General features: G+C 51.4%; 58 protein-coding genes and 2 pseudogenes (1 of these 60 cut by a window edge). 34 read left to right on the top strand and 26 right to left on the bottom strand.

What is annotated here, in order from left to right; translation table 11 throughout:
- A protein-coding gene (locus tag DBZ16_RS12955; protein WP_003779990.1) for a porin crosses the window boundary here: on the bottom strand, positions 1-166 show its 5' portion. The gene continues 818 nt to the left of window position 1, outside the view; only the first 166 of its 984 coding nucleotides appear in the window; its start codon is at positions 164-166; its stop codon lies off the left edge, out of view.
- Positions 167-479: 313 nt separating this feature from the next.
- On the opposite strand from DBZ16_RS12955, the gene DBZ16_RS12950 reads away from it, so the two are divergent.
- Positions 480-2,105: a peptide ABC transporter substrate-binding protein gene (locus DBZ16_RS12950; protein WP_009312660.1), complete on the top strand. Its 1,626-nt coding sequence runs from the start codon at positions 480-482 to the stop codon at positions 2,103-2,105.
- Positions 2,106-2,354: 249 nt separating this feature from the next.
- Positions 2,355-4,151 carry an aminopeptidase P family protein gene (locus DBZ16_RS12940; protein ID WP_107814287.1) on the top strand — a complete coding sequence of 599 codons (1,797 nt, stop codon included), beginning with the start codon at positions 2,355-2,357 and terminating at the stop codon, positions 4,149-4,151.
- Between the two features lie 88 nt (positions 4,152-4,239).
- Here DBZ16_RS12940 and DBZ16_RS12935 read toward each other — a convergent pair whose 3' ends face one another.
- Positions 4,240-4,584, bottom strand: a complete 345-nt coding sequence (locus DBZ16_RS12935) for a hypothetical protein (RefSeq protein WP_159070333.1) — start codon at positions 4,582-4,584, stop codon at positions 4,240-4,242.
- Here DBZ16_RS12935 and oppB point away from each other — a divergent pair.
- The 15 genes and pseudogenes from oppB (at position 4,568) to DBZ16_RS12870 (ending at position 14,642) form a co-directional block, all read left to right on the top strand.
- Positions 4,568-5,488, top strand: a complete 921-nt coding sequence (gene oppB, locus DBZ16_RS12930; RefSeq protein WP_107814285.1) for an oligopeptide ABC transporter permease OppB — start codon at positions 4,568-4,570, stop codon at positions 5,486-5,488. The two genes, DBZ16_RS12935 and oppB, sit on opposite strands and share 17 nt — an antisense overlap.
- Positions 5,489-5,560: 72 nt before the next feature.
- Positions 5,561-6,469, top strand: coding sequence for an oligopeptide ABC transporter permease OppC (oppC, locus tag DBZ16_RS12925; RefSeq protein ID WP_049231158.1), 909 nt, complete (start codon positions 5,561-5,563; stop codon positions 6,467-6,469).
- Positions 6,470-6,491: 22 nt separating this feature from the next.
- Positions 6,492-8,096, top strand: a complete 1,605-nt coding sequence (locus DBZ16_RS12920; protein WP_107814284.1) for an ABC transporter ATP-binding protein — start codon at positions 6,492-6,494, stop codon at positions 8,094-8,096.
- Positions 8,097-8,497: 401 nt separating this feature from the next.
- A complete protein-coding gene (locus DBZ16_RS12915; protein WP_107814283.1) occupies positions 8,498-8,971 on the top strand; it encodes a hypothetical protein in 474 nt (157 codons plus the stop codon).
- 105 nt (positions 8,972-9,076) lie between these two features.
- A complete protein-coding gene (locus tag DBZ16_RS12910) occupies positions 9,077-9,673 on the top strand; it encodes a hypothetical protein (protein WP_107814282.1) in 597 nt (198 codons plus the stop codon).
- 89 nt (positions 9,674-9,762) lie between these two features.
- On the top strand, positions 9,763-10,197 hold the full coding sequence (locus tag DBZ16_RS12905) for a hypothetical protein (protein ID WP_107814281.1): 435 nt from the start codon (positions 9,763-9,765) through the stop codon (positions 10,195-10,197).
- A 131-nt stretch (positions 10,198-10,328) separates the two neighbouring features.
- Positions 10,329-10,475 carry a hypothetical protein gene (locus DBZ16_RS15255; protein WP_159070332.1) on the top strand — a complete coding sequence of 49 codons (147 nt, stop codon included), beginning with the start codon at positions 10,329-10,331 and terminating at the stop codon, positions 10,473-10,475.
- Between the two features lie 23 nt (positions 10,476-10,498).
- A complete protein-coding gene (locus DBZ16_RS12900) occupies positions 10,499-10,852 on the top strand; it encodes a hypothetical protein (RefSeq protein ID WP_036493024.1) in 354 nt (117 codons plus the stop codon).
- Positions 10,853-10,875: 23 nt separating this feature from the next.
- Positions 10,876-11,211: a DUF6402 family protein gene (locus DBZ16_RS12895; protein WP_276308316.1), complete on the top strand. Its 336-nt coding sequence runs from the start codon at positions 10,876-10,878 to the stop codon at positions 11,209-11,211.
- 5 nt (positions 11,212-11,216) lie between these two features.
- A pseudogene (locus DBZ16_RS16755) lies at positions 11,217-11,294 on the top strand (hypothetical protein); the annotation flags it as partial.
- A 12-nt stretch (positions 11,295-11,306) separates the two neighbouring features.
- Positions 11,307-11,900 carry a hypothetical protein gene (locus tag DBZ16_RS12890; protein ID WP_107814280.1) on the top strand — a complete coding sequence of 198 codons (594 nt, stop codon included), beginning with the start codon at positions 11,307-11,309 and terminating at the stop codon, positions 11,898-11,900.
- Between the two features lie 47 nt (positions 11,901-11,947).
- Positions 11,948-12,403: a hypothetical protein gene (locus tag DBZ16_RS15250; RefSeq protein WP_159070331.1), complete on the top strand. Its 456-nt coding sequence runs from the start codon at positions 11,948-11,950 to the stop codon at positions 12,401-12,403.
- Positions 12,404-12,578: 175 nt separating this feature from the next.
- Positions 12,579-12,797 carry a hypothetical protein gene (locus DBZ16_RS12880; RefSeq protein WP_107814278.1) on the top strand — a complete coding sequence of 73 codons (219 nt, stop codon included), beginning with the start codon at positions 12,579-12,581 and terminating at the stop codon, positions 12,795-12,797.
- Between the two features lie 67 nt (positions 12,798-12,864).
- Positions 12,865-13,875, top strand: coding sequence for a hypothetical protein (locus tag DBZ16_RS12875; RefSeq protein ID WP_107814277.1), 1,011 nt, complete (start codon positions 12,865-12,867; stop codon positions 13,873-13,875).
- 266 nt (positions 13,876-14,141) lie between these two features.
- A complete protein-coding gene (locus DBZ16_RS12870; RefSeq protein WP_107814276.1) occupies positions 14,142-14,642 on the top strand; it encodes a hypothetical protein in 501 nt (166 codons plus the stop codon).
- 111 nt (positions 14,643-14,753) lie between these two features.
- Here DBZ16_RS12870 and DBZ16_RS12865 read toward each other — a convergent pair whose 3' ends face one another.
- Complete coding sequence (locus DBZ16_RS12865; RefSeq protein ID WP_107814275.1) at positions 14,754-15,590, bottom strand: GNAT family N-acetyltransferase; 837 nt, start codon at positions 15,588-15,590, stop codon at positions 14,754-14,756.
- A gap of 333 nt (positions 15,591-15,923) precedes the next feature.
- Complete coding sequence (locus tag DBZ16_RS12855; protein ID WP_107814273.1) at positions 15,924-16,694, bottom strand: DUF6796 family protein; 771 nt, start codon at positions 16,692-16,694, stop codon at positions 15,924-15,926.
- A 372-nt stretch (positions 16,695-17,066) separates the two neighbouring features.
- On the opposite strand from DBZ16_RS12855, the gene DBZ16_RS12850 reads away from it, so the two are divergent.
- From DBZ16_RS12850 to DBZ16_RS12830, 4 genes are all read left to right on the top strand, one after another.
- Entirely contained in the window at positions 17,067-17,450 is a 384-nt protein-coding gene (locus DBZ16_RS12850) for a hypothetical protein (protein WP_107814272.1), read from the top strand.
- Positions 17,451-17,691: 241 nt separating this feature from the next.
- Positions 17,692-18,612, top strand: coding sequence for an aspartate carbamoyltransferase (gene pyrB / locus DBZ16_RS12840; protein WP_003758865.1), 921 nt, complete (start codon positions 17,692-17,694; stop codon positions 18,610-18,612).
- 9 nt (positions 18,613-18,621) lie between these two features.
- A complete protein-coding gene (pyrI, locus tag DBZ16_RS12835) occupies positions 18,622-19,080 on the top strand; it encodes an aspartate carbamoyltransferase regulatory subunit (RefSeq protein ID WP_003758869.1) in 459 nt (152 codons plus the stop codon).
- Positions 19,081-19,153: 73 nt separating this feature from the next.
- The gene (locus DBZ16_RS12830; protein WP_107814271.1) at positions 19,154-19,954 is read left to right on the top strand and encodes a hypothetical protein; all 801 of its coding nucleotides are present in this window, start codon (positions 19,154-19,156) and stop codon (positions 19,952-19,954) included.
- Positions 19,955-20,219: 265 nt separating this feature from the next.
- Here DBZ16_RS12830 and amgK read toward each other — a convergent pair whose 3' ends face one another.
- A complete protein-coding gene (amgK, locus tag DBZ16_RS12825) occupies positions 20,220-21,224 on the bottom strand; it encodes an N-acetylmuramate/N-acetylglucosamine kinase AmgK (protein WP_107814270.1) in 1,005 nt (334 codons plus the stop codon).
- Between the two features lie 69 nt (positions 21,225-21,293).
- Here amgK and DBZ16_RS12820 point away from each other — a divergent pair, with 69 nt between their 5' ends.
- From DBZ16_RS12820 to DBZ16_RS12805, 4 genes are all read left to right on the top strand, one after another.
- Positions 21,294-23,702, top strand: a complete 2,409-nt coding sequence (locus DBZ16_RS12820) for an LPS-assembly protein LptD (protein ID WP_205836795.1) — start codon at positions 21,294-21,296, stop codon at positions 23,700-23,702.
- Positions 23,699-24,694, top strand: coding sequence for a peptidylprolyl isomerase (locus DBZ16_RS12815; protein WP_107814268.1), 996 nt, complete (start codon positions 23,699-23,701; stop codon positions 24,692-24,694). The genes DBZ16_RS12820 and DBZ16_RS12815 overlap by 4 nt, the downstream gene beginning before the upstream one ends.
- 375 nt (positions 24,695-25,069) lie before the next feature.
- Complete coding sequence (locus tag DBZ16_RS12810; protein ID WP_107814267.1) at positions 25,070-25,810, top strand: Slam-dependent surface lipoprotein; 741 nt, start codon at positions 25,070-25,072, stop codon at positions 25,808-25,810.
- A gap of 107 nt (positions 25,811-25,917) precedes the next feature.
- The gene (locus DBZ16_RS12805) at positions 25,918-27,357 is read left to right on the top strand and encodes a porin family protein (protein ID WP_107814266.1); all 1,440 of its coding nucleotides are present in this window, start codon (positions 25,918-25,920) and stop codon (positions 27,355-27,357) included.
- A 138-nt stretch (positions 27,358-27,495) separates the two neighbouring features.
- Here DBZ16_RS12805 and DBZ16_RS12800 read toward each other — a convergent pair whose 3' ends face one another.
- The 4 genes from DBZ16_RS12800 to DBZ16_RS12785 all read right to left on the bottom strand — a co-directional run bounded on the left by DBZ16_RS12800 (position 27,496) and on the right by DBZ16_RS12785 (position 29,665).
- Entirely contained in the window at positions 27,496-28,125 is a 630-nt protein-coding gene (locus DBZ16_RS12800) for a DUF421 domain-containing protein (protein ID WP_107814265.1), read from the bottom strand.
- A gap of 12 nt (positions 28,126-28,137) precedes the next feature.
- Positions 28,138-28,587 (bottom strand): DUF3290 family protein, encoded by a 450-nt coding sequence (locus tag DBZ16_RS12795; RefSeq protein ID WP_107814264.1) that lies wholly within the window; start codon positions 28,585-28,587, stop codon positions 28,138-28,140.
- Positions 28,588-28,660: 73 nt separating this feature from the next.
- Positions 28,661-29,416: a class I SAM-dependent methyltransferase gene (locus DBZ16_RS12790; protein ID WP_107814263.1), complete on the bottom strand. Its 756-nt coding sequence runs from the start codon at positions 29,414-29,416 to the stop codon at positions 28,661-28,663.
- Between the two features lie 54 nt (positions 29,417-29,470).
- Positions 29,471-29,665, bottom strand: coding sequence for a hypothetical protein (locus tag DBZ16_RS12785; protein WP_107814262.1), 195 nt, complete (start codon positions 29,663-29,665; stop codon positions 29,471-29,473).
- A gap of 100 nt (positions 29,666-29,765) precedes the next feature.
- On the opposite strand from DBZ16_RS12785, the gene DBZ16_RS12780 reads away from it, so the two are divergent.
- Positions 29,766-30,989, top strand: coding sequence for an MFS transporter (locus tag DBZ16_RS12780; protein WP_107814261.1), 1,224 nt, complete (start codon positions 29,766-29,768; stop codon positions 30,987-30,989).
- Positions 30,990-31,220: 231 nt separating this feature from the next.
- Positions 31,221-32,498, top strand: a complete 1,278-nt coding sequence (waaA, locus tag DBZ16_RS12775; protein WP_107814260.1) for a lipid IV(A) 3-deoxy-D-manno-octulosonic acid transferase — start codon at positions 31,221-31,223, stop codon at positions 32,496-32,498.
- 230 nt (positions 32,499-32,728) lie between these two features.
- On the opposite strand, the gene hemL is transcribed toward waaA, so the two are convergent.
- Positions 32,729-34,027 (bottom strand): glutamate-1-semialdehyde 2,1-aminomutase, encoded by a 1,299-nt coding sequence (gene hemL, locus DBZ16_RS12770; RefSeq protein ID WP_107814259.1) that lies wholly within the window; start codon positions 34,025-34,027, stop codon positions 32,729-32,731.
- A 212-nt stretch (positions 34,028-34,239) separates the two neighbouring features.
- Between hemL and DBZ16_RS12765 the strand changes: the two genes are divergently transcribed.
- The 4 genes from DBZ16_RS12765 to DBZ16_RS16565 all read left to right on the top strand — a co-directional run bounded on the left by DBZ16_RS12765 (position 34,240) and on the right by DBZ16_RS16565 (position 38,089).
- Complete coding sequence (locus tag DBZ16_RS12765) at positions 34,240-34,647, top strand: hypothetical protein (protein WP_107814258.1); 408 nt, start codon at positions 34,240-34,242, stop codon at positions 34,645-34,647.
- Positions 34,648-34,848: 201 nt separating this feature from the next.
- Positions 34,849-36,177 (top strand): tRNA (N6-isopentenyl adenosine(37)-C2)-methylthiotransferase MiaB, encoded by a 1,329-nt coding sequence (gene miaB / locus DBZ16_RS12760; RefSeq protein ID WP_003743791.1) that lies wholly within the window; start codon positions 34,849-34,851, stop codon positions 36,175-36,177.
- Between the two features lie 243 nt (positions 36,178-36,420).
- Entirely contained in the window at positions 36,421-37,545 is a 1,125-nt protein-coding gene (proB, locus tag DBZ16_RS12750) for a glutamate 5-kinase (protein WP_107814257.1), read from the top strand.
- A 412-nt stretch (positions 37,546-37,957) separates the two neighbouring features.
- On the top strand, positions 37,958-38,089 hold the full coding sequence (locus DBZ16_RS16565) for a hypothetical protein (protein ID WP_276308315.1): 132 nt from the start codon (positions 37,958-37,960) through the stop codon (positions 38,087-38,089).
- A gap of 286 nt (positions 38,090-38,375) precedes the next feature.
- Here DBZ16_RS16565 and lpxA read toward each other — a convergent pair whose 3' ends face one another.
- The 7 genes from lpxA to ispC all read right to left on the bottom strand — a co-directional run bounded on the left by lpxA (position 38,376) and on the right by ispC (position 47,045).
- Positions 38,376-39,152, bottom strand: coding sequence for an acyl-ACP--UDP-N-acetylglucosamine O-acyltransferase (gene lpxA / locus DBZ16_RS12735; protein WP_070636153.1), 777 nt, complete (start codon positions 39,150-39,152; stop codon positions 38,376-38,378).
- An 85-nt stretch (positions 39,153-39,237) separates the two neighbouring features.
- Positions 39,238-39,687, bottom strand: a complete 450-nt coding sequence (gene fabZ, locus DBZ16_RS12730; protein WP_003741990.1) for a 3-hydroxyacyl-ACP dehydratase FabZ — start codon at positions 39,685-39,687, stop codon at positions 39,238-39,240.
- A gap of 126 nt (positions 39,688-39,813) precedes the next feature.
- The gene (lpxD, locus tag DBZ16_RS12725) at positions 39,814-40,857 is read right to left on the bottom strand and encodes a UDP-3-O-(3-hydroxymyristoyl)glucosamine N-acyltransferase (RefSeq protein WP_107814255.1); all 1,044 of its coding nucleotides are present in this window, start codon (positions 40,855-40,857) and stop codon (positions 39,814-39,816) included.
- A 194-nt stretch (positions 40,858-41,051) separates the two neighbouring features.
- Complete coding sequence (locus tag DBZ16_RS12720) at positions 41,052-41,555, bottom strand: OmpH family outer membrane protein (protein WP_430914364.1); 504 nt, start codon at positions 41,553-41,555, stop codon at positions 41,052-41,054.
- A 162-nt stretch (positions 41,556-41,717) separates the two neighbouring features.
- Entirely contained in the window at positions 41,718-44,150 is a 2,433-nt protein-coding gene (gene bamA / locus DBZ16_RS12715) for an outer membrane protein assembly factor BamA (protein WP_107814253.1), read from the bottom strand.
- A 4-nt stretch (positions 44,151-44,154) separates the two neighbouring features.
- Positions 44,155-45,495, bottom strand: a complete 1,341-nt coding sequence (gene rseP, locus DBZ16_RS12710; RefSeq protein WP_107814252.1) for an RIP metalloprotease RseP — start codon at positions 45,493-45,495, stop codon at positions 44,155-44,157.
- Between the two features lie 365 nt (positions 45,496-45,860).
- On the bottom strand, positions 45,861-47,045 hold the full coding sequence (gene ispC, locus DBZ16_RS12705; protein ID WP_107814251.1) for a 1-deoxy-D-xylulose-5-phosphate reductoisomerase: 1,185 nt from the start codon (positions 47,043-47,045) through the stop codon (positions 45,861-45,863).
- On the opposite strand from ispC, the gene DBZ16_RS16645 reads away from it, so the two are divergent.
- Positions 47,039-47,245 carry a hypothetical protein gene (locus DBZ16_RS16645; protein WP_107814250.1) on the top strand — a complete coding sequence of 69 codons (207 nt, stop codon included), beginning with the start codon at positions 47,039-47,041 and terminating at the stop codon, positions 47,243-47,245. The two genes, ispC and DBZ16_RS16645, sit on opposite strands and share 7 nt — an antisense overlap.
- Before the next feature lie 26 nt (positions 47,246-47,271).
- On the opposite strand, the gene DBZ16_RS12695 is transcribed toward DBZ16_RS16645, so the two are convergent.
- The 8 genes from DBZ16_RS12695 to DBZ16_RS12660 all read right to left on the bottom strand — a co-directional run bounded on the left by DBZ16_RS12695 (position 47,272) and on the right by DBZ16_RS12660 (position 54,549).
- On the bottom strand, positions 47,272-48,066 hold the full coding sequence (locus DBZ16_RS12695) for a phosphatidate cytidylyltransferase (RefSeq protein ID WP_107814249.1): 795 nt from the start codon (positions 48,064-48,066) through the stop codon (positions 47,272-47,274).
- A gap of 2 nt (positions 48,067-48,068) precedes the next feature.
- Positions 48,069-48,815, bottom strand: coding sequence for an isoprenyl transferase (locus DBZ16_RS12690; RefSeq protein WP_107814248.1), 747 nt, complete (start codon positions 48,813-48,815; stop codon positions 48,069-48,071).
- 57 nt (positions 48,816-48,872) lie between these two features.
- Entirely contained in the window at positions 48,873-49,430 is a 558-nt protein-coding gene (frr, locus tag DBZ16_RS12685; protein ID WP_003758927.1) for a ribosome recycling factor, read from the bottom strand.
- 338 nt (positions 49,431-49,768) lie between these two features.
- Positions 49,769-50,893, bottom strand: a complete 1,125-nt coding sequence (locus DBZ16_RS12680; RefSeq protein WP_107814247.1) for a beta-carotene 15,15'-monooxygenase — start codon at positions 50,891-50,893, stop codon at positions 49,769-49,771.
- Positions 50,883-51,818 (bottom strand): ABC transporter ATP-binding protein, encoded by a 936-nt coding sequence (locus tag DBZ16_RS12675; protein ID WP_107814246.1) that lies wholly within the window; start codon positions 51,816-51,818, stop codon positions 50,883-50,885. Before DBZ16_RS12675 ends, DBZ16_RS12680 begins: the two co-directional genes overlap by 11 nt.
- A gap of 488 nt (positions 51,819-52,306) precedes the next feature.
- Positions 52,307-52,849, bottom strand: coding sequence for a 5' nucleotidase, NT5C type (locus DBZ16_RS12670; protein ID WP_107814245.1), 543 nt, complete (start codon positions 52,847-52,849; stop codon positions 52,307-52,309).
- A 136-nt stretch (positions 52,850-52,985) separates the two neighbouring features.
- Positions 52,986-53,348 carry a hypothetical protein gene (locus DBZ16_RS12665; RefSeq protein WP_107814244.1) on the bottom strand — a complete coding sequence of 121 codons (363 nt, stop codon included), beginning with the start codon at positions 53,346-53,348 and terminating at the stop codon, positions 52,986-52,988.
- A gap of 226 nt (positions 53,349-53,574) precedes the next feature.
- A complete protein-coding gene (locus DBZ16_RS12660) occupies positions 53,575-54,549 on the bottom strand; it encodes a S49 family peptidase (RefSeq protein WP_070496167.1) in 975 nt (324 codons plus the stop codon).
- 608 nt (positions 54,550-55,157) lie between these two features.
- Between DBZ16_RS12660 and DBZ16_RS12650 the strand changes: the two genes are divergently transcribed.
- Positions 55,158-55,445 carry a hypothetical protein gene (locus DBZ16_RS12650; protein ID WP_240600376.1) on the top strand — a complete coding sequence of 96 codons (288 nt, stop codon included), beginning with the start codon at positions 55,158-55,160 and terminating at the stop codon, positions 55,443-55,445.
- Positions 55,446-55,579: 134 nt separating this feature from the next.
- A complete protein-coding gene (locus DBZ16_RS12645) occupies positions 55,580-56,131 on the top strand; it encodes a hypothetical protein (RefSeq protein ID WP_107814242.1) in 552 nt (183 codons plus the stop codon).
- A 289-nt stretch (positions 56,132-56,420) separates the two neighbouring features.
- Here DBZ16_RS12645 and DBZ16_RS12640 read toward each other — a convergent pair.
- Positions 56,421-56,947: pseudogene (locus DBZ16_RS12640) on the bottom strand (transposase).
- Positions 56,948-57,139: the final 192 nt, after the last annotated feature.

The following is a 57,139-nucleotide window of genomic DNA, read 5'->3' as shown; positions in this document are numbered from 1 at the left end:
AGATGCGGCTGTTGTTGTCGGATATATCGGTAGCGGATTGGCCTTTGCCGTTGCGTTCGTGCTCGATGGAGGTAAATATCCGTCCGCCGATTTTGGCTTCATTGTCGGATGCCAAAGCGGGAACGGCAAGCGGGACGGCAACCGCAATCATCAGCAACTTCTTCATTTTATTCTCCTTTTGTTTGATTTTTCTGAACTTTTGTTTCGACAGGGTTTTATACTATTTTAGGCGTGCAAAAAAATCAATATTTTTGTAATCGCTTGTAACTTTTATTTTCAAAAATGTTTTTTATGGCGTTTTTTTGTGTTATCTTGCAAACCAATTCCAAGAACAGGCGGATTATTTCAGATATTTATAGAGAATAAATCTTTTTATCCGCCTAAATTCAGAATATTTCCCTATTTTGTAGTCGTATGTAATTTTTTTATTTCTGCAAGACTCAAACCTGAGGGGAGATAAGGAAAAGAGGAGAAACAACGTGCTGCCGACCAAACTTTATTCCGTATCGGCTTTATCGCTTGCCGTGGTGCTTGCGCTGTCGGCGTGTCATCGCGAAGTCAAGCCCGCGCCCGAATTCAAACGCAGCGAATACAATAAAATCGTCATCAGCAACGCAGTCGAACCGAGTACGCTCGACCCGCAAAAAAGCTCGGATATGGCGGCGGGCGCGATTATCCGTCAGATGATGGACGGCTTGGTCAGTACGGATGCCGAAGGCAAAACCATTCCCGCGTTGGCGTTGAAATGGGAGCCGTCGGACGAAGGGCGCGTTTGGACGTTCCACCTGCGCGATGCGAAATGGAGCAACGGCGACCCGATTACCGCCGAAGATTTCGTTTACAGCTTCCGCCGCCTCGCCGATCCCGAAGTCGCCGCGCCTAGCAGCAGCTATTTGGAAGATGCGAAAATACAGGGGGCGGCGGAAATCCTGCAAGGCAAGGCGAAGCCGGATACTTTGGGCGTCAAGGCTTTGGACGAGAAAACGCTGCAATTCACGCTCACCGCGCCTGTGCCGTATTTCCCCGACATGCTGATTCAGCAATTCACCTATCCCGTCCACCGCGCCACGGTCGAGAAATTCGGTGAAAAATGGACGCAGCCGGGCAATTATGTCTCCAGCGGCGCATACATCCTCAAAGAATGGCACGTCAACAGCCACATCACCATGGATAAAAACCCCGCTTATTACGACAGCAAAAAAGTATCCATCCCGCGGGCGGTGTTCCTCGCCAGCGGCAAAGAATACGACCGCTACCGCGCCGACGAAGTGGACGTTACCTACGGCATCCCTTCCGACCAGATTAAGATTGCCGAGAAAGAATTTCCCGGTCAGGTTCGGCGCGCGACTTTGCTGTGTTCTTGGTTTTTAGAGCCGAACTTGGAATCCGCCGAATTTAAAAATCCCAAAGTCCGCCGCGCGCTCAACCTGCTGACCGACCGCGCCATCATTACCAAGGTTGCCGCACGCGGCGACAAGGAAGCGTTCCAGCTTACCCCGCCGAATATGCAGGGCGGCGGCGAGTCTGCGCCTGCGTGGAAGCCGCTGAAACGCGAAGCGCGTATTGCCGAAGCAGAAAAACTCTTGCGCGAAGCGGGTTATAGCGAAGAGAAACCGTTCGAGTTCCAAATCGTCTATACCACCAGCGAGGCCGCCAAAAAACAAATCACCGCGCTGCAATCCATTTGGAAGGCGACCGTGCCGTTCGTTCGCCCCACGTTGATGAACGAAGAATGGAAAACCTTCTTGGACAAGCGCATGCAGGGCAATTTCAGCATGGCGTTCGCGGGTTGGTGTTCCGACTACAACGACCCTGCGGGCATGCTCAATATTTTCAAATCCAACAATCCGAACAACGCCTTCCATTACAAGAATCCCGAGTTTGACAAGCTGATGAACAGCACGCTCGAAGCGGGCATTTCCGCCGAAGAACGCGCTCGCCGCTACGTCAGCGCCGAGGCGATGCTGCAACGCGACGACGCCTTTATCCCGCTGTATCACCAAGTCAGCATCAATCTGGTGAAACCCGACATCCAAGGCTACTCCGACCGCGACCCGCTGAAAAACTATACTGTTAAGAATTGGTCGTTTGCACCCAAGAAGTGATTTGATAACATAGACACGTTTTTCAGACGACTTCCCTGTACATCAAGTTATAGTGGATTAACAAAAATCAGGACAAGGCGACGAAGCCGCAGACAGTACAGACAGTACGGAACCGATTCACTTGGTGCTTCAGCACCTTAGAGAATCGTTCTCTTTGAGCTAAGGCAAGGCAACGCCGTACTGGTTTAAAGTTAATCCACTATAAAAAGGTCGTCTGAAACCGCGAAACCCTATTGGAGAATCCCGTTCATGAATACCGTATCGAATTACCTGTCCGCATTGCGCGAAGCCATGAAGGCGCAAGGCTTGGACGCACTCGTCATCCCCTCCGCCGACCCCCATCTTTCCGAATACCTGCCCGCACACTGGCAGGCGCGCCGCGAATTGTCGGGCTTTACCGGCTCGGTCGGCACTTTCGTCATTACCGCCGATGAAGCGGGCGTGTGGGTGGACAGCCGCTATTGGGAGCAGGCGACCAAACAGCTTGCGGGCAGCGGCATCGAGCTGCAAAAAAGCGGGCAAGTTCCGCCGTATAACGAATGGCTCGCGGCAAACCTGCCCGAAAACGCCGCCGTCGGCATCCCTTCCGATATGGTGTCGCTCACCGGCAAACGCACTTTGGCGCAATCCCTGACCGCCAAAAACATCCGCATCGAACACCCCGACGACCTGCTAGACCGCGTATGGAGCAGCCGCCCAGCCATCCCCGCCGAAACCGTGTTCATCCACGACCCCGCCTACGTCTCCGAAACCGCCGCCGAGAAACTCGCCCGCGTGCGCGCCGTCATGGCGGAAAAAGGCGCGGATTACCACTTGGTTTCCTCGCTTGACGACATCGCTTGGCTGACCAACCTGCGCGGCAGCGACGTACCATTCAACCCTGTGTTCGTGTCCTTCCTGCTGATCGGCAAAGACAACGCCGTCCTGTTTACCGACCAAGGTCGTCTGAACGCCGAAGCCGCCGCCGCGCTGCAAACCGCCGGCATCACGGTCGAACCTTATGCCCAAGTTGCCGACAAACTCGCGCAAATCGGCGGCGCGCTGCTCATCGAACCGAACAAAACCGCCGTCAGTACGCTCGTGCGCCTGCCCGAAAGCGTGCGCCTGATCGAAGGCATCAACCCGTCCACCTTCTTCAAATCCGTCAAATCCGAAGCCGACATCGCCCACATCCGCGAAGCGATGGAACACGACGGCGCGGCGTTGTGCGGCTTCTTCGCCGAGTTTGAAGACATCATCGACAACGGCGGCAGCCTGACCGAAATCGACGTGGACACCATGCTCCACCGCCACCGCAGCGCACGTCCGGGCTTCATCTCATTGAGTTTCGACACCATCGCGGGCTTCAACGCCAATGCCGCCCTGCCGCATTACAGCGCAACGCCCGAAAGCCACAGCACCATCAGCGGCAACGGTCTGCTGCTCATCGACTCCGGCGCGCAATACAAAGGTGGCACGACCGACATCACCCGCGTCGTCCCCGTCGGCACACCGACCGCCGAACAAAAACGCGACAACACCCTCGTTCTCAAAGCCCATATCGCGCTTGCCGAAGCCGTGTTCCCTGAAAACATCCTCTCGCCGATGATAGACGCCATCTGCCGCAAACCCTTGTGGCAGGCGCAATGCGACTACGGTCATGGCACCGGACACGGTGTAGGCTATTTCCTCAACGTCCACGAAGGTCCGCAAGTCATCGCCTGCGCCGCCGTTCCCGGCCCGCAGCACGCCATGAAAAAAGGCATGGTTACCTCCATCGAACCCGGACTCTACCGTCCCGGCAAATGGGGCATCCGCATTGAGAACCTCGCCGCCAACCAAGCTGTTGCCAACCCGCAGGAAACCGAGTTCGGCAGCTTCCTCTACTTCGAAACCCTGACCCTCTGCCCCATCGACACCCGCCTGATGGACACCGCCATGATGACCGACGGCGAAATCGACTGGGTCAACCGCTACCACGCCGAAGTCCGCTACCGCCTCGAGCCGCTGACCGAAGGCGCGGCAAAAGCATGGCTGATCAAACGCACCGAACCGCTGGCGCGTTAACCGCAAAGGTCGTCTGAAAACGGCCGTAGCGTGGGCTCTGCCCACGAAAAACACCAGCAAAAGGTCGTCTGAAACCCCAAATCCCGTTTCAGACGACCTCCGAAACAAACATAAAACGCAGGCTGCCACCCGCAACCGCCACAATAAAAAAACCGTCCGAAACCCCATCCAAAGTGTTCAGACAACCATAAAAGCCGTAGCGTGGGCTTTGCCCACGAAAAGCATCAGCAAAAAGGTCGTCTGAAACCCAAAATCCCGTTTCAGACGACCATACATAAAAGCAAAAGCCCGCACACCCAAAAACCAAGGGCCTGACTACAAAGAAGAGAAACCATCCCAAGCGTCCGAACACCCGTTCAGACCGCCTTCCCGTATTCAGGCATATTCCGACCCACCAAGCCCCGAGCAGATACGATATGCTGAAATTCATCATCCGCCGCATACTTTCCGCCATCCCCACCATGCTGGTCCTGATTACCGTCTCATTCTTCCTGATGCGGCTCGCACCCGGCAGCCCCTTCACCGGCGACAAAAACGTACCGCCCGCCGTACTGGCCAACATCGAGGCCAAATACCACCTGAACGACCCGATGTACCTGCAATACTTCAACTATCTCAAACAACTCGCCCACGGCGACCTCGGCCCCTCGTTCAAATACAAAGACTACAACGTCAACGAATTGCTCTCCCAAGCCCTGCCGGTCTCCGTCGAACTGGGCGTGTACGCCTTCATCGTTTCCACCGTTTTGGGCGTACTCATGGGCACCATCGCCGCACTCAGGCGCAACACATGGGCGGACTACACCATCATGACCGCCGCCATGACCGGCATCGTCGTCCCCAGCTTCGTCAAAGCCCCCATCATGATTTTCATCTTCGCCATCACCCTCAAATGGCTGCCCGCCGGCGGCTGGAATGACGGCTCGTTGACCAGCCTCATCATGCCCGTCGCCGCCCTCTCCATCGGCTATGTCGCAGGCCTCGCCCGCATCACGCGCGGCGCGATGATAGAAGTGTTGAACAGCCCCTACATCCGCACCGCCCGCGCCAAAGGATTATCAATGAACAGCATCGTCCTGCGCCACGCCCTGCGTCCCGCCATGCTGCCCATCCTCTCCTATCTCGTTCCCGCCTTCGTCGGCATCATCACCGGCGCCATCGTCATCGAAAGCGTCTTCGGTCTGCCCGGCATCGGACAACTCTTCGTCAACGGCGCGCTCAACCGCGACTACGGCATGATCTTGGGGCTGACCATCCTCGTCGGCGTACTGACCATCGTCTTCAACGCCATACTCGACATCCTCTACGCCCTGATCGACCCCAAAATCCGCTATTAAAAGCAAAAAAGGTCGTCTGAAAACCGGTTTTGCCGTTTTCAGACGACCCCCGAACAAAAAACGGAGAACACCATGCTATTCAACAAGAAAAATTCCCGCGCCATAGCAGAAGCCGCCGAACAGGCACAAGTACACGGACGCAGCCTGTGGCAGGACGCATGGCGGCGTTTCAGCAACAACAAAGCCGCCCTGTGCAGCGTCTTCATCCTTGCCGCCATTATCCTCTTCGTTATCGCCGTCCCCTGGGTCAGCGCCTACACCTACGACCACACCGACTGGGACAACATGCAAATCCCGCCTTCCTTCGCCACCCGCCACTACTTCGGCACCGACCTGCTCGGACGCGACCTCTTTACCCGAGCCGCCGCCGGCGGACGCATTTCCCTGCTCATCGGCATCGCAGGCGCACTCGTCGCCGTCGTCATCGGCACGCTCTACGGCGCACTCGCAGGCTTTTTCGGCGGCAAACTCGACTCCGTCATGATGCGCCTGCTCGAAATCCTCAACGCCTTTCCGTTTATGTTTTTCGTCATCCTGTTGACCACCTTCTTCGGACGCAACCTCTTACTCATCTTCGTCGCCATCGGACTCGTCTCATGGCTGGACGTCGCCCGCATCGTCCGCGGACAAACCCTCAGCCTCAAACACAAAGAATTCGTCGAAGCCGCCCGCATCACAGGCGTATCCCGCCGCCGCATCGTTACCCGCCACATCATCCCCAACGTACTCGGCGTCGTCATGGTTTACGCCTCCCTGCTCGTCCCCGGCATGATCATGTTCGAATCCTTCCTCAGCTTCCTCGGATTGGGCGTACAAGAACCCAAAACCAGTTGGGGTTCCATGCTCCAAGAGGGCGCAGCCTCCATGGAAGCCGCCCCATGGCAGCTCCTCGTCCCCTGCTTCTTCCTCGTCGCCACCCTCTTCTGCTTCAACTTCATCGGCGACGGCCTGCGCGACGCACTCGACCCCAAAGACCGCTGACACACACAACGAGGACACACCCATGACCACCCCATTACTCACCGCCGAAAACCTCGACATCCGCTTCCAACTCCACGAAAAAACCGTCCACGCCGTGCGCAACATCAGCTTTCAAGTCGCCAAAGGCGAAACCCTCGCCCTCGTCGGCGAATCCGGTTCCGGCAAATCCGTTACCGCCATGTCCCTCATGCGCCTCCTGCCCGAAAATAGTACCCGTTACGGACAAGACTCGCGCATCACCTTCGACGGCACATCCATCCTCGATGCAGACGAAAAAACCCTCCGCAGCCTGCGCGGCGGACGCATCAGCTTCATCTTCCAAGAGCCCATGACCTCGCTGAATCCCTTCATGAAAATCGGTACCCAGCTCACAGAAGCCCTGCGCGTCCACAACAAAACCATCACCCGCAAAACCGCCCGCGAACGCATTCTCGACCTCCTCAACCGCGTCGGCATCCGCGAAGCAGAACGTCGTCTGAAACAATACCCCCACGAATTCTCAGGTGGCCAGCTCCAGCGCATCATGATCGCCATGGCGCTGCTCAACGACCCCGCCCTGCTCATCGCCGACGAACCCACCACCGCCCTTGACGTAACCATTCAAGCAGAAATCCTCGACCTCCTGCACGACCTCCAAAAACAAATGGGCATGGCGATTATCTTCATCACCCACGACCTCGGACTCGCAGAACACTACGCCGAAACCGTCTGCGTCATGAAAGACGGAGAAATCGTCGAGCGCGGCAAAATCAAACAAGTTTTCGCCAACCCGACCCACCCCTACACCGCCCAACTCATCCACTCCGTCCCCAAAGGCATGAAAGACCCCGTAGAAGGCAACCCGCCCGAGCTCATCCGTGCCGACGACATCAACGTCCACTTCACCCTCAAACACAACTTCTTCGGCAAACCCCTCAAAACCTTCCACGCCGTCAAAAACATCAGCCTCGCCATCCGCCAAGGCGAAACCCTCGGCATCGTCGGCGAGTCCGGTTCCGGCAAATCCACGCTCGGCAAAGCCATCATGCAAATGCTCCCCTACCAAGGCAGCATACACTTCGACAACAGCGACCTCGCCGCCCTCACCCCCGAACGCGCGCGCCAGCTCAAAGCCGAACGCCAAATGGTCTTCCAAGACCCCTACGGCTCACTCTCCCCCCGCCTCACCGTCGGCGAAATCATAGGCGAAGGCCTCACCGTCCACCGCCCCGAAATGACCAAAGCCCAGCGCACCGAACTCGTCCTCAAAGTCCTGGACGAAGTCTCCCTGCCCGCCGACGCGCTCAACCGCTACCCGCACGAATTCTCAGGCGGACAACGCCAACGCATCGCCATCGCCCGCGCCCTCATCCTGCGGCCCAAGTTCATCCTCCTCGACGAACCCACCTCCGCCCTCGACCGCTCCGTCCAAATCAAAGTCGTCGAACTGCTGCGCGGACTCCAAACCAAATACGGACTGACCTACATCTTCATCAGCCACGACCTCTCCGTTGTCCGCGCCGTCAGCGACAACGTCGCCGTCATGCAGCACGGAGAACTCGTCGAATACGGCAGCGCAGACCAAATCTTCCACCACCCGCAGAAAGACTACACCAAACGCCTCATCAACGCCGCCTTCGACCTCTAACCCAAGGTCGTCTGAAATCCAACGTAGCGTGGGCTCCGCCCACGAATCCCACAGATACCAAAAGGTCGTCTGAAAACCCACTTTCAGACGACCTTCTTTCATCCCCGCCCCATTCATCTCCCTCCCTTACAAAACCACCCATACAACATCTTTACCTCTTATCATCCGTTGTTTATCCTACTTGTCATTTTGACTTATATTCAGACTTTCATCATAAACCCATCCAAACCGTCATGGCTGACCGCTAATCCTACCCCGTTCTTTCGCCGCCATCGAAACCGCCAACCCCCAAGAACATTACCCAGCCAATAGCCGCAACCATGATAAACATGATGTTTATGCAAAAACTATTCGAAAACAGACAAACCTGCTTTTGCTATCTTATCCAGAGGAGTTAAAGAGTGTCGAAAGGTAAATATTTAATTTTTATCACAGTTCTATTTCTAACCTCATGTATCGTTTCTTTTAATGGTTATGAACTGCAACCTAAAAATTATGTGATCAACAAAGAATTTGATGAAGTTGTATTTGATATGGATTTTATCAATACAAAACAGGAAATGATAAATAATTTAAAAAAAACAAATCTACACCACGCCAATTGCGAAAGCAGCGAAAGAGTATATCTTGTAAAGTTATTGGGTTTTGTTGATTCGGAATCTAGTGATATAAAAAATATCCGGAGTGATAGTTTGACTGGAAGTGTACGATTATGCAGTAACGGAAAATCTCATAATTGCGTACAGGAAAAATTTAAACAAAAAAGATATACATTTAAATGTATAGCTGTGTTCTATGAAGGAATGGATCGTGGTTATCGATCCAAGCCTTTTGTCATCGACTTTGATACACGAACGCTTAAAAAAGAACTGTAATCCTAGATTGGGCTGAACCCAATATTTTTAGCGATTTGAAGGTGTCATTGCTCTACGTCCAACCTACTTACCAATCTACTTACCCTCTTTTTTAAAGGTTACATCATGAGATCTTTTATCATATCTATAATCCTGTTTTGTTCATCCGGCTTTTGCATCGCCCAGGAAATTCATCCCATTAAAAGTGATGGATCATGTGATGATCAGAATTACAAATTAAGCCTTTTCAAAACGAATGATGCTTTATTTTCGGCATCACACTGTATCACCATTCATAATGAAGAAATAGACGAAATCAACGGAATAGATGGAATAGAAGAAATAATCCATAACAGTATATTGGTTAATGGGAAAAAATATGAATTAAAAAGTTTTAGAAAAGAGGATAGTCCAAGTAGGAAAATCAACTTGGAAGCAGTGAGTGTGTATAAGGATAATCTCCATCCTCCATTGCTTATTATTCTATTTTCAGAGGAGTTTTGTTGTTACCCTCAACCTGAGGGTAAAGATTATACGATTCATTTATATAAAATTTATAAAGATGAAGAAAATAGTGAACTACAGATTATATCTGTAGACCATATTTTAGGTAAAAATGTTTCAGGATATGATGGTGGCTCTGATGTAAAAACGAAATTTAAATTAAAAAATATCAGGGAAATAAAAAAATATTTAAATAAGAAGAAAGCTCTTCTTAATTAACGTATTGAGTAAGTACAGATTGAGTTGAAATCCAAAATTGATAAAGGTCATCTGAGCCTTTTCAGACGACCTTCTTTTGAAGTGGAATCATGTTTAAAAAATTTGCTTTAATAACCATTTTGTTAACTATAATTTTTTCTTATTTTTATTTTAGATATAGCGCATATTGCCATTATAAAGAAAAGACTTTACCTAGCTATCAAGTTCCTAGCAATGGAGACCAATGTGAAAGGTTTAGCGTAAGTGAAAATAAAAAAATTGTTGTTTGTTTGGACAGTATAGGAAATTTTTTAAGCATAGACGGTCTCAACTCCGGTATCTATTTATATGATGACCAAGGTAAATTACTGTCTTTTTATTATCTCTATAATGAGGCTTGGCTAGGAATGCCATTAGACTTAAACTTAGATGAAGAAGGTATATTCGATTTAGGTCTATATGTTCAAGCAGAGTCCTTTTCTATAAACCCATCTATTTTCCATAAGATAGAAGCAAAATTTATTGATAATTTATGCCATAAATAAAATTTTAATCTATATTATTTTATATAATTCAATTACTTAAAAGGCAGGTGGAAATCTGCCGGTATTTTTATCCTTAAATAATATTGTTTCAATCCCCAATTGAAGTAGTTTTAAAATAATAGGCAAAGTTTATGAAAAAGAAAAAAATAGTGAAATGGTTTGGTTTCTTTATATTGATATTTGGGTTGGTTGAGTATTGGCGAATAACGGGGATGGGAGAAGAGATAAAAAATCTCTCTGTGAATTGCCAGATGCAAGAAAAAGGCATACTTGTTTAGAAAGTAAAAATAAGTTATAGATTATGAATAAAAAAATTTTAATGGTTTTATGTATCTTTTTATTATGTTTTTTTTATAAAAATCTCCACCCTAAGGTAACATATTTTTACTATAATGAAGGTAAGCGCACTAGTATTACCTTAATTAGGAGTGATGGTAGTAAGGAATACTTGCGTCCTTTTTTTACTAATAATGTAACTTTTTATTTTCCATTCGATTGGTCATCTGAGCCAGATGGTATTATTTTAATATCAAAACATGACACAGCTATCTTTTTAAAAGAAGATATAACCTTTTGTACCATGGAAATTTACCTGGATGAAAATCAGAAAATTTCCGATGTTAAACAATATGATGGACTTTGTATTAAACCGTAGATATTCAATATTTGTAAAGTGTATTGAAAGACGAATTTTTCGCCACTGTCGCAGGCTGTACTTTGGCAGCTGCCATCGGAAAATACCGCATGCCTGGAAATAAATTAATTGTAGAAAGCGTTTATCTCTATATCCGAGATACATTTGATTTTCTTAACGATAATGGCGGATATCAATACCTAGGGCATTGGAATCATACAGGATTTGATGTGTTTTATAGCCATCAGCTTTCAGATAAGAAAAATGAGATTATAGCAGCCTCAGCCTATATAGCAGCCCCCCTTCTCTTTTCGATTCCAAGCCGGAAGACCGTTTCTACCCAGTTAGGAACAGCCATTTCAACAAATGGCGAGATTTAAACAAACTAGGCGGGGATCTGCTGATATTTTCATCTTTGAAAAAATATCGTTGTAACCCTCCAATTGAAGTGGTTTTGAAATAATAGGCAAAATTTATGAAAAAGAAAAAAATAGTGAAATGGTTTGGTTTCTTTATATTGATATTTGGATTAGTTGAGTATTGGCGAATAACGGGGATGGGAGAAGAGATAAAAAATCTTTCCGTGAGCAGTGATTGTTACCAAAATAAATATTTAGTGAACTATCAAGAAGGTTCTTGTGGACTATATTTTATGCAAAATCCTGAAGCAATTTACCGAGAATTACGCTACAAAGATAACCCCGAATGTGAGTATTTATATCAACATAAAGTAGAACGTTTAGAACAAATAGAATTGGAAAAAAAGATTTTGGCAGATAATCGCAGAATTTTAAAGAATAGAAAAACTTTTGCCTGTACAGGATGGAACGGTTTTAGGACAGCAATCTTTATTGCCGATGAAAAGGATAATTTGCTCTACTATTATCGAGATACATTCCCATTTGGTACGGAATGGGTTCCTGAAAATTTTGCAAGACAATCTGTCAATGATGAATATATCGGCTGGAGTGGCGGACCTGACGGCGGTCCTGTTGCGCCACTTCATCCCAACCTCCTTCAACGCATAGATGCAAAAATTATCCAGTGGCTGGTTGAATTGTTTTATTGAGCAGAAAGAGCTCCTCCCCCTTTGAACCTTTGGTTTCCTAACCTATCATGAAAAAAATAATTTTCCTAATATTGCTTTGTGTGTTTCCCTTTGTGATACATGACTTCATTACTGAACAAAAGCGACAAATCGTCATCCATAATTCATCTCCTTATTGGCTGCAAATTAACGTTTCTAGAACGTATGAAAATCAAACTGAGGATGAAGCAATGAAAAATTACTGGGGTTTCAATTTAGAGAAGAATGAATCTTCCCCGATCTACTTCTCATATAATAAAAAAAATATTAATGAAACCCTCTATCTTGGTTTTTCTTTTTCCATGCCAGATAATGATGATGTATTCTATACAAATGAATCTGTACCAACTCCAAAGCAGAAGTTCATGGAAATTCATCGCGACTCAAGCGATTTCTGTGAGAGGCATATTTATATTGGAAGCAGTGGAGAGATAATCAAAGATGAAGTAATTAAGGGATTTTGCTTGGGGCGATTATTAAGTTAAATCCTTCATTATTTGAATCCTTGACTAAGTTTCAAGCAAGTACAGATTGAATTTATAAAGGTCGTCTGAAAAACTTCCATTCAGACGACCTTTCTACCGTTTATCCCATTTGCTTTACCGTTGATGCCATTCAAGTTACCATGCAAACCTCATTATCATCTTTAAATTCAACGCCATGACTGCCCGTCAATCCTACCATCTCACCTTCGCCCGTTTCTCCCCGTCCCTCTCCGTTCGTTCTTTCATCGCCTCTGAAGCCGCCAACACCGCCTACTGCGTCGAAATCACCGCCACCTCCACCGATTCCTCCCTGCCGCTGTCCTCCTACCTCAACCAACGCGCAGCGTTTGAAATTCGTCCGCAGGAAGCCGTATTGTCCGAATCCGAAAAGTAGGAATATATCGAAAGACACCTGCAAACCATAGCAGGCTGGATAGGCAACACCAAAAAAGGAGAAAACCATGAATCTTGGAACGACCCACAAGGCAATCAGTGAGCGGGTTGTAGCAGCTTTGCTCGCTACTCTTTTGCTCGCTCTGATCTCATTAACAGTTCATGCTTCAGACGACAAGGAGAAAATCATGCCGCAGGAAGTAACTTTACAATTGGGCAAAAAAGGGCCGGAAAGCTTCAAACAGGCAGGGGCGGTTGCAGATCACCATACCGCAGGAGAACTGGTCGGCTTTTTAGATTTACAATGGCCGTCGAAACAATTGGGAGCCGTCACCATCCGCCACAGTGGCCATGACCTGACTATCCCGCATACTTTTACCGCCATGGGATCGGTAGGTTCCGAACCTGAGGGAGAGGGAGTAACTGATATTGTTTTAAACAGCGGCATCAGTGCCGGCGAACTTATCCGCCATCGTGAAGCCTATGATTTATGGGTTAAGCTGATGAAGCGGATACAGGACAGTGGTTGGCAACGTTATATTTATTTATCCAGTCCTCGGCTGACAGGTAAAGATGCAATCAGATATTTCCAAGATAAAGAAAATTTTGGCTTGGGTAATATTACCGATCCCGGTGTAGTTCCGGATTTTAATACATGGTATAGCGTTATGATGAAGCGAGGCATGATTGCAACCTTTTATTTGGACGGTGTTGAAATGAGTCTTTCATTTGACTCGACCGTCAACGACCAAGAAGATTTAGACGACATCAATAAAACATTAAGTTTTAACGAATGGGGGCAGTATATGATGAGGATCTCATTTACGACCGCGCGCTACAGCACCCGAAATGACATATACAACACATTTATCCCTGACGGTTATGATATCGATAAACTTCAAAAAGAAATGGATAAAATCAGCTCCAGCCTGCCGGAATACTGGCAACGCTACCGTGACATCGAATTGGCGAATCGCAAAAAAAAGGAAGCCATGCTGGTTAACAAGGGGTATAAAATCGATGAGGGCTATCAGGATCCTGATTTACTACCTTATTTACAGAAAGAACCCAAGTTTTAAAGGGTTAAGACCTTTGCAAAATTCCCCAAAATCCCCAAAATTCCCACCAAGACATTTAGGGGATTTTGGGGAATTTTGCAAAGGTCTCAATAAAATTAGTGTTATGCTGGGGCTAGGTGTGAAAGTGGACGTAGTTAGAGAGTAATAGGCAAAGTAGTGGTTGTCAGCATACCCAAACATAGTAGTAGCAAGATTTATACAAGTGTGGCAAAACCGCTTAAGATAAAGTTTTTTAGAATTTTTTGAATTTGGAACCAATAAATTTCATGACAAAAAAAATTAAACTATACTTCCTTGCACTATTTATTTTTATTATTTATATATGCTTATTAAGTGCATTTAAAATTAAAAAGGTAAAAATAACATCAATTACTGATCCCCAATTCATTTACGTAATAATTGATCATGATAATCGAGATATGATATTTGATCTTAGTATAGGTTTTTATGATAATGGAGCAGTATTGGAAGATATAAATATTTACTGTGCAGGTAGTGAGGAAGAAAAAAAATGTTATTCAGAAATAGAAAATGTAATCAATAAAAAATCAGGTATGCAATTTATTGGAAATAATACTTTAATTTTTGATAGAAATAAATATAGGAATGGTACAGTTTCTATTGCTATAAGGACTACTAGTACTAGAAGGGAAAGTAAGTTTTATTCTTTTTGCTTTGATAGTAATGATAAATTTATTTATGACGATGAGACTAAGCATGAAAATATCGAATTTTTAGGGGTTTGCAATAGAAATTATCCCTTTTAAAATCTGGAAAACTTTATAAAAATCCATTTTAGGGAGTTTAGCAAACGTAAGTTAGGTTAAAAACCCAACTTTAAAAAAGGTCGTCTGAAAACTTTCAGACGACCTTTTCGTTTATTTAGGATCGCAGCGGAAATGGTAGGCGCAGATTTCGAAGCCGTTTTTGAAATACAGGCGGTGCGCATCGACGCGGTCGTGATTGACGTGGACGTTGAGGTGGATTTTGGTGACACCTGTTTCCGCGCCGATTTTGCTGACTTCTGCCAAGAGGCGGGAGGCGTAGCCTTTGCGGCGGCTTTGCGGCAGGGTAACGATGTCGTCGATGTGGATATGGCGGCCGCTGGCGAGGTTGCAGGCTTCGCGGAAGCCGCAGACGGCGACGGCGTTGTGTTTGCCTTCTTCAAAAATGCCTAAGAGGCGATAGCCGGCGGGGCGTTGGATGGTGTTGATTTGCTCGGTGAATTTGCTGATGTCGGTCAATGCGGAACGTAGGACGCTGAGGGCGGCGAAGGCGGTGGATGTGTCTTCGGGCGGGATTTCGCGCAAAATGTATTCTGTGGCGACAGTTTCGGCTTGTGCTTTTTCGGCGGCGTGTTTTTCTTCGATGGCTTGTGCCAGCAGGACGCGTTCGGCCGGCTCGCCTTGTGCTTTGTCTTCCTGTTCTTTCAAAAGTTCTTTGCAGTCGATGATGCGCAAGTCGTTGTCGGCGGCAAAGTCCATCAGGAAACGGAACATCTGCGGATTGTCTTCTTCGAGTTTTTTATCGACGGCGACGCAGCGGACGTTGTCCACCAACATGGGGCGCACCCAGTTGGAGTAGGACAGCCGGTTGTCTTTGGTGAATGAGGACAATATGCCGCACAAGCGTTCTGCCCAGTCGCTGGGACGGAAAATCTTGCCTTTGTTGGTTGTGCCGTGGATCACGACTTCGTAGGGATTGCAGACTAACATGGCGGTTTCCTGTGTAGAGTTTGAAATTAGGGTGAAACCTTTCAAAAACTGCTTTTCGTCTTTGTTTTTTATTGATTTCACAAAAGAATATATTTCGCAATTATACCCTACTGTCCATGCTTCGTGGCGCTTGGGGCCGGAGTCGGATTTTTTGTTTTTTGAAAAACGACAAGGGGTCGTCTGAAAATGGAGCGTCAAATTTCAGACGACCTTTGAGCCGTAGCGGCAATATAATGTGTGATGGGTTTGGGACGAAACGGCGGATTACCTGTATTACAAGCATCGGCACCAAGGCGGATGATTGCCGTCCGGCAAAGGCGGCATCGTTTTATTTCAGCCCGGCTGCATCCCCATTCCCCGCCTGCGGACACACGCCGCCGCACAAACAAAAAACACCAACTGCGCCAGATTAAACGTTGCCCCGCCAAGCGCGGCGGCAACAGGTGATTGCGGAAACAGGCTGCACGAAACCGCAATAACCGTTCCTACCGGCAACGGATTGCACCACGCGGCGGCGCGCGGAAGCAGCGTCCTGCGGCGCAGCGTCTGTACCAGCAACAGCAGCCATCCCGCCGCAATCAAACCGACCGAAGCCATCCAGTGCACCTCCAGCATCCGGTAAAAATGGCGGAACAGCGCAAGCAACGCCGGATAATCGTCCGGCACGGCATTCAGCAGCACCTTGGCAACCATGCCCGTAAAATAAAAACCGGCATGTCCCAAAGGCGACAGCGCATATCCGAAAAACAGCACTGCAAAACCGACCTTGGCCGTGCGCCCGGGCCGCATCAGCCGGTAAACGCCGAATGCCGCCGCCAGATACAGCGCCGCAGAAAACGTCGCCGGCAACACGCCCCACAGCAGCCGCTCGGGCGAGCCGGCCTGCATCAGCACGGCAAAATCCGCCGCCTCGCCCAACTGCGGCGCCAGCGTCTGCGAAAGCAAAGGATAACGTTCCGGCGTCTGCACAAATCCGACCAGCAGCATATCGGCAACAGTCCAGCACACCGCCGCTGCAATTCCCGCCCAAAGCAGCAGAGAAAGTCGGGAAACAGCGATTTCAGACGACCCGCACCTAACGGATGCTTCATTTTGATTTTGCATATCATAGAATCCTGTCGGGGTATTCTCGACAATAAAATAGACTATTAAACAGGAAGATAAGTTCTCAAATTATCGGTACGTCCTATGATGTTTTCACAAAATTTCCGGCAACTGCTTAAATTCATGGGGAATAACATAAGACTGTCTGAAACTATTTCAAATAGCCTTAAATCATTCCGGTAAGTAAAATTCAGACGACCTGCGTCTGATGTTCGTCGCCGTTTCGCCCGCGGATAATGCCCAAACGGTAAACGGTTTCGCCTTCCTGCTTTTTCACGCCTGAAATCCTGCCGTCTTCGTGTTGTTGCCACCACAGAATACTTCATGTAAATTCCCGCCTGCTCCAACAACCTCTATTCCAAAGAAACCACCATGAACAGACAAAAATATACCGCAGCCCTCCTGCTCGCCGCCGCATTCTCTGCTGTACACGCCGAACCGCAAGAAGCATCCTTCCAAGACCAATGCGCCCTGGTCGGACTGATGGCTCAAACCGCCATGGGCGAACGCTTGTCGGGCACGGGCATCGGACAAACCGTCGAAAAAATGAACGAACGCTTTATGGTTGTTGCCAAAAACGATTACAGCCGCTCCTTCATTCAAGGGCTAACCGAGCGCGTGGCGCAAGAAATCTACCACTTTCCGCAATCGGCTTTGAACGCCGTCCCCAAATCCGACTACGCCATCTTCGCCCGAGATACGGGTAAGGCGGAATATCAGCTTTGTATGAAAGCCCTGACGGGCAAAACCGAATAAAGCAGGTCGTCTGAAAAGGATGAAACCCCATTTTTCAGACGACCCCTTTTCACGAAAATCCGAAACCCCACCCCGTCAAATATGCGATAATACCGCCACCTCAAACCGATTTCAGACGACCCATGCGCCTCAACCCCCGCCCCGCCCGTTTTGCCCGTACCGCACGCCGCGGCGCGTTCGTCGTTGTTTCGTAAAACCCCGCCTTAGCGGGGTTTTTGCCGAATTGAAGAAAGGAAGCCGAATGCCCAACCCGCTTTACCGACAACACGTCATCTCCATTTCCGACCTGACGACCGAACAGCTCGAGCTGCTCCTGCAAACCGCCCTCAAGCTCAAAGCCGACCCGCGCGACGACCTGCTCGAAGGCAAACTCATCGGCTCATGCTTTTTCGAACCCTCCACCCGCACGCGCCTGTCGTTTGAAACCGCTGTGCAACGCTTGGGCGGCAAAGTCATCGGCTTTTCCGACGGCGCGAACACCAGCGCGAAAAAAGGCGAAACCCTCGCCGACACCGCCCGCATCATCTCCAGCTACACCGACGCCATCATCCAACGCCACCCCAAAGACGGCGCCGCGCGCGTGTCCGCCGAGTTTTCCAAAGTCCCCGTCATCAACGCCGGCGACGGCACCAACCAACACCCCAGCCAAACCCTGCTCGACCTCGTGACCATCTACGAAACCCAAGGCCGTCTGAACAAGCTCAAAATCGCCATGGCGGGCGACCTCAAATACGGCCGCACTGTCCACTCCCTCTGCCAAGCCCTCAAACGCTGGGACTGCGAATTCGCCTTCGTCTCCCCGCCCAGCCTCGCTATGCCCGAATACATCACCGAAGAACTCGAAGCCGCAGGCTGCCGCTACCAAATCCTGCCCGACCTCGAAGCCGCCGTCGAATGGGCGGACATCCTGTACATGACCCGCGTCCAACGCGAACGCTTCGACGAACAAGAGTTCGCCAAAATCCAAGGCAAATTCAACCTCAACGCCGCCATGCTCGCCAACGCCCGCCCCAACCTGCGCGTGTTGCACCCCCTGCCGCGCGTTGACGAAATCCACCCCGACGTCGATGCCACGCCGCACGCCTACTATTTCGAGCAGGCGACCAACGGCGTTTACGCCCGCATGGCGATTTTATCGCTGGTGTTGAACGAAGAAGTATAAGGAGCAAATATGGAAACCCCCAAACTCAGCGTCGAAGCCATCGAAAAAGGCACCGTCATCGACCACATCCCTGCCGGCAAAGGCCTGATTATCCTGCGCCAATTCAAACTGCTGCACTACGGCAGCGCCGTAACCGTCGGCTTCAACCTGCCCAGCAAAACCCAAGGCAGCAAAGACATCATCAAAATCACCGGCGTATGGCTGGACGACAACGCTGCCAACCGCCTCGCCCTCTTCGCCCCCGAAGCCGTCGTCAACACCATCGACCACTTCAAAGTCATCAACAAACGCCGGCTCACCCTGCCCGACGAAATCGCCGAAGTGTTCCGCTGCCCGAACACCAACTGCGCCAGCCACGGCGAACCGGTGAAAAGCCGCTTCTACGTCCGCAAACAAAGCGGGCAGACCAAGCTCAAATGCCACTACTGCGAAAAAACCTTCAGCCGTGATTCTGTGGCGGAGGCTTAGTTCGGGATAATCAGAACAGATTCGGCTACCGCCCCATCGCCCCTGCCGATACCGTTCTGATAAGGAAACAATCATGAAACACCAGCAAATCTTGGACAAACTGGCCGCCCGTTTCCTCGTACAGGCCTTGGACGAAAGTTTTGCCCGCGCCATGACTTGGGGCATCACAGCGAAAGAGTTTTCGCTTGATCTGCAAAACCAGATATGGCAAAAAATCCTCAGTCGGTGGGATTGCGTGTTACAGGAAGAAGATAAAAAAGAAGTCAGTGCGGCATACAAACAGAAAACCATCCTCGCCATGGCCATTATCGCCCATAAATACGGCTTGAATATCGATGCCATCCTTCCTCAAGCCTTGGCCGCAATAGATGCTTTAAATGCCGCAGTCGAGCTTTCCGACGATTTCGAACGCCGGTCGCCGCAAATCAAAGCATTTTTGCAAACGCCTCCGCAGCCGCTTAAACGCCGTCCAGCCATGCCTGACAATATTACTTTTTTCCGCCCGCAAGACGTCGTCTCTATTCAGTATCAGAAACGGTTTTACGCTGCCTATGTCCACTGCGACACCGGCATCAACGAATGCCCCGTCATAGAGTTTTACGACGGCGTGTTCGACCATGTGCCAAGCTTGGAAGAAGTACAGAAACTGCCTGCCCGCGGCGCACATTATCAAGACGGCAGAGTTCGGATTTCCCGCTATGCCGTGGCGCAAATGAAATACCTGCCCGACCCTGCAAATCAAGTCAAACTGATTGCAGCGGCCGTTGTCCAACCGCCCTCGAGCAAGCATCTGGAAGCATCGATAGGTTTATATCAACTGACAGATATTTTTGCTTTGCAAAAAGCCTTGGAATATTTATTTCGGACAACCTGAACCTGAACTGGGTTTTGGATTGAGTAAACCGTACAAGGCATATACTGAAAAGGTCGTCTGAAAACTTGAAAATCAGGTTTTCAGACGACCTTTTTATAGTGAATAAGGAATTAGCTACGCGAACTCTTATGCCATGTATCCGAAATCCTATCCACAACATCCTCAACAGACAAAGAAAAGACTTAAAGAGGTCGTCTGAAAACCCATTTCAGGATTTTCAGACGACCTCTTTCGTTATCAAGAGTGGCACAAAGCCATCTGTCTTTTAAAACGTAAACCCGGTTTCCAATTCATCGTCGCCGACCAGTTCGACCAACAGCGCGTACAACGGTGCAAGTTCGGTGTAGCGGCGGGAGGTGCGGCGCAGGTAGTTCAAAAAGCGCGGGATTTCGGGGCGGTATTTGTCTTTGCCGTCGCGGTAGTACAGGCGGGCGAAGATGCCGGCGACTTTCAGATGGCGTTGTACGCCCATCCATTCAAACCAGCGGTAAAACTCGTCAAACGCTGCGGGTACGGGCAATTCGGCGGCGCGGGCTTTTTCCCAGTAACGGATGACCAAATCCAAGACGAATTCTTCTTCCCATTCGATAAAGGCGTCGCGCAGGAGGGAAACCAAGTCATAGGAAATCGGGCCGTAGAGTGCGTCTTGGAAGTCGAGTACGCCTGGGCGGTCGGTTGTGAGCATGAGGTTGCGGACGATGAAGTCTCGGTGGACGTACACCTGCGGCTGGGCAAGCAGCGGCGGCAACAGGGTGTCTACGGTTTGCTGCCAAAGCTGGCGTTGTTTGAAGTTGAGTTCGCGTCCGAGTTCTTTGGCGACGAACCATTCGGGGAACAGGTTGATTTCGCGCAGCATGATGTCGCGGTCGTATTCGGGCAATTCGCCTGCGCGGCTGGCTTTTTGCAGCTCGACCAGTTCGTCTATGGCTTCAAGCAACAGGACTTTGTGTGCATCCTCGCTTTGCTCTTGCTGCATGGCGGTCAGGAAAGTGGTGCTTCCCAAGTCGTTGAGCACCATAAATCCTTGTGCTTCGTCCACATGCAATACTTGGGGAACGTTAAGCATATTGAAAAGTTTTTGCACTTTTAGGTAAGGAGCGACGCTCATTTTATCGGGCGGCGCGTCCATGCAGATGACGGTCTTGCCGTCGGCAAACGTAGCGCGGAAGTAGCGTCGGAAGTCGGCATCGGCGGCGGCGAAGCTCAATTCGAAGTTTTTTTCGGGATAGACGGCGTGCAGCCAATTTTGTAATTCGGTTTGTCGTTGCATAGCGGTGTCGCGGATTTTCAGGTTAAAATAACCGCTATTCTAACTGGCAAACCGATTTAAGGGGCGATTTTGGCTCGTTTATTTTCACTCAAACCATTGGTTTTGGCGTTAAGCGTCGGCTTCGGCGCGGGAGGGGCATATGCGCAAAATGCATCTTTGCCGCAACCTGCCGATTACGAGCCGGTAAAGACCACCCCGCCTGCGGTTCAAAGCGTGGAGAACCATCGTCCGACCGATCAGGATAAATTGTCCTTGGGCGATACCTGCCTGTTTTGCCAGCATCAGGCTTCCGAAGCAAACAAGCAGCCTGAAATCAAACGCAGCGGTGAAGAACCCCTACCGCAGGATTACACCCGCGTGATTGCGGACAAGGTTGCCGGACAGTCGAAAGTCGCCGTCCGTGCCGAAGGCGATGTCATCATCGAGCGCAATCAGGAAGTGTTGAACGCCGATTGGGCAGATTACGACCAAATCAGCGATACCGTCAGGGCGGGCGACCGCTTTAAGCTGCATCAAGACGGCTCGACCGTCAGCGGCGATACTTTGGTGTACAACCTGAAAGACAATACCGGCTCGAGCGAATATGTCCGCGTCGATGCCGAAAAAGACGGCCGCCACCTCCAAAGCGTCAGCGAAAAGGCGGAAATGAAAGGCAAAGGGCTGTACAAGCTCATCAATACCAAATTCAATACCTGCTCGCCCGGCGATGCGAGTTGGTTCATCAAAGCGAAAAGCATCGAAACCGATCAAGAAACGGGCATAGGCGTGGCAAAAGACGCATCGCTGGTGTTCGGCGGCGTTCCCGTACTTTATACGCCTTGGGCGGATTTCCCGCTCAACGGCCATCGCAAGAGCGGTCTGTTGGTGCCGACCTTGTCAACCGGTTCGGACGGTTTGGAACTCGCCCTTCCCTATTATTTCAACCTCGCCCCCAACTTGGACGCCACCTTCCGCCCCGGCATCATCAGCTCGCGCGGCGTGCAGCTTGGCGGACAGGTCCGCTATCTCGAGCCGAAATTTAACGGCATCATTGACGGCGATTGGATGCCGCACGATAAAAAACGCCATGAAAACAACCGCTATCAAATCAAGTTTGACCACAACCACCAACTGACCGACAAACTCAGCGGCGGCATCAACTTCAATCAGGTTTCAGACGACAATTACTACCGCGATTTCTACGGACGCGAGGACATTGCCAGCAACGTCAACCTCAACCGCCAACTGTGGCTGAACTACGGCGACAATATCTGGGGCGGCTCTTTTGACGGTGCGCTGAACGTACAGAAATACCAAACCCTTGCCAACCAAAACGGTTACAAAGACGAACCCTACGCCATCATGCCGCGCCTGACCGGACGTTGGCAGAAAACCATAGGCAAGGCGAATATCAACGTATTCAGTCAGTTCACCCGTTTCGTCCACGACAGCAAACAAGACGGCAGCCGTACCGTGCTGTATCCCAGCGTCCGTTGGGACTTCAACAACCAATGGGGCTATATCCGTCCGAAAATCGGCGTACACGCGACTTATTACGACTTAGGCTCGTTCGGCAACCAATCCGGCCGCCGCGTCAGCCGCGTATTGCCGATATTCAACGTCGATACCGGCATGACCTTCGAGCGCAACGCCAATGTGTTCGGCAACGCCTATCTGCAAACCCTCGAACCGCGCCTGTTCTACAACTACATTCCGACCAAGTCCCAAAACGACTTACCCAATTTCGACACCTCGGAAAACAGCTTCTCTTATAACCAGCTTTTCCGTGAAAACTTATACGTCGGCAACGACCGCATCAATTCCGCCAACAGCCTGACCGCCGCCGTGCAAACCCGCTTCCTCGACCCGAACAACGGTGCCGAGCTGTTCCGCGCCGGTATCGGACAGAAGTTTTATTTCAAAAACGACAAGGTGTTGTTGGATGGCAGCGTCGGCCGTTATGAACGCAGCCAATCCGACTGGGTCGGCTTTGCGCACGGCAAACTGAGCAACAACATCCACGCTGGATTCGATGTCCACTACAACCAAAACGAAAGCCGTGCCGAAAGCTACGCCGCGACCATCCGCTACAATCCCGAGCCGGGCAAAGTATTGAGCGCGCGTTACAAATACGGACGCAACGAACGCATTTACCTGCAATCCGACGGCAACTATTTCTACGACAAAATCCGCCAAGTCGATTTGGCGGCGCAATGGCCCATCCGTAAAAACCTTTACGCCGTTGCACGTTACAACTACGAAATCCAAGCCAAGAAACCGCTCGAAATCTTGGTTGGCGCAGAATACAAAAGCGATTGCGGCTGCTGGAGCGCAAGCCTCGTCGGACAACGCTACGTGACCGGCGAAAACAGCCGCAAAAACGCCGTATTCTTCAATCTCCAACTTAAAGACCTGAGCAATCTCGGCAACAATCCATTTGAAAAACTGCGCTTGGCCATTCCCGGCTACAGCAAAACCAACGAGGTAGTTACCCCATGAACGTCAAACCCCTGATTCTTGCCGCCGCACTCGGTCTGGCATTGAACGCACACGCCGCGCCCAAAGCCCCATCCAAAGGCAAGCCGGTCAAAACGCAGAAAGCAGCAAAACAGGCAGCGGCAGCCATGCCCGCCGATTCGGGCGCAGTACGCCTGTCCGACGGCATTGCCGCCATTGCCGACAACGAAGTCATTACACAACGCCAACTTGCACATGCCATTGCCGAAGCGCGCCAACACCTTCCTAAAGGCACGCAAATCAGCGAAGACGAACTCCGCCAGCAAGTCTTGGCGCAATTGGTCAACCAATCCCTGATTGTTCAAGCGGGCAAACGCCGCAACATTCAAGCGACCGATGCCGAAATCGATGCCGTCATCGCCCAAACGCCGTCCTTGAAAAATCCGTCCGCACACACCCGCCGCGAAATCGCCGACACCATCATTATGGAAAAAGTGCGCCAGCAGGCGGTCATGCAAAACAGCCGTGTCAGCGATGCCGAAGTCAACAGCTTCATCGAACGCGCGCGCCAACAAGGCGTTGCCCTGCCCGAAGGCGAGCCGATGCGCCAATACAATGCGCAACATATCCTGATTAAAGCCGACAACGAAAACGCTGCGGCAGGCGCGGAAAGCACCATCCGCAAAATCTACGCACAAGCCCGCAGCGGCGCTGACTTTGCCGGTTTGGCGCGCCAATATTCGCAAGACGGCAGCGCGAGCAGCGGCGGTGATTTGGGTTGGTTCGCCGACGGCATGATGGTTGCGCCGTTTGAAGAAGCTGTCCACAAGCTCAAACCCGGTCAAGTCAGCCAACCTGTCCGCACACAATTCGGCTGGCACATCATCAAGCTGAACGACGTCCGTGATGCCGGTACGCCCGAAGAGCGTCAACGCAACGCCGTACGCCAATACATGTCCGAGCAAAAAGCCCAACAAGCGACAACCAACCTGCTGCGCGACCTGCACTCAGGCGCGTATGTCAACATCCGCTAATAATGTTGCCGAAAAAGGTCGTCTGAAAAGTTTCAGACGACCTTTTTTTTTTTATATCAACCTTTTCTCTCATACACCACCGCGCTCGCAAATTAAATACCCTTAACGGCAAAACAACCGAATCACGGGAAATTCAACGGGACAACACCAGACGCCGCACCAATTCCAAATACATCTTAACCAAAAATAAATATTCTTATCTCATTAAGACACTCCCTAAGACATCCGCTAATTCTCCTCTAACATTCCCCCTCTAGAATGATGTTCAAGAAAAAAGAAAAACAAGTCTCCTCACATAACGAACGATAGTCTGCTCACACTGACACCGACGGAACATTATTTTCCCAACCATCGTTTTCCCCTAAGGAGCGTATCATGAAACTGAATCTGCAAAAAACCACCGCTGCTGTTTTGGCTGTTTTGTTCAGCGCAGGCGTATTTGCCGCCAACGATTACCACAACCCGTTTGATTATGGTTACAAAAACCACAAATACGGCAAAAAATGGGGCAAACCCGCATCTGAAGCCGAAGGCGAAAAAGTGATGAAACACGCTGCCTACCGTTCAGGCGTGTACTACACCAACGTCAACCGCATGCCCGGCAATGTAGACCGCAACGGCGTGAAAACCGTACAGGTTAACGACGCATACACCCGTCAAAACCTCGGTCGCTATGCGTTCAACACCATCAAGAGCGGCGGCTCTGAAGTGTACTACGGCGAGTGGGTCGGCAAAGAATACGCTAAAGGCACCAACCGCGGCGTTTTCTACTCTGGCGACAAACGCGCTACCTCTATGCCGGTATCAGGCGTAGCCAACTACGCAGTTAAAGGTATCAACAACTACACCGGCAACAACCCGATGGTCGGTACTTTGCGCGCAGACTTCGGTCAACGCGTCTTGGCAGGTTCTATGAAAAACAACGCTGTACAGATGGACATCCATTCCCGCATCAAACCGTCCAGCGCATCGTTTGAAGGCTACGCCCGCGCCAACGGCCACTTCGGTAAAACCGAAGGCCACTTCTTCGGTCACAACGCAAGCGCGCTGGCCGGTGTTGCCAAATTTAAAACCGACCGCAACTTGGATACGGCATACGGCGGTGTGAAACGCTAAAATCCGTAGTTAAGTAACATAAAGCCTGCTTCACGCAGGCTTTTTTAAACACCAGCCCGCCAACCTTCTCAAGGTCGTCTGAAACCGCCGACCGGAAAGCCGACACCATGTACAAACCGTCTGCCTGCCTTATCCTGTTTCTCGCCGCCCCCGTCCTTGCCGCGCCCCGTCCTGACTTTTCAGACGACCGTACCGCGCAACGCCTGTGGCAGGACACCCGCCAAACCATGCAGGAGCAGGAACAAAAAGTGCGCGAATACCGCCTCGACATTCCCGCCGAACACATCGGGCAGACAGCCGAAACCGATCCCGAAGCCGACCAAGGAGAAGCCCTGTTCAACGCCGTCAACCGCAGCGACTGGCAAACCGTACGCCCGCTGCTCGAGCGTTATACCCAGCAAACCGAATACGACCCCGACATCGCCCTCTTTGCCCGCGCCTCGCTCGCCCGCGGCGAAGGCAGGTGGAAAGATGCCAAACAAGACTACGAAACCCTGCTGCAACGCCACCCCGACTTCACGCGCGGACGGCTCGATTACGCCCGCCTGCTCTTTGAAGGTCGTCTGAACCGCGAAGCCACTTCCGAATTTATGCGCCTGCAAAACGAAGACCTGCCCGAAGCCGTCAAAGAAAACATCGGCCATTTCCGCGACTCTCTAAACCAACGCCAAAGCTGGCAGGGCAGCCTTTCCGTCGGCGCCGTCCACAACAGCAACATCAACGAAGCCAGCGGCGAAGTATGGTGTAAAACCGAAATCGACGGCGAATGCTGGGAAGAATTTTCAGGCGACCAGCCCATTTCCGCCAACGGCATCAAATACGAAGCCGCCGCCGTCCGCCGCTGGCAGATTAAAGGGCATCACGGCATCGCCGCCCGCGCGCTCGGCTACGGCCGCTTCTACCGCGACCATAAAGACTTCAACGAACACACGCTCAACCTCAGCGCAGGCTACCAGTTTGAAAACCACCGCCACACCTTCGCCCTCGCCCCGCTCGTCGAATGGAACGGCAGCGGCGGCAAAACCCTCAACCGCGCCTACGGCGTGCGCAGCGAGTGGAACCTCGACAAAGGCAACTGGACGTGGAACACCGAAGCCGAGTGGAAACACCTCTCCTATTCCGACAAAACCCGCCTGCTTGACGGCAACCTCATCTCCGTTTACAACACCCTGTCCTATTTCCCGCGCAACGACCTCATGCTCTACGGCGGCATAGACTGGCAGCAGCGCAAAGCCAAAGAACCGGTGGACAGCTACCGCCTCATCTCCGCACGGCTGGGCGCGGCAAAAATGTTTGAAGCCGGCTTCGATGCCTCCGCCTCCGCCACCTTCGGCATCCGCAGCCACCGCGAAGAAAACGCCGTACTCGAACAACGCCGCCGCGACAAAGAACAAACCTACCGCCTCAGCATAGGTGCAGACCGCTGGAAATTCGCCGGCATGAAGCCCGTCCTCAGCTACAAACACCGCCGCGTCCACGGCAACACCGACTGGCTGTACAGCTACAAGCAAAACGAAGTCGGTCTGTCGCTGGTGAAATCGTTCTAACGCAGGACGCAGAAACGCAAAGGTCGTCTGAAATTCAGTTTTCAGACGACCTTTTTTCTTTTGGCTCTATTCGAGCATTGGATTGAAGATTGGTTTATTGCAAACAACCTTACCCAAACACGGCTTTCATTTTCACAATCAAGGATAAGGGTGTGCCACCAATTTCCCGTCGATGTATTCGCCGATATAGACTTTCGAGGCATCAAGATGGAGGCGGTCAAGTTCCTGCTTCAGCCACTCGTCGTCGCGTTTGATGATTTCTAAGATGTCATGGTCGATTTGCCCGTCGGTAATCAGGGGGTAACGCAAGCTTTCGTCGCCGTATTGGATAACGGTAAGCTGCCCGTTTTGCTCCATGACGGCGCGCTTGACGGCGGCAATTTCGTAGATGCCGGCGGCGCGGAGTTTGAACATGAGGTCGTGCGCGCTGATGCCGTTTTTCATACATTCTTCTGCTTGGACTTCGCCGTTGACGATGATCCAAACGGATTTACCGTCAATCACGGATTTGACCCAGCGGTTGTGGTTTTTGATGAATTTCAGGCTTAAGACCAACAACGTCCACAAAATCAGCACGAGGAAAAATTGCAATAGGCCGACGCTGTCGCTGTAAATCACGCCACCGATGATGCCGCCGAGTACATAGTTTTGCACTTGGTCCATGGCGGAGGTCGGCGCGAGGTTGCCTTTACCTAAGAGGTTGATTTGCAGAACCAAACCTAAAATGCCCATAAGGAGTTTGAGAGCAAGGAGAGAGTATGCTTCCATGAGTGTGTCCTGTTATTCTTTATCGATGAGTTCGATATTGTTGTTGACCAGATTGATGGGCGTGAGCGTGTAGGCAGAAAAGTCTTGATTGAAATGGACTTCGTAGTATTGTTTTTTGATGCCGACGATCATACCGTTGTATAGGTGCGTGCTGTTGACGCTGATGTCGGGTTTTTCCACTTTTTGGTTTTCAATCAAAGCATTGAGAAACCCGACCATGCGCGAGGTGTCGGCAGCGAAGTTTTGGCGTTCGCTGTATGAGAGATATTGAATGCCGCTGATGAGGATGAGCAGAAGCAGGGCAATGATGCTCAGGTCGCGGTATTTGGTGTCCATGCGGTGGCGCAGGTATTGCGATACGGCGAGCAGTAGGACGACGAGCGCGGCGAAAATCAGGACGTATTTCAAGTAGTCGTTGAAATACATATGGTTTTCAAGATAGAAATGGGTAAAGAATTTCATGATTTTCAAGTCAGTTGGAAGGAATAAAGGTCGTCTGAAAACCAGTTTTCAGACGACCTTTTCGTATTTTGAACTACGCCTCATCTTTAACAGGATGGTCGGGCAAGTATACATCAAAGCGGGTGCTTTTGCCCGTGTATTGGTAGGCGGGTTTTTCGGCGTTGAGAAACTCGCCGAGGCGCGGGCGTTTGACGACGACGCGTTTTTTAGCGACGGCGCGGGCGGCGGCAAGCAGCTCGGCTTCTTCTTGGGAGGCACCGACGACGCTGTGGAAATACGCCATTTCTTTTTTGACGGCGGCGGATTTTTGGCGTTCGGGGTACATGGGGTCGAGGTACACGATATCGGGGCGCGATTGGGCGGCGAGTTCCCGCATCAACTCGATGGCGTCGCCGTGACGGAAGGTAATGCGGCGGGCAATGTCTTGAATTTCAGGCTCTTGCAGCGCGCGTTCGAGACCGTCGGCGAGCAGGCAGGCGACGGCGGGATGCTGCTCGAAAGTGTGGACGTTCAAACCGAGCGAGGCGAGGACGAAGCTGTCGCGCCCGAGTCCGCCGGTGCCATCCCAAACGGTCGGTTTGGTTGTGTGGTTGACCGCCTTGGCAATCAGCTCGCCGCCGCCTTTGGTGCGACGGTATTGGACTGCACCGCCGCCGAAATCGACGCGGACGCGCCCCTTCTCCCCCGCGCGGCACAAGCTGACACCCTCCGCATCGGCAAGCAGGTATTCGCCGCTGTCGGGCAGGTCGGACAAAATCGGAAGCTGGAATTGCCGCGCCAAAAGGCGGGCGTGTTCGGTGGCGGTGTCGGCGAGATAAATGGGCGTCATGGCGATTGCGGGTCGGGGTCGTCTGAAAAGGGCGGATTATATAGTGAATGCACTTTAAGCCGATACGGCTTCATCAATACGGATTTTATCCGTTCTTGGAACAAAGGTCGTCTGAAAATCGGATTTCGGGTTTTCAGACGACCTTTGTCGTTCTTTACGCACTGAATTTCCGTCCACATTCCACGTCCTGCCTTGCGGATAAAGGGGAACGGTCAATGCGGCGCGGATAGAGGTTTTGGCTATATCCAAAGCATCAGGAGTTATTTAGCCGATATCAACCTAATTTGCTAGAATCCGTCGTTTTGTCGGTTGATTGAACGGCATTTTCCAATAGAAACAAACCATAACCATGACTCACACACAGCAAAAATCCCCCAACCTTTGGCTGGTGACCGCCGCTGCCGCCGCCATCCTGCTGATTACCATCGGCATGCGCATGACTTTGGGACTGTTTGTCCGTCCCGTCGTCGACTCTACTGAGCTGAGTATCCAAGAGTTCAGCCTGATTATTGCCGTTTTCCAATTGATGTGGGGCGTGTCCCAGCCGCTTTCCGGCGCGCTTGCCGACCGCTTCGGCGCGTTTAAGGTTTTGGGCGGCGGCGCGTTGCTGTTGGTTTGTGCCTGCCTGATGGTGCCGCAGATGCCGACTTATTGGGGGCTGATGCTGGCAATCGGGCTGCTTTTTGCATTCGGAACGGGCGCGGGCGGTTTCTCCATCATCATGGGGCAGGTCGCGGCGAAAGTGCCGCCGCACAAACGCGGTTTGGCTTCGGGTCTGGTCAACGCAGGCGGTTCGGCGGGGCAGTTTCTGTTTGCGCCGCTGGTGCAGGGTTTGCTGGTGTTGCCCGCCGTCGGCTGGACGGGGACGTTTTATGTTTGGGGTGGGATTGCGCTTTTAATCCTGCCGATTTCGTGGTGGCTGGCGGGCAGCAAAAACGCTGTCGCCACGCACCACACGTCGTCTGAAAACGGGCAATCGCTGGGGCAGGCAGTCAAAGCGGCGTTTAAAGACCGCAGCTACATCCTGCTGCACTTAGGCTTTTTTACCTGCGGTTTCCACATTGCGTTTTTGGTGACCCACCTGCCCAACGAAATCGCGCTCTGCGGCCTGCCCGCTTCGGTCGCTTCGACTTCGATTGCGATTATCGGCTTGGCGAACATCGCGGGCTGCATTTTTTCGGGCTGGTGTACGGGGCGGTCTTTGGGCAAATACGTTTTGTTCGGACTCTACGCCTCGCGCGTAGCGATGGTGCTGATATACCTTACCGCCCCGAGAACCGACGTCAATTTCTACATTTTCGCCGCCGCGCTGGGCTTCACTTGGCTCGCCACCGTCGCCCCGACTGCCGCGATTACGGGCAAACTGTTCGGCACGCGCTATTTGGCGACGCTGTTCGGGCTGACGATGTTGAGCCACCAAATCGGCGGCTTTTTAGGTTCGTATATCGGCGGCATCGTGATTTACCGGTTCAACGATTACGGCTGGATGTGGTATGCCGACGCGGTGTTGGCGGGGACGGCGGCTTTGCTGAACTTGCCGATACGCGAGAAAAAACTGGTGCAAACCGCTTAAACACCAAGCCAAGACAGGTCGTCTGAAAACGGAAAAACGGTTTTCAGACGACCTTTTCCCATCATTACATCAAGTCAGGTTCAAAAGAGGCATGGGCGAAGCGGTAAAATCGGCTAGAATAGGTCTGGGAAACAGGAGATTCGACAACGGAACGTTTTCGCCCTCAACCGTTGAATCAGCCCCGCCGCGCACCGTCCGCCACCCCGTCCCTACCGTTTTCGAGTGGAATACATGAATCGTTGGTTTTACACGCAATTATGGCGCATCGCGCCGCCGCTTATCCGCCGCTATCTCAAAAAGCGCGCCGTCAAATCGCCCGCCTACCTCTACCATTGGGGCGAGCGTTTCGGCGAGCCGTTTGACCGGCCTGTGCAGCATCCGATTTGGGTGCATGCCGTATCGGTCGGCGAAACCCGCGCCGCGCAGCCTTTGGTGGAAGCGCTGCGCCGCCATTTCCCCGACGCGCCGCTGCTCATGACCCAAATGACGCCGACCGGACGCGCCGCCGCAAAAGAACTGTTCCCCGACGCGCAATGCCGTTACCTGCCTTACGACAAACCCGAATGGGTCGCCCAATTCCTGAAGGAACACCGCCCCCTGTTCGGCGTGCTGATGGAAACGGAAATCTGGCCCAACCTCATGCACGCCTGCGCCGACGCACACGTCCCCCTGTTTCTCGCCAACGCCCGCCTGTCTGAAAAATCGCAGCGCGGCTATTTGAAAATCCGCAACCTGTTCGAGCCTGCGCTGCAAACCTTAAGCGGCTGTTTCGCGCAAACCGCCGAAGACGCGGAGCGGCTGCACTTGATCGGCGCGTCCAACGTCCATGTCTGCGGCAACACCAAATACGATATTTCCCCGCCCGAACGGATGCGCGCGCTGGCGGCGGCCTTCCGCGAACGCATAGGCACGCGCCCCGTCGCCGTCTGCGCCAGCACCCGCTTTTACAAAGACCAAGACGAAGCGGCGCTCTTGCTCGAAGCATGGAAAAAATATACCGGCGATGCCTTGCTGGTCGTCGTTCCGCGCCATCCGGAGCGTTTTCAGACGACCTTTGAAACGGCGCAGGCATTGGGTTATACCGTTCAAAAACGCAGCGACAACCTGCCGGTTTCCCGGCAAACCCAAGTCTGGGTGGGCGACAGCATGGGCGAACTCTTTGCCTACTACCTCAGTTCGGATGTCGCCTTTGTCGGCGGCAGCCTCGTGGACAGCGGCTGTCAAAACATCATCGAGCCGATAGCCTGCGGCATTCCGACCGTGTTCGGCTTTTCCACCTACAACTTTGCCGCCGCCTGCCGCAGCGCGTTGGAAGCCCAAGCGGCGGTGCAGGTGCAGAATGCGGACGAATGGCGCACCTTCGTCTCAGCCTGTTTGGAAAACCCGAGCGAACGCAGCCATTTCGCCCAACAGGCGGCACGCTTTGTCGCCGGCCATCAAGGTGCCAGCCGTCGGATGGCGGACGAAATCGCCGCGTCTGTGCGCCATCTGACGTGCAAAGAGGCGTAAGGACAAACCTGCCTTCCCCCAAACGAAAGGTCGTCTGAAAACCCGAATTTAGGTTTTCAGACGACCTTTTTGTCTTGTGGACGGATTGCCGCGAATCAGGCGGCGTTGCCCGCACTGCCCTGACGCCAAGCCATTCCGCCTTATAGTGGATTAAATTTGCAATGATACGGCGTTGCCAACGTCCTTATGTACTAACCGTACACGGCGGGCGTTGCCGCCTTGTCTCATTTTTATTTTAATCCACTATATTTCGCCATTTCCGCGAACACTTGATGCGCGGTGGCGATGGTTTCGTCAATCAGCTCGGGCGTGTGCGCGGCGGAGACGAAGCCTGCTTCGTAGGCGGACGGGCCGAAGGCAGTGTTGCGGTCGAGCATGCCGTGGAAGAAGCGTTTGAAGGCGTCGATATTGGAACGCGCCATGTCGCCGTAATTTTGCGGGGTGTGGGCGGCGAAATACAGGCCGAACATACCGCCCACGCTGTCGGCGGTGAACTCGATGTCGTGCGCTTTGGCGGCGGCGGCAAGCCCGTCGGCGAGGCGGCGGGTCAAGGCGGTCAGGTTTTCGTAGAAGCCTTCGCGCTGGATGATTTCAAGCGTTTTCAAGCCGGCGGCGACGGCAATCGGGTTGCCTGATAATGTGCCTGCCTGATACACGCCGCCCAGCGGGGAAATGCATTCCATGATGTCTTTGCGTCCCCCAAACGCGGCAAGCGGCATGCCGCCGCCGATGACTTTGCCCATCGTGGTCAGGTCGGGCGTGATGCCGTGCAGCGACTGCGCGCCGCCGAGCGCGACGCGGAAGCCGGTCATCACTTCGTCGTAAATCAACACGGCGCCGTGTTTTTCGGTCAATTCGCGCAGGGCTTTGACGAAAGCTTCGGTCGGGCGGACCAGGTTCATATTGCCGACGAAGGGTTCGAGGATGACGCAGGCGATTTCGTCGCCGTTGCGGGCGAACGCTTCTTCGAGCTGGTCGGTGTTGTTGTATTCGAGGACTAAGGTGTGTTTCGTAAAGTCGGCGGGAACGCCTGCGGAAGACGGGTTGCCGAAGGTGAGCAGGCCGCTGCCGGCTTTGACGAGCAGGCTGTCGGAATGGCCGTGGTAGCAGCCTTCGAACTTGATGATTTTGTCACGTCCGGTAAAGCCGCGTGCGAGGCGGATGGCGGTCATGGTCGCTTCGGTGCCGGAGCTGACGAGGCGCAGCCGTTCGACGGACGGCATGATTTTGGCGATTTCTTCGGCGATGACGATTTCGCCTTCGGTGGGCGCGCCGAACGACAGACCGCCCAACGCCGCTTCGCGCACGGCTTCGATGACTTCGGGGTGCGCGTGTCCGACAATCGCAGGCCCCCACGAACCGACGTAATCGGTGTAGCGCGTGCCGTTTTCGTCCCAAACATACGCGCCTTCGGCTTTTTTGATGAAGCGCGGCACGCCGCCGACGCTGCCGAATGCGCGGACGGGGGAATTCACGCCGCCGGGGATGATGGCTTTGGCGCGGTCAAACAGGATTTCGTTACGGTTCATAGCGGATTCTTTCTGAGGTCGTCTGAAAAATAAGCGGTATTTTATCATCAGATTGCCCGCGCCAGCCGTTTCAGACGACCCTTCAAGCCCAAACTGCGAGACTTGAACCCCGTATCTGAAAATGAAAATTGTTCTGTAAAAACAATCACTCTGTTCATATTTGAAGCGTTTGTGCTATAATCCGCACCCATTTATACCATAAAGAAAACATCATGTTACGCGGATTCATTTTAATGCTTACCCTTTTGGTTTCCACCGTCTCCTACGCCGCCCAGCGCAAGCTGCCGAGCGATATGGACGCGGCGGTTTTGAAACAGGTCGAACTGCCTTATCTGAAAGTGAGCCGTGGCGGCTTCTCATGGACGCGCCTCTTGACGCTGGGCCTTGCCGACGGCAATTCCGCCAAGCTGCAAATCACCCGTTTCACCAAAATCCACGACGAAAACGACCGCTTCATCCCGATGGGGCGGCTGGCAAGCAAAACCGGCAAAACCATCGCGTTCAAACACAACGACACCAACGCCCTCGTGCGCGAAGTGTGGGTTTTGACCGACGACGAAGCCTCCCGTTTTACCGCGCAAAAAGAAGTCCGCGACGAGGTTAAAAAAGACGCGCAATAAGCCGTCGTTTGCCCGTTTCAGACGACCCAAACACACACCGCGTGGTTGGCTGTTGCAGCCGCAGCAGCGCAACCGCGCATTTTTGCGCCCTGACGAATCTGCGTTTCAGACGACCTGTCCACGTTCCAAAGGTCGTCTGAAATAAAGATTTCTATAACAATCAGCCCCGCAATTACGGGCTACCTGAGAAAGACACAAACCATGAAAAAAGTATTTATCCGCACCTTCGGCTGCCAAATGAACGAATACGACAGCGAAAAAATGCTCGCCGTACTCGCCGAAGAAAACGGCGGCATCGAACAAGTGACCGAAGCCGACGAAGCCGACATCATCCTCTTCAACACCTGCTCCGTGCGTGAAAAAGCGCAGGAAAAAGTGTTCTCCGACTTAGGCCGCGTGCGCCCGCTCAAAGAAAAAAATCCCGACCTCATCATCGGCGTTGCCGGCTGCGTCGCCTCCCAAGAAGGCGAAAACATCATCAAACGCGCGCCTTATGTGGACGTCGTCTTCGGCCCGCAAACGCTGCACCGCCTGCCCAAAATGATTGTGGATAAAGAAACCAGCGGCCTGTCGCAAGTCGATATTTCCTTCCCCGAAATCGAAAAATTCGACCACCTGCCGCCCGCCCGCGTCGAAGGCGGCGCAGCATTCGTGTCCATCATGGAAGGCTGTTCCAAATACTGCTCGTTCTGCGTCGTCCCCTACACTCGCGGCGAAGAGTTCTCCCGCCCGTTGAACGACGTTTTGACCGAAATCGCCAACCTCGCCCAACAAGGCGTTAAAGAAATCAACCTCTTGGGGCAAAACGTCAACGCCTATCGCGGCGAAATGGAAGACGGCGAAATCTGCGACTTCGCCACCCTGCTGCGCATCGTCCACGAAATCCCCGGCATCGAGCGTATGCGCTTCACCACCAGCCACCCGCGCGAGTTTACCGACTCGATTATCGAGTGCTACCGCGACCTGCCCAAGCTGGTGTCGCACCTGCACCTGCCGATTCAAAGCGGTTCCGACCGCGTATTGAGCGCGATGAAACGCGGCTACACCGCCTTGGAATACAAGTCCATCATCCGCAAACTGCGCGCCATCCGCCCCGACTTGTGCCTAAGCAGCGACTTCATCGTCGGCTTCCCCGGCGAAACCGAACGCGAGTTCGAGCAAACCCTGAAGCTGGTGAAAGACATTGCCTTCGATTTGAGCTTCGTCTTCATTTACAGCCCGCGCCCCGGCACACCCGCCGCCAACCTGCCGGACGACACCCCGCACGCCGAAAAAGTGCGCCGCCTCGAAGCCCTGAACGAAGTCATCGAAGCCGAAACCGCCCGCATCAACCAAACCATGATAGGTACCGTACAACGCTGTCTGGTCGAAGGCATCTCCAAAAAAGACCCCGACCAGCTCCAAGCCCGTACCGCCAACAACCGCGTGGTCAACTTCACCGGCACGCCCGACATGATCAATCAAATGATCGATTTGGAAATCACCGAAGCCTACACCTTCTCCCTGCGCGGCAAACCGGTCGAAGCGTAAAGCCGTTCCGCCATAGCAAAGGTCGTCTGAAAACCTGTATCTTGGTTTTCAGACGACCTTTTTGTATCGTGTCAGCATTGTCATTCTGCTCACCGAATCCCGCCTGTCTTTTAGCAATTTCACGATACCGCGTATTGACAGCCCCATAGGGGTCGTCTGAAAATCAGTTTTCGCGCTTTCAGACGACCTTTTTACGTTTAACAACCCGTCCGAAGCCGCCCCATATCCCCAGCGAGAAAAACCATGTCCCTGCAAAATCTCTCCAATATCCGCACCCTTGTCGTCAAAGTCGGCTCCAGCCTCGTTACCGCGGGCGGCAAAGGCATAGACCAAGCCGCACTCGACCGCTGGGCGGCGCAAATCGCCGAACTGGGCAAACAAGGCGTGCAAACCGTCCTCGTTTCCAGCGGCGCCATCGCCGAAGGCATCAAACGGCTGGGCTGGAGCAAACGCCCCACCGCCATCAATGAGCTGCAAGCCGCCGCAGCCGTCGGGCAAACCGGCATCGCCCAAGCCTACGAAACCGCGTTTGCACCGCACGGCATCCGCACCGCCCAAGTCCTGCTCACCCACGACGACCTGAGCAACCGCACCCGCTACCTCAACGCCCGCAGCACCCTGCAAACCCTGTTGTCCAAAGGCATCGTTCCCGTCATCAACGAAAACGACACCGTGACCACCGACGAAATCAAGCTCGGCGACAACGACACCCTCGGCGCGCTCGTGACCAACCTCATCGAAGCCGACGCACTCGTCCTTCTGACCGACCAAAAAGGCCTGTACGACAGCGACCCGCGCAAAAATCCGCAAGCCAAACTGATTCCGACCATAGCAGCCGACCATCCCGACCTCGAAAGCATGGCGGGCGGCGCGGGCAGCAGCGTCGGCACAGGCGGCATGTACACCAAAGTAACCGCCGCCAAACGCGCCGCACTCAGCGGAGCCGCCACCGTCGTCGCATGGGGCGGCGAACCCGACGTCCTCGTCCGCCTCAAACAAGGCGAAAGCATAGGCACGCTCTTTACCAGCGCGCACAGCCGCGTCGCCGCCCGCAAACAATGGCTGCTCGGACACGTCCAAACTGCCGGCAGCCTGACCGTCGATAGCGGCGCGGCAAAAGCCCTGACCGAACAGCACGCCAGCCTGCTGCCCGTCGGCTGCATCCGCGCGGACGGACATTTCCACCGCGGCGAACTCGTCGCCATCCTCGATACCGACGGCAAAGAAATCGCCCGCGGCCTTACCAATTACAGCAGCGGCGAAACCGCCAAAATCCTGCAAACCCCGTCCGAGCGCATCGCCGAAAAATTAGGCTACGCTAACGAAGACGAACTCATCCACCGCGACAATATGGCGTCGCATTGGTAAAAAAGGTCGTCTGAAACCTTATAGTGGATTAACAAAAATCAGGACAAGGCGACGAAGCCGCTGACAGTACAGATAGTACGGAACCGATTCACTTGGTGCTTCAGCACCTTAGAGAATCGTTCTCTTTGAGCTAAGGCGAGGCAACGCCGTACTGGTTTAAAGTTAATCCACTGAGACCTTTGCAATAACATAGGTTACTAAAATTTTATGCTCAATCTCATTTTCAAAATTCAAAACCTTTCTGATTTTTCCTACTTTTTGCTCAATATTAGGAAGGTTTTAGTCAATTGAAAATTTTTTTGGCGCATTTTTATGCGTAAAATTTCGTTAATAGACTATTTTTGCAAAGGTCTCCCACTATATTATTGGGTTTCAGACGACCTCCCCTCCCATCCAACCAAAGGAAACCCACATGAAAAAATTCTTCTTCCTCACCACCGCCCTCCTGCTCCTCAACGCCTGCGCCGCCCAATCCGGACAAGGCAGCTCTGCACAAGTCCATGGTGAAATCAAAGGCGGCGTAGAAAGCAGCCACGTTCACTAAAACCAGTGAAACGGCAGGCATTTGGTTCATTCAAAAGATGCCGCGCCCAAAATCATCTGTTCCTAAAATACGCATGATCAACATCGTGCCAACAAATCAAAAGGTCGTCTGAAACTTGGTTTCCCAGTTTTCAGACGACCTTTTCGATTAGATGAAAGACAGAATTTGGCAACACCGCCCTTCCCACGCCAAACGTGGAAAGGACAAGGCAAATGTTACGAAAACAACGTCGTCTGAAACGGCAAACCTGCAAACTTTTCAGACGACCTTCAGGCAGATTCCGTCTTCAGCGGATAATCCCGCGCGTGGATTGGGCGAAGAAGTCTTTAAACACTGCCAGCTCTGCCTGCGTTTCGGCGCGGCGGAGGATGTCGGCTTTGGCTTCTTCAAACGGGATGCCGCGGTGGTAGATGGTTTTATACACATCTTTGACGGCGGAGATTTGCTCGGCGGTGAAGCCGTTGCGGCGCATGCCTTCGCTGTTGATGCCTGCGGGTTCGGCGCGGTAGCCTGCCGCCATGAAGTACGGCGGTACGTCTTTGTGTACGCCTGCGGCGAAGGCGGTCATGGCGTAGTCGCCGATTTGGCAGAACTGGAACACCAGCGTGTAGCCGCCCAAGACGACGTAGTCGCCGATGGTAACGTGTCCGGCGAGCGAGGCGTTGTTGGCGAAGATGGTGTGGTTGCCGATGACGCAGTCGTGTGCGAGGTGGCAGTACGCCATAATCCAGTTGTCGTCGCCGATGCGGGTTTCGCCGATGCCGGTTACCGTACCGAGGTTGAAGGTGGTGAATTCGCGGATGGTGTTGCCGTTGCCGATAATCAGCTTGGTCGGCTCGTCGCGGTATTTTTTGTCCTGCGGGATTTCGCCCAGGCTGGCAAATTGGAAAATGCGGTTGTTTTCGCCGATGGTGGTGTGACCGTTGATGACGGTATGCGGGCCGATTTCGGTGTTCGCGCCGATTTGGACGTTGGGACCGATAACGGTGTACGCGCCGACTTTGACGCTGGAGTCGAGTTCGGCTTTGGGGTCAATGACGGCGGTCGGGTGGATGAGGGTCATGTTTTTCCTTTCCTGTCGTGTTGCCGCGAAGATGCGCGACGGCAACAGGTCGTCTGAAACTTTCAGACGACCTTTTTCTGAACACTCAAACCACGCGTTTGGCACACATGATGATGGCTTCGACGGCGACTTGCCCGTCCACTTTGGCGACGGCACTGAATTTGCCGATGCCGCGTTTGTTGGTCAGCAGCTCGACTTCAAAAACGAGTTGGTCGCCGGGGATGACTTGGCGTTTGAAGCGGGCTTCGTCTATGCCGGCGAAGAAGAAGAATTCGTTTTCTTTGCGGCCGCCTTCGCTGAGGATGGCGAGTGTGCCGCAGGCTTGCGCCATGGCTTCAATGATGAGTACGCCGGGCATGACGGGCAGGTCGGGGAAATGGCCTTGGAACTGCGGCTCGTTCATGGTGACGTTTTTAATCGCGGTCAGGGTTTTCATGGACTCGAATGCGGTGATGCGGTCGAGTTGCAAAAACGGGTAGCGGTGGGGAATGAGTTTTTGGATGTCTTTGGCTTCGATGGGGAGTTGTACGTCCATGTTCGTCGTATTCCTTGGTATTTCGGGGTTGGCTGGGCGGTTTCATCGCGGGCGGGCTTTAAAACGTTGGGCTTTCTCGCTTTGTTTGATCCTAAAGCGCATCCGCCATGCAAACCGATTGTGGGATTATTCGTCTTTTTCGCTGTCGCTCAGACGGTTTTCCAATGTTTTGAGGCGTTTGTTCATTTCGCTCAGGCGATGGATGTAAACGGCGTTGCGCGCCCATTCTTTATGGGTGGACATCGGGAAGATGCCGGCGAGGTGTTTGCCGCTTTCGGTAATGCTGTGGGTGACGGACGTGCCGCCGCCGATGGTGGTTTTGTCGGCGATTTCGATGTGTCCGACCGTACCGACGCCGCCGCCGATGATGCAGTAGCTGCCGATGGTAACGCTGCCGGAAATGCCGGTTTTGGCGGCAATGACGGTGTGCGAACCGATTTTGCAGTTGTGTCCGATTTGGACTTGGTTGTCGATTTTGGTGCCGTTGCCGACGGTGGTGTCGCTCATCGCGCCGCGGTCGATGTTGGTGTTCGAGCCGATTTCCACGTCGTCGGCCAGCGTTACCGCGCCGGTTTGCGGGATTTTAAACCATGAATCGCCGGCGAAGGCGAGTCCGAAACCGTCCGCGCCGATGACTGCGCCGCTGTGGATTTCGACGCGGTTGCCCAGTGTGCAGCCGTAATAAACGACGGCGTTGGGATGCAGGACGACTTCGTCGCCCAGTTTGCAATCGTGTTGGACAACGGCATTTGCCAAGATGCGGCAGCCTTCGCCGAGTACGGTATTCGCGCCGATATAGGCGTTTGCACCGATTTCGCAGCTGGCGGGAACGGTCGCGCCCTCTTCGATGACGGCGGTCGGATGGATGCCGCCGCTCGCTTTGACGATGGGTGAAAACAGGCGGGCGACTTTGGCGAAATAGAGATAAGGGTCGTCGGCGACAATCAGGTTGCGCCCTTCAAATTCGTCCACTGCTTTGGCAGAAACGATGACCGCACCCGCGCTGCTGTCGTGGACTTCGGCTTTGTATTTCGGATTGGCGAGGAAGCTGATGTGTTCCGCCTGCGCGTCTGCGAGCGGGCGCACGGCGGCGACGGAAATGTCCTCGCCGCGCCATTCGCCGCCAAGCTGCGCTGTGATTTGGGACAGGGTGTAGGTTTTTGAAGTCATGATGTTTCGTCAGCTTTGAGATGAGGTCGTCTGAAAGGGACGGCGGGAGCAGTCGGACAGAACGGTTTGCCTAAAACGTATGCCGGCAGGAGTGATAAGACAGGTAATTATATCGTTTATTGGATTTTCAGACGACCCTTCGCTTGAAAGAGGTCGTCTGAAAACAGGTTTGTGTATCTCGTTCAGCCTTCCGATTAACGTGTATTCAGGGCTTTAATCACGCTGTCGGTAATGTCGTAACGCGCATTGACGTAAATCACGTCTTGCAAAATCACATCGTAGCCTTCGCGTTTGGCAAGATCGACGATGATGCGGTTGGCGTTTTGCTGGAGGGCGGCAAATTCTTCGTTGCGGCGCAGGTTGTAGTCTTCTGCCAGCTCCGCCTGTTTCTTGCGGAACTGCTGAACCAGCTCGCCCCAGCGTTTTGCCGCAGCTTCACGCTCTTTGCCCTGCAATTTGCCTTCGGACAGGGATTTTTCGAGCTTTTCACCTTCTTGCTGCAATTTCTGCAAAGCGTCCTGACGGCTGCGGAATTCTTTTTCCAAGGTCGTCTGAATGCGTTGCGCCTGCTTGGACTCAAGATAAACGCGCTCGGTATTGATAAAGCCGATTTTCTGCACGGCTTCCGCCGCCACAGCTTGGTTCATCAACCCGAAGCCCAATAAAGCCGCGCCGCCGAGGCGGAAGGCGTTGGCAATGATGTTCATCTGGATTTCCTTGATTTTGTATCCCGCCCATCAGCGGGATGACGGTTTGTTTTTTAAAAAGAGGCAGAACGCCCTGCCCCTTTTCCTTCAGGTCGTCTGAAAACGTTTTACCCATCGGTATTTCAGTTTTCAGACGACCTTTTTCTGTCTACGTCAGAATGTTGTACCCAATTGGAACTGGAAGCGTTGGATTTCGTCGCTGTCTTTTTTCTTCAGCGGGTAGGCGTAGCTGAACTTCATCGGACCCAGCGGCGAGAGCCAGGTTACTGCCGCACCGGCGGAGTAGCGCAACTCTTCCTTGAAGGTCGATTTGTGGGTCGTGCCTAAGCCGTATGGGTTTTGAGGCTTCTTGCCAATCTCAGTAGGATTGCTACTGTCGTTGTTATACGTTTTGCCATCCCATACGCTGCCCGCGTCGGCGAACAGGCTCAGACGGACAGAGCGGGAATCTTTGATGCCCGGCATCGGGAACAGCAACTCGGCAGAAACGTTGGCTTTTTTGTTGCCGCCGTAGCTGATTTTCTCGCCGTATTCGTCATAAACTTTCGGACCCAGCGTGCCAGTCTCATAACCGCGTACAGAACCTAAGCCGCCGCCGTAGAAGTTTTCAAAGAACGGCATGGTTTTGGTTTTGCCGTAGCCGTTGCCGACACCGACTTCGCCGCCGAGCATAAGCGTGAAGTCTTTGGTCAGCGGGAAGAACCAAGTTTGGTTGTGGGTCAGTGTGTAGTATTGCAGGTCACTGCCCGGCAGGGCGATTTCGCCGTTGATGCCGGTCATGTAACCGCGGGTCGGCCACAAGGCGCTGTCGGTTTTATTGCGTCCCCAACCGATCGTACCTTTGTACAGCCAGCCTTTGAAGCTGCCCAGCCCCTCAGCACATTCTGTTCCCTTCGGATTGAGACCATTGGCACACTTACCATGTTCCGCTACAAATTCAGCATAGCGCTTAGGCGCGCCATTGTAGGTATTCACGGTCAGGTGTTCCGCCGCCAGACCTAAATTGACGCGGTCGTATTCGGTAACGGGGATGCCCATGCGCACGCCGCCGCCTGCGGTGGTGGTTTTATATTGTTTCGCGCTGGAAGAGGCTTTACGCGGGTCGTAAGACTTGCCGTAAATATCGTAACCGAGGCTCACGCCGTCGGGTGTGAAATACGGATCGGTAAACGACAGCGAGCCGTTCAGCGTGGTTTTGCTTCGTGAAGCACGCAGGGAAACGGATTTACCCGTACCGAACAGGTTGTCTTGGGAAACGCCCACAGACATAACCAAGCCGGTATCCTGAACCCAGCCCGCGCTCATATCCAGCGAACCGGTAGAACGCTCGTTCACGCTCATGTTCAAATCGACTTGGTCGGGCGTATTGGCAACCGGTACGGCATCGAATTGTACGTTGTCAAAGTAGCCCAGCAACTCGACGCGCTCTTTGGAACGTTGCAGCTTGGAAGTGTCGTAAGGCGCGGATTCCATTTGACGCAATTCGCGGCGCACGACTTCGTCACGGGTTTTGTTGTTGCCGGTGATGTTGATTTCGTTCACATAGATTTTGCGGCCGGGTTCGACGTTCAGGACGAAATCGACAGTTTGGGTCTCAGCATTGGGAACAGGCTGGACGTTGACTTCGCTGAACGCGTAGCCTGCCGTACCCATGCGGTTTTGGATGGATTCAAGCGATTTGACCATTTGGGCGCGTTCGTACCATTTGCCCTTTTTCATGGTCAGCAGTTTTTGCAGCTCTTCTTTCGGCACTTCGCGGGTGTCGCCTTCTATGCGCACATCGCCCCAGCGGAAGCGTTCGCCCTCGTCAACCGTAACTTTGATGGTTTGCTTGGTTTTGTCTTCGTTGGTCTGGATGTCGGTATCCAGAATGCGGAAATTGAAGTAGCCGTTGTTTTGGTAGAACTCGCTGATGCGCTCCATGTCTTGCGAGAATTTTTGCTCGTTAAACTGGTTGCTTTTGGTCAGCCAAGTCCACATACCGCCTTCGCTCAAAGACATTTGCTTCATGAGCTTGCGGTCGGAATAGACTTTGTTGCCTTCAAATTCGATTTCGGTAATCTTGGTGGTTTTACCCTCATCGATGGCGATGTCGATAGAAACACGGTTACGTGCGAGTTTGGTTACGGTCGGCGTGATTTGAACCGATTGTTTGCCGCGGCTTTTGTATTCTTCCTTCAGGCTGGCGACAGACTGGCTCAGCGTGGCAGGATTGAAGTATTGGGATTGCGCCAAACCGAAGGATTCAAGGTTTTTCTTGATCACATCGTTTTGCAGCATTTTCGCGCCGGTGATGTTCAGCGTGCTGATGGTCGGGCGTTCGATAACGGTCAGCAAGACTTGATTGCCCATGGTCTCTACGCGGACATCGTCAAAAAAACCGGTCGCATACAGAGTTTTGATGATTTCTTCGCTGCGTGCGTCGCTGAATTGGTCGCCGACTTTGACGGGCAGGTAGTTGAAGACCGTACTCGGTTCGGTGCGCTGCAAACCTTCGACGCGGATGTCTTGAATGGTGAAGTCGGCAAATGCCAAAGGCGACATGCCCAATACCATCAAAGCAGAAGCAATCTGTTTCAATTTCATAAAATTATCCAAACAAACGGTTGATGTCATTAAAGAAAGCCAGTGCCATCATTAACAGCATGGCAGCCAGTCCGAGGCGTAGGCCGATTGCCTGTATGCGCTCGCTCAAGGGCTTTCCGCGTATCCATTCGGCAGTGTAGAACACCAAATGCCCGCCGTCCAACACGGGGATGGGCAACAAGTTCAACACGCCTAAACTAATGCTGACCAATGCGAGAAATTCCAAATAGCTTTGAAATCCCAGCTGTGCCGTTTTTCCGGCGACGTCGGCAATGGTCAGCGGGCCTGAAATATGGTTCAGGGAGGCATTGCCTGTAATCAGTTTTCCGAAGAATTTTACCGTCATCCAAGCGTTGTTGACGGTTTTGTCCCAGCCCATCGCAAATGCTTCTGCGACAGACGGCTTATATTCGCGCTTGATTTCTTTTGCCCACGCTTCGTCGCCCTGAGGACCGAAGCCTACCCTGCCGACCAGCGTTCTGTCGGGTTGTTGGATGCTGTCGGGACGGATGGTCGTCTGAAAAGTTTTACCGTCGCGCTCGTAGCTCAATGCGATTTTCTTACCCGGGCTTTGGCGTACGATTTCTTCCCATTGCTGCCAAGACTCGATGTCTTGTCCGTCGGCACTGATCAGCTTGTCGCCTTTTTTCAAACCGGCTTTTTCAGCCGGGCTGTTTTCTTCCATTTTGCCGACACGGGTGGTGATTTTAAAAGGCGACAACCCGATATAGCCTTGGTTTTTCGCAATTTTACCTGCTTCAGGCGTGCCTGCGGCATCGATAATCCGCATGGTTTCTTGTCCCGAGGTCGTCTGAACGGCAACATTTACCTTGCCTGACTCGATGTTCAACACGATTTCTTGCTGGGCTTTTTCCCACTCGCCGACGTTAACGCCGTTAACCGAAATAATTTTGTCTCCGGGCTGAAAACCTGCTTTTGAGGCAATGGTATTTTGCTTGACCATGCCGATATACGGGCGGATTTCGGTAACGCCGAAGGAAAAACTCAAGCCGTAAAGTAGAACCGCCAGCGCGAGATTGGTCAGCGGACCTGCGGCGACGATGGCGATGCGTTTGGCGGGATGCTGTTTGTCGAAGGCGTAAGGCAGGTCTGCCTGCGCCACTTCCCCCTCGCGCGTATCGACCATTTTGACATAGCCGCCCAAGGGGATGGGTGCCAAACACCATTCGGTATCGCCGCGCTTTCTGCTGAAAAACGGTTTGCCGAAGCCGACGGAAAAGCGTACGACTTTGACGCCGCACAATCTGGCGACGATGTAGTGTCCGAACTCGTGCAGACTGACCAAAATCAGGATAGCGAAAATAAAAGCTAGAAGGGTTTGCAAAAGAATCTCTCTGGTTGGGTATGGGTTGACGTTGTCGATGTTTCAGACGACGTATCAAGACAGGGGTCGTCTGAAAAGCATTCGCAATGTGTAGAAAATATTATTGGCGTTATTTTGCCGATTATAAAGTCAGTCTGCCGTTTTGTCCGCCACACATGACGGGTGGGCGGGTTTTCAGACGACCTGTCATTTTTTATAGTGGATTAACTTTAAACCAGTACGGCGTTGCCTCGCCTTAGCTCAAAGAGAACGATTCTCTAAGGTGCTGAAGCACCAAGTGAATCGGTTCCGTACTATCTGTACTGTCTGCGGCTTCGTCGCCTTGTCCTGATTTTTGTTAATCCACTATATCGTTGCGGCACGGTTTATCCCAATGCGGCGATAAACTCCTGCGCCTGTCTGCGGGTAACAGCGTCTTGCGCCAGCAGGTTTTCGATATTGCCGAGGTCGTCTGAAAAGTCTTGTGCAAGACAATGGGCGACGGTTTTGGCAATGTCGGTAAACTTAATCTGTCCATCTAAAAAGGCGGCGACGGCGGCTTCGTTGGCGGCGTTCAATACGCAGGGCGCGGCTCCGCCCGCATTCATGGCTTCATAGGCGAGCTTCAGGCAGGGGAAGCGGTCAAAGTCAGGCTTTTGGAAAGTCAGCGCAGACAATGAGTCGAAATCAAGGTCGCCGACACCCGAATCGATGCGCTCGGGCAAGCCCAAACAATAAGCGATGGGCGTACGCATATCGGGATTGCCCAGTTGCGCCAACACAGAGCCGTCGCGGTAGCGCACCATGCTGTGTATCACGGACTGCGGATGGATGACGACTTCGAGTTTATCAGGCGGGCAGTCGAACAGCCAATGCGCTTCAATCAGCTCCAAACCTTTGTTCATCATGGTAGCGGAATCGACGGAGATTTTGCGCCCCATGCTCCAATTGGGGTGTTTGACCGCTTGCGCGGGCGTAATGCTGTCGAACGTGCCTAAATCGGTCGTCAAAAACGGGCCGCCGGAAGCAGTCAGGATAATCGAGCGGATGCCGTGTTCGTTCAGACGACCTGTGTAATCGCGCGGCAAAACTTGGAAAATGGCGTTGTGTTCGCTGTCGATGGGCAACACTGCCGCGCCGTTTGCGCGCGCGGTTTCCATAAACAACGCACCGGAAACCACCAGCGTCTCTTTGTTTGCCAGATAAATGGTTTTGCCTTTTTGCGCCGCCGCCAGCGCGGAAGGCAGACCCGCCGCACCAACGATGGCGCACATGACACCGCAGACTTCGTCGGCAGAGGCAACGTCAACCAATGCCTGCGCGCCGTATAAAACCTGCGTTGCCGTGCCGTCGCGTTTCAACATGGCTTCAAGCCGGACGGCGTGTTCCGCATCGGCAACGACGGCATATTCGGGACGGAACGTCCGACATTGCGCCGCCAGTTTCTCAACCTGCTTATGCCCCGCCAACGCGAATACGCGGAATTTTTCGGGGTGGCGTGAGACAACGTCCAGCGTGCTTTCGCCTATGCTGCCGGTACTGCCTAATATGGTCAGGACTTGTTGTGTCATGGTGTGTTCTTTATGTACTGCTTCCGGATTTCAGACGACCTTTGGGTTTGAGGTCGGAAAGGTCGTCTGAAAACGCTTATTCGATATTGTGTTTGATGTGTTCCAACGATTTTTATAGTGGATTAACTTTAAACCAGTACGGCGTTGCCTCGCCTTGCCGTACTATCTGTACTGTCTGCGGCTTCGTTGCCTTGTCCTGATTTAAATTTAATCCACTATAACCGCTTCAGAACAAGCTTTCAAAGGCGGCATAGACGCTGACAACGGCAATCAGGCTGTCCACGCGGTCAAACACGCCGCCGTGTCCGGGCAGCAGATTGCTGCTGTCTTTGATGCCCGCCGCGCGTTTGAGCCAGCTTTCCAACAGGTCGCCGCATACGCTGACAACGGTCAACACCAAACCGATTAACACGGTATTGAACCAGCCTGCGTCAAACGTGAGCCAACCAGCCCACCACACCACAGTCATATACACTGCCACGCAAATCGCGCCGCCGATTGCGCCTTCCCAGCTCTTGCCGGGGCTGACGGTCGGTGCGATTTTGTGTTTGCCGAACGCTTTGCCGCTGAAATACGCGCAAACATCGGCAACCCACACCAAACCCATCACGGCGAGCAGCGACAAGGCGTAATCGGGATGCGGACGCAGGGACATGAGTGCGAACCAAAACGGCATGACCAAAAGCCAGCCGACGGTATAAGCCTGCCAGCCGCCGTTCAATTTCCATTTGAATTTCAGCCACAAAGGCATGACGACCAGCCAAAACGCCAAAACGGCGTACCAGACGATATCCGGCAGCATCCAACCGCCTGCATAAGCGATAACACCGAACACCAGCGTCGCGGCGAGATAATGATTGGTTTTCAGTTTTTCCAGTCCGCTCATGCGAGAGTATTCCCACAGCGTAACCAGAGAAATCAATCCGCAAAATGCCGCCCACAGCCATTGCGGCGCGTAAAACAGCATGCCGAGCATCAACGGCAGCATCCACAGTGCCGTGATAATCCGTTGTTTCAACATTTTTAACCCCTTTGCTGCTCTACCGGCAGCTGTTCCGAAGTGCGGCCGAAGCGTCGTTCGCGTTTTTGGAACGAGGCGACAGCATCGTCCAAGGCTTTGCTGTCAAAATCGGGCCACAGGGTATCGGTAAAATAAAGTTCGGCATATGCCATCTGCCAAAGCAGGAAATTGCTGATGCGCGTTTCGCCGCCGGTGCGGATGAACAAATCCGGCTCAGGCGCATCGCCCAGCATCAAGTGTTTCGCCAGCGCGTCTTCCGTAATCTCGGATACGCCTTCGGCAATCAGTTTGTTTGCCGCCTGCAAAATATCCCAGCGGCCGCCGTAATCCGCAGCGATGCTCAGGGTCAGGCCGGTATTGTTTGCCGTCAAAGCTTCCGCATCTTCGATACCTTGCCGAATCTGCCGGTTGAAACGTTCGCGGCTGCCCAACACCTTCAGGCGCATATTGTTTTCGTGCAGACGGCGCACCTGCTTTTGCAAAGCCTGCAAAAACAGCCCCATCAGGAACGACACTTCGTCTTCGGGGCGGCGCCAGTTTTCAGTCGAAAAGGCAAACACGGTCAGATATTGCACGCCCAGTTTGGCGCAATGCTTCACCATATTTTCCAACGCGTCCAAGCCGCGTTTATGCCCCATCACGCGGGGAAGGAAACGCTTTTTCGCCCAACGACCGTTGCCGTCCATAATCACGGCGATATGCTTCGGAACCGAAGTATGTTCCAAAATGGTCTGCGTGCTGCTCTTCATATCTGCCTTTCGCAGCGCGGCGGTTCAAAGGTCGTCTGAAACGCCGCGGACAAGGGTTTAAATCGCCATCAAATCTTCTTCTTTGGCAGCCAGCGTTTTATCGGCTTCGGCGATGTATTTGTCGGTCAGTTTTTGAACCGCCTCTTCGCCGCGACGTGCTTCGTCTTCGGAAATTTCTTTGTCTTTCAAGAGTTTTTTGATGTGATCGTTTGCATCGCGGCGCACGTTGCGGATGGACACGCGTCCTTCTTCCGCTTCGCTGCGTACGACTTTAATCAAATCTTTACGGCGCTCTTCGGTCAACATAGGCATAGGCACGCGGATCAAATCGCCGACGGCTGCCGGGTTCAGACCCAAGTTTGAATCGCGGATGGCTTTCTCGACTTTGGCTGCCATATTGCTTTCAAAAGGTTTTACGCCGATGGTGCGCGCGTCCAGAAGTGTCACGTTGGCAACTTGGCTGACTGGAACCATGCTGCCCCAGTATTCGACTTCCACTTGGTCCAACAGACCGGTATGCGCACGTCCAGTACGCACTTTCGCCAAATTCTCTTTCAGCACTTCTACCGAGCGCTGCATTTTGCTTTCCGCTGTTTTTTGAATATCGTTAATCATTTTCTGCTTTCAAATAAGATACTGAATTTAAAACCGCGTCCGGACGCATGACCATCCGAACGGCAATCAAGCTGTTAACTGCGCATAGTACCGTCATTCGGCGATTCCGACAAGGCAGGGGCGGTTTTGGGCTTTATTTCTTAACTGATATTTAAATGTTGTTGTACATGAGTTTGGGGCGGGAAAGCATGGGCTGCCTCGAGATAGCCGAATTTATGTGCGCATAGATAAAAAGGTCGTCTGAAAACCTTATCAACCGGTTTTCAGACGACCTTTATCCTACCTCCCAACCTCTCTATGGCTAAAGGCAGGGTGCAAAACAGGAAAATACGCTCCTGTTACGATGCAATCACGAACCAAAGACCTCGAAGAAGCAGGTATATCAATAATGTGATGGTAATGTTGTTGTATCGCCATTTCATTTGGTTGATGGAAAAAACCAGCAGCATGAGGAGAAAGAATTGTGCTATGTATGACCATACCATTTCTGCTGACACCAATGCGGCACAAATCAATCCCAAAGGCAAAAGAATCATCCAAGCAGGCAACGAAGCAATCGCCCACTTCGGTTTTCTATTGCGCGCACGGACAAATTCTCCAATAGAAGAAAAGGTCGTCTGCTTCTGCGTAATCAAAGACAAAATACTCATGCCGCCATAAGCCACGGCGCAAATATACAGCGCTTGTTGATAGTTGCTTACTAAACTGATTGAAGCTAAAGGCGTAAGAAGTCCAAGTACGATAAAAGTCAATCGGGAAGAGCGCAGGTGCAGACGTTCTGCCATAGCAGCGCGGGCGGCAACGCTGCATAAGACAACAGAAATAATGGAAGCAATAATTGGGGATACTGTATTGGATACACCTTCACTCAAGTATGAAAGATCTTCCGCGGCGGACAACATACCGGTGACGAACATGACCATGACAACAAATAGCAATAGGAGTTGCAACAGAGATCCTTCCCATTGATTGTTGCCGCGTTTGAACTGCAAAGCATTGACCAATATCAGACAGGCAAGCACCCATGAATTAAGCGGCATGGTCACCCACATGATGAAAAACTCATTGCTTTTATGATCGGGATGAAGCATGGTCAACCCCATCAGTATCCAGCCGATAAGGAAAATAACCCAACCGGTCAAAGGTGCGACAACAATCCTCGCCCAAGCCATCTGCCACGGAGACAAAGAAGACATACGCAACTGGTCAAACGCATTGCTGGATACATCTTGGCGCAGACTGCGCTCAATCTGCAGATAAAGGGCAATACTTGAAATGAATGCGCCGAATGCACCGACTCCGGCAATATATTCCACCAAGTCCTCAGAATTTGCTTTAGCAAAGATAAACAGGCTGTAGAGTATGATGATGCCTGCAATCATGCCCCAGCTCATGTTGAGCCACATCAGCCTTTGAAATTCGGCGTTAACCCGGATTTTGGGGATATTCAATTTATTGTCCATCGGCTTGCTCCTGTTTGTGGGGATTGAGGCTGTTTTGATAACTGTGCAGCAGCGACGCTTTAATGACGGCAGCTTCGCTCAAAGGCAAGTTTTGCTCAAACAGCTTGCGCAACAAGGCTGCACGCGCTTCTTCTCCCGCATCCAATACGACGGTAACGGCATGATTGCTCCATTCTGCCTGCTTCACACCTTCCGTATTGCGGACCCGCTCGAATATGGATTCATCCAAACCAACAAATTGCAGCGAAACAGTCTGATCTTCGTTAACATCATCATTAACAGATTGAAATGCCTGAACACGTCCGCCTTTGATCACCAGCATATGCGAACAATATTCATCCAGCTCGGAAAGAATATGGCTCGATACCAAAATACTCATGCCTTCATCTTTGAGCTTCAGCAGCAACAAAGACAATTCATGTCGTGCTTCAGGATCAAGACCGCTGGCAGGTTCATCCAAAAGCAGGAACTTAGGACGATGGATGATGACTTGCCCGATACCGACACGCTGCTTCTGACCACGGGAGAGATCGCTGACTTTGGCATACAGTTTATGTTCCAAATTCAGCAGGCGAACGGTTTCCAGCAGCAAATCAGGAAGTCGCGCATCAGGAATACCGCGGGATTTGGCGGCATAAGTTAAGCACTGGATTACGCTCAAACCATCCGGCAAACCAAAAAAATCAGGCAGGTAGCCGAGTTTGGAAAAGCTGTCGCGCGGATTATCAAGAATAGGCAGACCGTCAAGCAAGACATCGCCGGATGTCGGGATTTCCAATCCTGCCATACAGCGCATCAAAGTGGATTTGCCGGCACCATTAGGTCCGATTAATCCGGTAATACTGCCTTGCGGAAGCTCGACCGAGACATCGTACAAGGCCTGCGTATTGCCGTAGTAAAAATCTAGATGTTGGACATTAATCATAATATTTATAAGATATGAAGGGGTTGGATGCAAAAATCGGGGGCGCTAACGCCGGCTGATAAACCTTTATCATGTAGATGAAATGACAAAATGGCTTTTCAGACGACCTCAAACATTCCTTGGCATTTCATGATAAACATTCAGCCTCAGCCGTTCCGAGCTTGAAGCCTTCGTATTATCAACAAAAAACTGTTTGACATACAAAAAACTACTTCTGCGGTCGCTTTAATCGAAGGACGGATAACTTTACCCCATATCAGCAAACTTAAAAAAGCGGCAAGGACATCTTCCAAGCCGCTCTTTTGTTATCGGTTCGTTACCATCCCAGTTTAGAAACGGCGTTTGAAACATCATCAAACATCTCAAAATATACGTTTTCAGACGACCTCTCAGTATATGGGCAATCTTTTACTCAAAACAAAAATCAATCAAAAACCAACTCGGTCTCCGGCGAATTCACTATATCCGCCATACACGCAAAAGCCGTATCAACCGACCAGCAAATCCGCCCAAGTTTCCGGCTGTGACCATACGATGCGGGGCACATCTAAATGGCGGTTGTGTGGTGCATCATAAAGACGATGCTGCCACAGAGGCGGCAATGTGCCTTCGATATTCGGTTTGTCATCGATGAGGATATCGCCACGCACCCAGGTTTTGTCTTTGGCAATGATGACGCGCCGTGTCCACTCCTCGCCCAGATGCTGCTCCACCCAAGCAATTTTTTCACCGGCACAGTAGCGGTATTGGTTCACTGGCGCAGTACAGATGCGTACGTCGTGCCCGGCAGCCAAAAGTGCGCGGGCGGCTTCGACTGCGCCAGAAACAGGTGGCAGGCTCTCAAAAAAACCAACCGATCCGTAAAGCTCTGCCGCGCGTGCTTGCAGGTGTTCGGGCAGGCGGTCGCGAATATAGAAGAGATGTTCTTTGCCCTCTATCGGCGCATCTTCGCCAAAGCGGTTGTGCCAATGCCGGCGGAACCCGCTTTCAAAATCGGCAAGTACATTGTCTTGATCAAGCAGGATGAGCATAGTATGACCTCAAGATATTGTCGAATAACGGCAGAACGTATGAAATAGCTATACCTAGAAATCAGGCATTATAAATCAGTCGTCCGTAATTTTCCTATGGATGACTGCGGGGCGAATGCAGGCTTTTCGTCCTAATCTACATCTGCCTGTCCTCTGCAGAATCGGACAGAAAGGCGGAGATTTTTCTGTATTCATTGGCAGAACAGGTAATTTTGAACAATATCTTTCCATTTGAACGGTAACTTGCGACAAGCTGCTGCCCGGTATGTTTCAATATGATCTTATGATGAGGTATCAGGGCTTTGCCTGCATATCGGCCGCAAGTGATGATGTAATCTAATCTGGCCGGCGTCATGTTAATGCTGCCACATGACCGATTATGATTTGTAGCAATCCTGATTTGTAGCAATCCACCATACTCCACCGTGTGCCGGATTTCGGCAATTTTAGGTTCCGACATGGAAAACAGTGCAAAAATAAAGGTTGTCAGTATATTCATACGGTCTCTTTAATTTGATAGAAGACAGTTAACTTTACCCTATACCAGCGCATTTAAAAAAGCGGCAAGGACATCTTCCCAGCCGCTTTTTTGTTATCGGTTCGTTACCATCCCAGTTTTAGAAACGGCATTTGAAACATCATCAAACATCTCGAGAGATACGTTTTCAGACGACCTCACACACGCCTACTTATGACAACAACGGATGAATAATGGACCAATCCTGTTACCATATTTTCGACAGTTTTTCTTTAACTTTAGTCTCCATTTCAGCACTCAAATGGCGACCCAGCATTTTGCCGAAATCTTCTTCAGGCGTATAGTTCACCAGCTCAGGGGCTTTAACGACATCTCGGGCAACACTATATACGCTGCCGAAATCATCAATCAATCCCACTTCTTTAGCCTCTGAACCCGTATAGATACGTCCGCTGAAAACATCAGAATACTGCTGATCTTTCAAACGCTTTCCGCGTCCGAGTTTAACCGATTTAATAAATTCCTTATGGATATCCGTCAGCATTTTTTCCCAAATCTGAGTTTGTGCGGGCGTTTCAGGAGAAAACGGATCGCCCATGCCTTTATTGCTACCCGCGATTTTCAGACGACGTTTGATACCGATTTTATCCATCAGCCCCGTCGCATCAAACCCTCCCCCAATTACACCGATACTGCCGACCACGCTGGAAGGATCCGCATAAATCTTGTCAGCCGCCGCCGCAATGTAATAACAGCCCGATGCACACATATCTTCCGCCACTACATATACAGGAATGTCTTTATGCTCCGACTTCATGCGGCGGATTTCGTTAAACGCAATATTTGAAACCACAGGCGACCCGCCCGGACTATTGGCGCGGATGATAATCGCTTTAGCATTGGGATTATTGTAAACCGCCTCCATACCGGTACGCAGCATCTCAACCTGATCATCAAGTTCATTGCCGATTTCACCTTTCAAATCGATAACTGCCGTATGTTCCCCGCTGCTTTGCACTGCATCGGTATCGTCTCCAAACAGTGACGCAATAAACATAAGAAATAAAATCACACCGATAACACGCCAAATATTTCGCCAAATACGGGCATTACGTTGCTCTTTATAAGAAGCCAGCAAGACTTCGCGCAATACTTCACGCTCCCAAAACGAGCCGGAATGAGATGAGGGATTATTCCCCTCGCGAGAATAAGGTTCCTGCATGATCGGTACTTTCATTGTTCAAATTTTGACACTCGGAACCACAAATCAGGTAGTCCCAACATTTAGAGGATGTCTCCTATCCAATAACCCCGCATTCTACCGTCCTAAAAGATAAAATTTCAATCATCAGCAAAAATTTGAACAAAGTTTTCATTTTATAACGAAATTTTTGGTTTCCACATTAGGGAGAAATCCAAAGAAAACTGCGTCGGGAAATGATATGGGATATTATGCGTAATGATAAAAGCTTGAAGATGATTTATGATGACTATTTTAAGTACGCAGTTTATACCTATCATAATGCTGTTTTGTTCGGCAAAAAATACCGATACCGTCGATATAAACATAAAAAGCGCAGACAAATCGAACATCAAATGCCATCCTTCCGAGTATCGATTCAATATGCTGCCTCCGTCATCGCCTATTCCGGAAAATGCTTTTCAAAACATCCGTAAGAGTGTAATAAGCGTAGATTGGGTTGGAAATCCAACATCTATCAAGGTCGTCTGAAATTTTCAGACGACCTCTCTACCAATAGTAGTCGTCCTGTTCAATTGTTCATATGGTTTTGATACACCATCATCACAAACCTGCCGACCTCGATACTTATGCATATAGATGGAGGCATGGTAGAGGATTTGGAAGAAAACTCCTCGCATTATCATGAAACTAATAATATTCTGATTTTAAATCATAAAAGTGGATGTTTAGTTATGGCACCTCCTAAATACTATGTTAATTGGAAGAAGGGAAATACCTTAAGTGACGGAGATGTAGATATTGATTTAGATAAATATTTTAGAGAAATACCTATATTTTATAGAAATAATAAATTGGATGCGGAAGATTATTATGGCGTGGATAATGTAAATAGTTGCCGTAAATTTCAATTGTAAAAATTACCTTCTTATCGGTGCTATCCAGCAAGCGTAGATTGAATTGAAAGTCTGTTATCAAGGTCGTCTGAAAGTTTTCAGACAACCTTTGCTTTGTATCCGTTGCAATAACTGTTTTACACTCTGGATTTTCTATGTATATAAAACTATTTTCTGCGTTGTCAATTTTGTTATTTACATTTAATTGTAATGCTTTTTCTAAATCCCCTTATGCAGATGGAAGAGTTAACTTCAGGATGGTTAATAATACTCCATGTCTTTATATCAACAAACCTGAATTAATTGGCGCATATTTCATAAATATATCTCAAATTTATTCAGAAAATATGGATAGCATGCTCTATGCGACAACATTTGAAGAAAATTATCCAACTAAAGAAAAATGTATTATGATGGATTCTTCAAATTTTCCAGGTATAAAATTAGAAGACAAACAAATTTATGCAATTCATCTACATCCTGATCGAAATAAAAATGAACAATTAAGAATAGAGCCAAATTACACAGGTTTTGGTGATACGATTTGCCTTAAAAAAGATCACGATGATCATTTTAGGATTCAAGATTATATTAGAGATCAATGTGTAGATAGAGTTTCTATCCAATCTGAACAGGAATCTTTAAATAAAAATAAAGGAAGTTGGTTTGATTGGTTTATTGAGTGGTTAAAAAGCTTACTGTCATGATTCGGTTTATCTTAAATTATACAAGTGTAGATTAGGTTAGAAACCAAACATCTATCAAGGTCGTCTGAAAGCTTTCAGACGACCTCTTTACTAATGGCGCTCACCTTGTTTGAATGCTTCTACGGCTTTTGGTATATTTGAGAATGTTTCATCACACATCAAGAGACCTTTGTAAAATAGTCCTTTTCCCACAAAACAGCCGAAATCTAAATGCAGAATTGCAGCTTTTCCCGTTCCAAACCCCTCTTTTTTCCCCGAATACCCGATAATCGGGTATTCGGGTCGCCTTTTAGGCAACAACAAGCGCACTTAGCCTGTTAGCCGCTTTCAACAGGTTAAAACACACCGCCTTCAGATGGCTTTGCGCACTCACATTTCAGACCCAAATAAGCTGCCAGCGCATAGTGGAACTTACAGTGCAGCGTACCGAATTCTTGTTCGACTACATAACGGGTTTTCAATATATCGGTTACGTTTGGTTTGGGCTGCTGTCAGCGGTTGGTTGCGGTAGCGGCATAAGGTGCTGTAATCGGGGATGCTCAGTTCGTCAAAGCGGCAAAACAGGTTGAAATCGATGCGGGTGATGAGGCTGTGTTCGAGTTCGGGATCGGAGAGGCTGTGCCATTGGTCGAGCAAGACAGCTTTAAACATAGACAACAGATGATAGACAGGACGATCAGGTGGTCGAGGTCTTTGACGATCCTGGTACTGTTCGATCGGTTGCCAATCAATCACTTGATCCAACTTCAATAGTGGGAAGCGGTCGATGTGTTTGGCAATCATGGCTTGTGCGGTTTGCTGGAAGAAGGTGCTTATGAGAAATCCCCTAAATGTCTTGGTGGGAATTTAGGGGATTTTGGGGAATTTTGCAAAGGTCTCATGACGTCATACCCGCCCGACACAAAGGCCGCCCGAATCCCCGAGGGTATCGGACGGCCTTTTATCACGCGGTCTGTTGCGCACATTCCCCTTTGGGAATGCGGCATTAAACTTATTTCTTAGCGGCAG

The organism is Neisseria sicca (assembly GCF_003044565.1).
Taxonomy (GTDB): domain Bacteria; phylum Pseudomonadota; class Gammaproteobacteria; order Burkholderiales; family Neisseriaceae; genus Neisseria; species Neisseria sicca_A.
This window is presented reverse-complemented; position numbering and strand designations above follow the sequence as displayed.

What these genes read in the sequence shown, in the direction of transcription:
- DBZ16_RS12940 (WP_107814287.1), top strand. Translation starts at nt 2,355, where the DNA reads ATGAATACCGTATCGAATTACCTGTCCGCATTGCGCGAAGCCATGAAG.
- oppB (WP_107814285.1), top strand. Translation starts at nt 4,568, where the DNA reads ATGCTGAAATTCATCATCCGCCGCATACTTTCCGCCATCCCCACCATG.
- DBZ16_RS12935 (WP_159070333.1), bottom strand. Translation starts at nt 4,584, where the DNA reads ATGATGAATTTCAGCATATCGTATCTGCTCGGGGCTTGGTGGGTCGGA.
- oppC (WP_049231158.1), top strand. Translation starts at nt 5,561, where the DNA reads ATGCTATTCAACAAGAAAAATTCCCGCGCCATAGCAGAAGCCGCCGAA.
- DBZ16_RS12920 (WP_107814284.1), top strand. Translation starts at nt 6,492, where the DNA reads ATGACCACCCCATTACTCACCGCCGAAAACCTCGACATCCGCTTCCAA.
- DBZ16_RS12910 (WP_107814282.1), top strand. Translation starts at nt 9,077, where the DNA reads ATGAGATCTTTTATCATATCTATAATCCTGTTTTGTTCATCCGGCTTT.
- DBZ16_RS12905 (WP_107814281.1), top strand. Translation starts at nt 9,763, where the DNA reads ATGTTTAAAAAATTTGCTTTAATAACCATTTTGTTAACTATAATTTTT.
- DBZ16_RS15255 (WP_159070332.1), top strand. Translation starts at nt 10,329, where the DNA reads ATGAAAAAGAAAAAAATAGTGAAATGGTTTGGTTTCTTTATATTGATA.
- DBZ16_RS12900 (WP_036493024.1), top strand. Translation starts at nt 10,499, where the DNA reads ATGAATAAAAAAATTTTAATGGTTTTATGTATCTTTTTATTATGTTTT.
- DBZ16_RS12890 (WP_107814280.1), top strand. Translation starts at nt 11,307, where the DNA reads ATGAAAAAGAAAAAAATAGTGAAATGGTTTGGTTTCTTTATATTGATA.
- DBZ16_RS15250 (WP_159070331.1), top strand. Translation starts at nt 11,948, where the DNA reads ATGAAAAAAATAATTTTCCTAATATTGCTTTGTGTGTTTCCCTTTGTG.
- DBZ16_RS12880 (WP_107814278.1), top strand. Translation starts at nt 12,579, where the DNA reads ATGACTGCCCGTCAATCCTACCATCTCACCTTCGCCCGTTTCTCCCCG.
- DBZ16_RS12875 (WP_107814277.1), top strand. Translation starts at nt 12,865, where the DNA reads ATGAATCTTGGAACGACCCACAAGGCAATCAGTGAGCGGGTTGTAGCA.
- DBZ16_RS12870 (WP_107814276.1), top strand. Translation starts at nt 14,142, where the DNA reads ATGACAAAAAAAATTAAACTATACTTCCTTGCACTATTTATTTTTATT.
- DBZ16_RS12865 (WP_107814275.1), bottom strand. Translation starts at nt 15,590, where the DNA reads ATGTTAGTCTGCAATCCCTACGAAGTCGTGATCCACGGCACAACCAAC.
- DBZ16_RS12855 (WP_107814273.1), bottom strand. Translation starts at nt 16,694, where the DNA reads ATGCAAAATCAAAATGAAGCATCCGTTAGGTGCGGGTCGTCTGAAATC.
- DBZ16_RS12850 (WP_107814272.1), top strand. Translation starts at nt 17,067, where the DNA reads ATGAACAGACAAAAATATACCGCAGCCCTCCTGCTCGCCGCCGCATTC.
- pyrB (WP_003758865.1), top strand. Translation starts at nt 17,692, where the DNA reads ATGCCCAACCCGCTTTACCGACAACACGTCATCTCCATTTCCGACCTG.
- pyrI (WP_003758869.1), top strand. Translation starts at nt 18,622, where the DNA reads ATGGAAACCCCCAAACTCAGCGTCGAAGCCATCGAAAAAGGCACCGTC.
- DBZ16_RS12830 (WP_107814271.1), top strand. Translation starts at nt 19,154, where the DNA reads ATGAAACACCAGCAAATCTTGGACAAACTGGCCGCCCGTTTCCTCGTA.
- amgK (WP_107814270.1), bottom strand. Translation starts at nt 21,224, where the DNA reads ATGCAACGACAAACCGAATTACAAAATTGGCTGCACGCCGTCTATCCC.
- DBZ16_RS12815 (WP_107814268.1), top strand. Translation starts at nt 23,699, where the DNA reads ATGAACGTCAAACCCCTGATTCTTGCCGCCGCACTCGGTCTGGCATTG.
- DBZ16_RS12810 (WP_107814267.1), top strand. Translation starts at nt 25,070, where the DNA reads ATGAAACTGAATCTGCAAAAAACCACCGCTGCTGTTTTGGCTGTTTTG.
- DBZ16_RS12805 (WP_107814266.1), top strand. Translation starts at nt 25,918, where the DNA reads ATGTACAAACCGTCTGCCTGCCTTATCCTGTTTCTCGCCGCCCCCGTC.
- DBZ16_RS12800 (WP_107814265.1), bottom strand. Translation starts at nt 28,125, where the DNA reads ATGGAAGCATACTCTCTCCTTGCTCTCAAACTCCTTATGGGCATTTTA.
- DBZ16_RS12795 (WP_107814264.1), bottom strand. Translation starts at nt 28,587, where the DNA reads ATGAAATTCTTTACCCATTTCTATCTTGAAAACCATATGTATTTCAAC.
- DBZ16_RS12790 (WP_107814263.1), bottom strand. Translation starts at nt 29,416, where the DNA reads ATGACGCCCATTTATCTCGCCGACACCGCCACCGAACACGCCCGCCTT.
- DBZ16_RS12780 (WP_107814261.1), top strand. Translation starts at nt 29,766, where the DNA reads ATGACTCACACACAGCAAAAATCCCCCAACCTTTGGCTGGTGACCGCC.
- waaA (WP_107814260.1), top strand. Translation starts at nt 31,221, where the DNA reads ATGAATCGTTGGTTTTACACGCAATTATGGCGCATCGCGCCGCCGCTT.
- hemL (WP_107814259.1), bottom strand. Translation starts at nt 34,027, where the DNA reads ATGAACCGTAACGAAATCCTGTTTGACCGCGCCAAAGCCATCATCCCC.
- DBZ16_RS12765 (WP_107814258.1), top strand. Translation starts at nt 34,240, where the DNA reads ATGTTACGCGGATTCATTTTAATGCTTACCCTTTTGGTTTCCACCGTC.
- miaB (WP_003743791.1), top strand. Translation starts at nt 34,849, where the DNA reads ATGAAAAAAGTATTTATCCGCACCTTCGGCTGCCAAATGAACGAATAC.
- proB (WP_107814257.1), top strand. Translation starts at nt 36,421, where the DNA reads ATGTCCCTGCAAAATCTCTCCAATATCCGCACCCTTGTCGTCAAAGTC.
- DBZ16_RS16565 (WP_276308315.1), top strand. Translation starts at nt 37,958, where the DNA reads ATGAAAAAATTCTTCTTCCTCACCACCGCCCTCCTGCTCCTCAACGCC.
- lpxA (WP_070636153.1), bottom strand. Translation starts at nt 39,152, where the DNA reads ATGACCCTCATCCACCCGACCGCCGTCATTGACCCCAAAGCCGAACTC.
- fabZ (WP_003741990.1), bottom strand. Translation starts at nt 39,687, where the DNA reads ATGGACGTACAACTCCCCATCGAAGCCAAAGACATCCAAAAACTCATT.
- lpxD (WP_107814255.1), bottom strand. Translation starts at nt 40,857, where the DNA reads ATGACTTCAAAAACCTACACCCTGTCCCAAATCACAGCGCAGCTTGGC.
- bamA (WP_107814253.1), bottom strand. Translation starts at nt 44,150, where the DNA reads ATGAAATTGAAACAGATTGCTTCTGCTTTGATGGTATTGGGCATGTCG.
- ispC (WP_107814251.1), bottom strand. Translation starts at nt 47,045, where the DNA reads ATGACACAACAAGTCCTGACCATATTAGGCAGTACCGGCAGCATAGGC.
- DBZ16_RS12695 (WP_107814249.1), bottom strand. Translation starts at nt 48,066, where the DNA reads ATGTTGAAACAACGGATTATCACGGCACTGTGGATGCTGCCGTTGATG.
- DBZ16_RS12690 (WP_107814248.1), bottom strand. Translation starts at nt 48,815, where the DNA reads ATGAAGAGCAGCACGCAGACCATTTTGGAACATACTTCGGTTCCGAAG.
- frr (WP_003758927.1), bottom strand. Translation starts at nt 49,430, where the DNA reads ATGATTAACGATATTCAAAAAACAGCGGAAAGCAAAATGCAGCGCTCG.
- DBZ16_RS12680 (WP_107814247.1), bottom strand. Translation starts at nt 50,893, where the DNA reads ATGGACAATAAATTGAATATCCCCAAAATCCGGGTTAACGCCGAATTT.
- DBZ16_RS12675 (WP_107814246.1), bottom strand. Translation starts at nt 51,818, where the DNA reads ATGATTAATGTCCAACATCTAGATTTTTACTACGGCAATACGCAGGCC.
- DBZ16_RS12670 (WP_107814245.1), bottom strand. Translation starts at nt 52,849, where the DNA reads ATGCTCATCCTGCTTGATCAAGACAATGTACTTGCCGATTTTGAAAGC.
- DBZ16_RS12665 (WP_107814244.1), bottom strand. Translation starts at nt 53,348, where the DNA reads ATGAATATACTGACAACCTTTATTTTTGCACTGTTTTCCATGTCGGAA.
- DBZ16_RS12660 (WP_070496167.1), bottom strand. Translation starts at nt 54,549, where the DNA reads ATGCAGGAACCTTATTCTCGCGAGGGGAATAATCCCTCATCTCATTCC.
- DBZ16_RS12650 (WP_240600376.1), top strand. Translation starts at nt 55,158, where the DNA reads ATGCATATAGATGGAGGCATGGTAGAGGATTTGGAAGAAAACTCCTCG.
- DBZ16_RS12645 (WP_107814242.1), top strand. Translation starts at nt 55,580, where the DNA reads ATGTATATAAAACTATTTTCTGCGTTGTCAATTTTGTTATTTACATTT.